The organism is Candidatus Eisenbacteria bacterium (assembly GCA_005893305.1).
Classification (GTDB): Bacteria; Eisenbacteria; RBG-16-71-46; order SZUA-252; family SZUA-252; genus WS-9.
The window spans coordinates 1-55212 of the sequence record VBOZ01000009.1 but is presented as its reverse complement, the minus strand read 5'-3'; the positions used below and the strand labels follow the sequence as shown (position 1 = coordinate 55212).

At 67.6% G+C, this 55212-nt stretch carries 53 protein-coding genes; 33 read left to right on the top strand and 20 right to left on the bottom strand.

What is annotated here, in order from left to right:
• From E6K79_02705 to E6K79_02685, 5 genes are all read left to right on the top strand, one after another.
• The coding region (locus E6K79_02705; GenBank protein TMQ66280.1) for a tetratricopeptide repeat protein at window positions 1–196 on the top strand (196 nt) is incomplete at its 5' end.
• 99 nt (window positions 197–295) lie between these two features.
• Entirely contained in the window at window positions 296–910 is a 615-nt protein-coding gene (locus E6K79_02700; protein TMQ66279.1) for a hypothetical protein, read from the top strand.
• 410 nt (window positions 911–1320) lie between these two features.
• Window positions 1321–1590 (top strand): hypothetical protein, encoded by a 270-nt coding sequence (locus E6K79_02695; GenBank protein ID TMQ66374.1) that lies wholly within the window; start codon window positions 1321–1323, stop codon window positions 1588–1590.
• A gap of 341 nt (window positions 1591–1931) precedes the next feature.
• Window positions 1932–2372 (top strand): hypothetical protein, encoded by a 441-nt coding sequence (locus tag E6K79_02690; protein ID TMQ66278.1) that lies wholly within the window; start codon window positions 1932–1934, stop codon window positions 2370–2372.
• Window positions 2373–2499: 127 nt separating this feature from the next.
• Window positions 2500–4863, top strand: a complete 2364-nt coding sequence (locus tag E6K79_02685) for a hypothetical protein (GenBank protein TMQ66277.1) — start codon at window positions 2500–2502, stop codon at window positions 4861–4863.
• Here E6K79_02685 and E6K79_02680 read toward each other — a convergent pair.
• Together E6K79_02680 and purT are read right to left on the bottom strand one after the other, a co-directional pair.
• A complete protein-coding gene (locus E6K79_02680; GenBank protein ID TMQ66276.1) occupies window positions 4860–6638 on the bottom strand; it encodes a hypothetical protein in 1779 nt (592 codons plus the stop codon). The genes E6K79_02685 and E6K79_02680 overlap by 4 nt on opposite strands.
• Window positions 6639–6814: 176 nt before the next feature.
• Window positions 6815–8011 (bottom strand): formate-dependent phosphoribosylglycinamide formyltransferase, encoded by a 1197-nt coding sequence (purT, locus tag E6K79_02675; GenBank protein TMQ66275.1) that lies wholly within the window; start codon window positions 8009–8011, stop codon window positions 6815–6817.
• Between the two features lie 130 nt (window positions 8012–8141).
• Here purT and E6K79_02670 point away from each other — a divergent pair, with 130 nt between their 5' ends.
• The 4 genes from E6K79_02670 (at window position 8142) to E6K79_02655 (ending at window position 14857) form a co-directional block, all read left to right on the top strand.
• A complete protein-coding gene (locus E6K79_02670; protein TMQ66274.1) occupies window positions 8142–9971 on the top strand; it encodes a hypothetical protein in 1830 nt (609 codons plus the stop codon).
• A gap of 265 nt (window positions 9972–10236) precedes the next feature.
• Window positions 10237–10869, top strand: coding sequence for a hypothetical protein (locus tag E6K79_02665; GenBank protein ID TMQ66273.1), 633 nt, complete (start codon window positions 10237–10239; stop codon window positions 10867–10869).
• Between the two features lie 52 nt (window positions 10870–10921).
• Window positions 10922–13075: a hypothetical protein gene (locus E6K79_02660; GenBank protein TMQ66272.1), complete on the top strand. Its 2154-nt coding sequence runs from the start codon at window positions 10922–10924 to the stop codon at window positions 13073–13075.
• A 660-nt stretch (window positions 13076–13735) separates the two neighbouring features.
• The gene (locus tag E6K79_02655; protein TMQ66271.1) at window positions 13736–14857 is read left to right on the top strand and encodes a tetratricopeptide repeat protein; all 1122 of its coding nucleotides are present in this window, start codon (window positions 13736–13738) and stop codon (window positions 14855–14857) included.
• A 49-nt stretch (window positions 14858–14906) separates the two neighbouring features.
• On the opposite strand, the gene E6K79_02650 is transcribed toward E6K79_02655, so the two are convergent.
• From E6K79_02650 to E6K79_02625, 6 genes are all read right to left on the bottom strand, one after another.
• Window positions 14907–15470 (bottom strand): SRPBCC domain-containing protein, encoded by a 564-nt coding sequence (locus tag E6K79_02650; GenBank protein ID TMQ66270.1) that lies wholly within the window; start codon window positions 15468–15470, stop codon window positions 14907–14909.
• Window positions 15471–15485: 15 nt separating this feature from the next.
• Window positions 15486–15959 (bottom strand): hypothetical protein, encoded by a 474-nt coding sequence (locus tag E6K79_02645; protein ID TMQ66269.1) that lies wholly within the window; start codon window positions 15957–15959, stop codon window positions 15486–15488.
• 115 nt (window positions 15960–16074) lie between these two features.
• Complete coding sequence (locus tag E6K79_02640) at window positions 16075–17646, bottom strand: radical SAM protein (GenBank protein ID TMQ66373.1); 1572 nt, start codon at window positions 17644–17646, stop codon at window positions 16075–16077.
• A gap of 110 nt (window positions 17647–17756) precedes the next feature.
• On the bottom strand, window positions 17757–18719 hold the full coding sequence (locus E6K79_02635; protein TMQ66268.1) for a pyridoxal-phosphate dependent enzyme: 963 nt from the start codon (window positions 18717–18719) through the stop codon (window positions 17757–17759).
• Window positions 18706–19713, bottom strand: a complete 1008-nt coding sequence (locus E6K79_02630) for an ornithine cyclodeaminase family protein (protein TMQ66267.1) — start codon at window positions 19711–19713, stop codon at window positions 18706–18708. The genes E6K79_02635 and E6K79_02630 overlap by 14 nt, the downstream gene beginning before the upstream one ends.
• Before the next feature lie 7 nt (window positions 19714–19720).
• Window positions 19721–20572 carry a hypothetical protein gene (locus E6K79_02625; GenBank protein ID TMQ66266.1) on the bottom strand — a complete coding sequence of 284 codons (852 nt, stop codon included), beginning with the start codon at window positions 20570–20572 and terminating at the stop codon, window positions 19721–19723.
• A gap of 57 nt (window positions 20573–20629) precedes the next feature.
• Between E6K79_02625 and E6K79_02620 the strand changes: the two genes are divergently transcribed.
• Window positions 20630–20971, top strand: coding sequence for a cytoplasmic protein (locus E6K79_02620; protein ID TMQ66265.1), 342 nt, complete (start codon window positions 20630–20632; stop codon window positions 20969–20971).
• 21 nt (window positions 20972–20992) lie between these two features.
• Here the strand turns inward: E6K79_02620 and msrA are convergent, their stop codons facing one another.
• Entirely contained in the window at window positions 20993–21691 is a 699-nt protein-coding gene (gene msrA / locus E6K79_02615) for a peptide-methionine (S)-S-oxide reductase MsrA (protein TMQ66264.1), read from the bottom strand.
• On the opposite strand from msrA, the gene E6K79_02610 reads away from it, so the two are divergent.
• Genes E6K79_02610 through E6K79_02600 form a run of 3 tightly spaced genes read left to right on the top strand, consistent with a single transcriptional unit; the run spans window position 21665 to window position 24221 of the window.
• Window positions 21665–22372: a type 1 glutamine amidotransferase gene (locus E6K79_02610; GenBank protein TMQ66263.1), complete on the top strand. Its 708-nt coding sequence runs from the start codon at window positions 21665–21667 to the stop codon at window positions 22370–22372. The genes msrA and E6K79_02610 overlap by 27 nt on opposite strands.
• 7 nt (window positions 22373–22379) lie before the next feature.
• Window positions 22380–23288 carry an FkbM family methyltransferase gene (locus tag E6K79_02605; protein ID TMQ66262.1) on the top strand — a complete coding sequence of 303 codons (909 nt, stop codon included), beginning with the start codon at window positions 22380–22382 and terminating at the stop codon, window positions 23286–23288.
• 12 nt (window positions 23289–23300) lie between these two features.
• Window positions 23301–24221: a proline dehydrogenase gene (locus tag E6K79_02600; GenBank protein TMQ66261.1), complete on the top strand. Its 921-nt coding sequence runs from the start codon at window positions 23301–23303 to the stop codon at window positions 24219–24221.
• Here E6K79_02600 and E6K79_02595 read toward each other — a convergent pair.
• Together E6K79_02595 and E6K79_02590 are read right to left on the bottom strand one after the other, a co-directional pair.
• Window positions 24196–24837, bottom strand: a complete 642-nt coding sequence (locus E6K79_02595) for a hypothetical protein (GenBank protein TMQ66260.1) — start codon at window positions 24835–24837, stop codon at window positions 24196–24198. The genes E6K79_02600 and E6K79_02595 overlap by 26 nt on opposite strands.
• Window positions 24838–24869: 32 nt before the next feature.
• Window positions 24870–26519, bottom strand: a complete 1650-nt coding sequence (locus E6K79_02590) for a hypothetical protein (GenBank protein ID TMQ66259.1) — start codon at window positions 26517–26519, stop codon at window positions 24870–24872.
• A gap of 69 nt (window positions 26520–26588) precedes the next feature.
• Here E6K79_02590 and E6K79_02585 point away from each other — a divergent pair, with 69 nt between their 5' ends.
• From E6K79_02585 to E6K79_02560, 6 genes are all read left to right on the top strand, one after another.
• A complete protein-coding gene (locus E6K79_02585; protein ID TMQ66258.1) occupies window positions 26589–27047 on the top strand; it encodes a DinB family protein in 459 nt (152 codons plus the stop codon).
• Window positions 27048–27081: 34 nt separating this feature from the next.
• Window positions 27082–27498 carry a hypothetical protein gene (locus E6K79_02580; GenBank protein ID TMQ66257.1) on the top strand — a complete coding sequence of 139 codons (417 nt, stop codon included), beginning with the start codon at window positions 27082–27084 and terminating at the stop codon, window positions 27496–27498.
• A 153-nt stretch (window positions 27499–27651) separates the two neighbouring features.
• Window positions 27652–28131: a GAF domain-containing protein gene (locus E6K79_02575; protein ID TMQ66256.1), complete on the top strand. Its 480-nt coding sequence runs from the start codon at window positions 27652–27654 to the stop codon at window positions 28129–28131.
• Window positions 28131–30614 (top strand): response regulator, encoded by a 2484-nt coding sequence (locus E6K79_02570; GenBank protein TMQ66255.1) that lies wholly within the window; start codon window positions 28131–28133, stop codon window positions 30612–30614. Before E6K79_02575 ends, E6K79_02570 begins: the two co-directional genes overlap by 1 nt.
• 129 nt (window positions 30615–30743) lie before the next feature.
• Window positions 30744–31529 carry a hypothetical protein gene (locus tag E6K79_02565; GenBank protein TMQ66254.1) on the top strand — a complete coding sequence of 262 codons (786 nt, stop codon included), beginning with the start codon at window positions 30744–30746 and terminating at the stop codon, window positions 31527–31529.
• Complete coding sequence (locus E6K79_02560; GenBank protein TMQ66253.1) at window positions 31526–32368, top strand: hypothetical protein; 843 nt, start codon at window positions 31526–31528, stop codon at window positions 32366–32368. Before E6K79_02565 ends, E6K79_02560 begins: the two co-directional genes overlap by 4 nt.
• Before the next feature lie 76 nt (window positions 32369–32444).
• On the opposite strand, the gene E6K79_02555 is transcribed toward E6K79_02560, so the two are convergent.
• Both E6K79_02555 and E6K79_02550 read right to left on the bottom strand, forming a co-directional pair.
• The gene (locus tag E6K79_02555; protein TMQ66372.1) at window positions 32445–32762 is read right to left on the bottom strand and encodes a transcriptional regulator; all 318 of its coding nucleotides are present in this window, start codon (window positions 32760–32762) and stop codon (window positions 32445–32447) included.
• 49 nt (window positions 32763–32811) lie between these two features.
• Entirely contained in the window at window positions 32812–33420 is a 609-nt protein-coding gene (locus E6K79_02550; protein TMQ66252.1) for a hypothetical protein, read from the bottom strand.
• A 121-nt stretch (window positions 33421–33541) separates the two neighbouring features.
• Between E6K79_02550 and E6K79_02545 the strand changes: the two genes are divergently transcribed.
• The 4 genes from E6K79_02545 to E6K79_02530 all read left to right on the top strand — a co-directional run bounded on the left by E6K79_02545 (window position 33542) and on the right by E6K79_02530 (window position 37269).
• On the top strand, window positions 33542–34141 hold the full coding sequence (locus E6K79_02545) for a hypothetical protein (GenBank protein ID TMQ66251.1): 600 nt from the start codon (window positions 33542–33544) through the stop codon (window positions 34139–34141).
• 56 nt (window positions 34142–34197) lie between these two features.
• The gene (locus E6K79_02540) at window positions 34198–35142 is read left to right on the top strand and encodes an FAD-binding protein (protein ID TMQ66250.1); all 945 of its coding nucleotides are present in this window, start codon (window positions 34198–34200) and stop codon (window positions 35140–35142) included.
• On the top strand, window positions 35031–36533 hold the full coding sequence (locus tag E6K79_02535; protein TMQ66249.1) for a 4Fe-4S binding protein: 1503 nt from the start codon (window positions 35031–35033) through the stop codon (window positions 36531–36533). Before E6K79_02540 ends, E6K79_02535 begins: the two co-directional genes overlap by 112 nt.
• 7 nt (window positions 36534–36540) lie before the next feature.
• Window positions 36541–37269, top strand: coding sequence for a class I SAM-dependent methyltransferase (locus E6K79_02530; GenBank protein TMQ66248.1), 729 nt, complete (start codon window positions 36541–36543; stop codon window positions 37267–37269).
• Here E6K79_02530 and E6K79_02525 read toward each other — a convergent pair.
• From E6K79_02525 to E6K79_02515, 3 genes are read right to left on the bottom strand one after another with little or no spacing between them, the layout of a single operon-like run.
• Window positions 37266–38156, bottom strand: coding sequence for a PhzF family phenazine biosynthesis protein (locus E6K79_02525; protein TMQ66247.1), 891 nt, complete (start codon window positions 38154–38156; stop codon window positions 37266–37268). The two genes, E6K79_02530 and E6K79_02525, sit on opposite strands and share 4 nt — an antisense overlap.
• The gene (locus E6K79_02520; GenBank protein ID TMQ66246.1) at window positions 38144–39589 is read right to left on the bottom strand and encodes an amino acid decarboxylase; all 1446 of its coding nucleotides are present in this window, start codon (window positions 39587–39589) and stop codon (window positions 38144–38146) included. The genes E6K79_02525 and E6K79_02520 overlap by 13 nt, the downstream gene beginning before the upstream one ends.
• A gap of 34 nt (window positions 39590–39623) precedes the next feature.
• A complete protein-coding gene (locus E6K79_02515; GenBank protein ID TMQ66245.1) occupies window positions 39624–40061 on the bottom strand; it encodes a hypothetical protein in 438 nt (145 codons plus the stop codon).
• A gap of 192 nt (window positions 40062–40253) precedes the next feature.
• Here E6K79_02515 and E6K79_02510 point away from each other — a divergent pair, with 192 nt between their 5' ends.
• From E6K79_02510 to E6K79_02500, 3 genes are read left to right on the top strand one after another with little or no spacing between them, the layout of a single operon-like run.
• Window positions 40254–41030, top strand: coding sequence for a transporter (locus E6K79_02510; GenBank protein TMQ66371.1), 777 nt, complete (start codon window positions 40254–40256; stop codon window positions 41028–41030).
• Between the two features lie 8 nt (window positions 41031–41038).
• Window positions 41039–41455 (top strand): glyoxalase, encoded by a 417-nt coding sequence (locus tag E6K79_02505; GenBank protein ID TMQ66244.1) that lies wholly within the window; start codon window positions 41039–41041, stop codon window positions 41453–41455.
• Window positions 41452–42615 carry an FAD-binding oxidoreductase gene (locus tag E6K79_02500; GenBank protein TMQ66243.1) on the top strand — a complete coding sequence of 388 codons (1164 nt, stop codon included), beginning with the start codon at window positions 41452–41454 and terminating at the stop codon, window positions 42613–42615. Before E6K79_02505 ends, E6K79_02500 begins: the two co-directional genes overlap by 4 nt.
• On the opposite strand, the gene E6K79_02495 is transcribed toward E6K79_02500, so the two are convergent.
• Window positions 42612–44474 carry a S9 family peptidase gene (locus E6K79_02495; GenBank protein TMQ66242.1) on the bottom strand — a complete coding sequence of 621 codons (1863 nt, stop codon included), beginning with the start codon at window positions 44472–44474 and terminating at the stop codon, window positions 42612–42614. The two genes, E6K79_02500 and E6K79_02495, sit on opposite strands and share 4 nt — an antisense overlap.
• Before the next feature lie 292 nt (window positions 44475–44766).
• On the opposite strand from E6K79_02495, the gene E6K79_02490 reads away from it, so the two are divergent.
• From E6K79_02490 to E6K79_02475, 4 genes are read left to right on the top strand one after another with little or no spacing between them, the layout of a single operon-like run.
• Window positions 44767–46656, top strand: coding sequence for an FAD-binding protein (locus tag E6K79_02490; GenBank protein TMQ66241.1), 1890 nt, complete (start codon window positions 44767–44769; stop codon window positions 46654–46656).
• Window positions 46657–46659: 3 nt separating this feature from the next.
• Window positions 46660–47085, top strand: coding sequence for a hypothetical protein (locus tag E6K79_02485; protein ID TMQ66240.1), 426 nt, complete (start codon window positions 46660–46662; stop codon window positions 47083–47085).
• A 4-nt stretch (window positions 47086–47089) separates the two neighbouring features.
• Window positions 47090–47554: a GNAT family N-acetyltransferase gene (locus E6K79_02480; GenBank protein ID TMQ66239.1), complete on the top strand. Its 465-nt coding sequence runs from the start codon at window positions 47090–47092 to the stop codon at window positions 47552–47554.
• A gap of 28 nt (window positions 47555–47582) precedes the next feature.
• Window positions 47583–48797 carry a serine/threonine-protein phosphatase gene (locus tag E6K79_02475; GenBank protein ID TMQ66238.1) on the top strand — a complete coding sequence of 405 codons (1215 nt, stop codon included), beginning with the start codon at window positions 47583–47585 and terminating at the stop codon, window positions 48795–48797.
• On the opposite strand, the gene E6K79_02470 is transcribed toward E6K79_02475, so the two are convergent.
• Window positions 48751–49629, bottom strand: coding sequence for an EamA/RhaT family transporter (locus E6K79_02470; protein ID TMQ66237.1), 879 nt, complete (start codon window positions 49627–49629; stop codon window positions 48751–48753). The two genes, E6K79_02475 and E6K79_02470, sit on opposite strands and share 47 nt — an antisense overlap.
• Window positions 49630–49648: 19 nt before the next feature.
• Complete coding sequence (locus E6K79_02465; protein ID TMQ66236.1) at window positions 49649–49990, bottom strand: hypothetical protein; 342 nt, start codon at window positions 49988–49990, stop codon at window positions 49649–49651.
• 131 nt (window positions 49991–50121) lie between these two features.
• Between E6K79_02465 and E6K79_02460 the strand changes: the two genes are divergently transcribed.
• Window positions 50122–50721: a DUF4126 domain-containing protein gene (locus E6K79_02460; protein ID TMQ66235.1), complete on the top strand. Its 600-nt coding sequence runs from the start codon at window positions 50122–50124 to the stop codon at window positions 50719–50721.
• 33 nt (window positions 50722–50754) lie between these two features.
• Here the strand turns inward: E6K79_02460 and typA are convergent, their stop codons facing one another.
• Window positions 50755–52572, bottom strand: coding sequence for a translational GTPase TypA (gene typA / locus E6K79_02455; GenBank protein TMQ66234.1), 1818 nt, complete (start codon window positions 52570–52572; stop codon window positions 50755–50757).
• A gap of 107 nt (window positions 52573–52679) precedes the next feature.
• On the opposite strand from typA, the gene E6K79_02450 reads away from it, so the two are divergent.
• Together E6K79_02450 and cydB are read left to right on the top strand one after the other, a co-directional pair.
• Entirely contained in the window at window positions 52680–54044 is a 1365-nt protein-coding gene (locus E6K79_02450) for a cytochrome ubiquinol oxidase subunit I (GenBank protein ID TMQ66233.1), read from the top strand.
• Window positions 54045–54049: 5 nt separating this feature from the next.
• A complete protein-coding gene (gene cydB, locus E6K79_02445; protein ID TMQ66232.1) occupies window positions 54050–55096 on the top strand; it encodes a cytochrome d ubiquinol oxidase subunit II in 1047 nt (348 codons plus the stop codon).
• Window positions 55097–55212: the final 116 nt, after the last annotated feature.

The following is a 55212-nucleotide window of genomic DNA, read 5'->3' as shown; positions in this document are numbered from 1 at the left end:
CCTGAGACAGAAGGGCTGGGATCCGGGGCACGCTTCGGTGCTCTACTACAACCTCGGCGCGATCTACTGGAAGCTCGGCCAGAAGGACAAGACCGTCGAGGCGCTGGAAGCCGCGCTCAGGGAGGACCCGCGGAACGACGAGGCCCGCGAGCAGCTGCGCCTCGCGCGGGAGAGCCTGAGCAAAGTGGGGGATTGAAGGAGGAGGCACGCCCGGCCTACCCTGGCAAACCATGACCGCCCAGACGTTCGCGATCTTCTGCTTCGTAGCGTTCCTGATCCCCGTGCCCCTCCTTGCATGGCTCGACCGGCCGCGCGCGAAGAGCCGCGAGGCCGCGAAGCCGCCTGGGCCGCGCTGATGTACGCCGGGCATCTCGCGTTCGGGCTGGCCATCAAGGCGAAGGAGCCTCGCGCCCCCACCTGGGCGGTGCTCCTCGGGGTGGGTCTCCTGGACCTGCTCTTCGGCCCGTTTGTTCTGCTCGGGATCGAGCGCGTGACCATGACGCCGGGCGTCCCGCCGGGATTTTCCTTGGATTACATCGACTGGTCCCACTCGCTCGCGATGTCGCTCGTGTGGGCGGGATTGTTCGGGGCCGCGTTTCTCGGTCAGGGGCGGGCTGTGGCAATGGTGCTCGCCTTCTCGGTCTTCTCCCACTTCCTCCTCGATGTCCCGATGCATCCGCCCGACCTCGCGCTCTGGCCGGGCTCGAGCATCCACCTCGGTTTTGGACTCTGGAAATCGATGCCGGTAGGCTACTGGTGGGTGGAGCTGTGGACGATCGCGCTCTGCTGCGCCTACTACTGGGTTCGCGCGAGAAGGCTCGGGACGTTCGGGGGTCGGGCAGGTTGGGCCACAACCACCGTGCTCGTTTTACACATTCTCAATTCGCCCTGGCTCGCGCCCTCACACTAGCGCGCTAGCCGCTTCGGCGACCAGCCGCGGCCCCGCTGCGCGATCCGCCCCACAAACCCCGCGAGAATCCCCAGGTAGGGGCTCCGGAACCAACACCCCCGTCGTGCTTTGCGCACAGGGGGTCTCCGTGGCTCTATCCGGCCACCGCCCAAGCCACGTCGCCCACTAAGACTCCGTCCTACACGGCCCTCGTGCGAGAAGCAACCCGGCGCTCCCCCTCATTGGGCACGGCCGATGCCTTTGTCTACGCCCACGAAGTGTAGCCCCGGGACTCTCGCCGGCTGAACGGCGGCGCGGCTCCCCGAGGCGGCGGCCCATAAAGGAGAAAATCATGAAGTCCCGTGGCTCCCGGTTCGCACTGACTCTCGCCCTCAGCTTGGCGGCCCTGCTCGCGGTCGCAGGATGCTCCGATCTGCCGACGAAGCCCCAGCTCGACGGATCCAGCGCGACGGCCACGGACACGGCGATCGCCACCGATACGGCGCCCGCCGGGGTGCTGGGCCTCAATCTCCTTGGCGGCGGCTCCAATTCCACGACGACCAAGACGAAGACCATTGGCCTCCTCGGTGGCACCGTGGCCGTCGGCAATTTCACGGTCATCGTCCCGCCCGCCGCCCTTCTCCAGACCGCGACGATTACCGTGTCGCAGCCGGACCTCACGAAGCCGGTCGTCAACCTGAGCATCTCGCCGGCCTCGGCGAACCGGTTCCTCCTGCCGGTCCTCCTCGTGGCCGACGCGCGGCCGATGGACCGCTCGCTCCTCTCCATCGCCACGATCGGCTACTACAACCCGGCTACGGGTCAGTGGGAGACCGTGGCGGGCTGTGTGGTCAGTCTCCTCGACCTCACCGTCACGGCCCCGCTCTGGCACTTCTCGACCTACCGCGTTCAAGGTGGAGGCAAAGCAGGCTGGTAGCATCAGGGCAGAACTGAGGTTAGGTCCCACCACGCAACCCCCCTCGTTAAGGAGACGAGGGGGGTTGCCGATATTTCGGAGGGGATAAGACTCGGGGGGATCACGATGTACAGGCGCTATCGATATTTCATCTACTTTCTGGGTGCCCTCGTGCTGGGCTCGTTCCTGCTGGATTGGCTCACAAACTCGGTCCGCGTCCCGTCGCCTTCGCGCCCCGGGGACGGATCTCCCATCGCCGAGTCTCAGCCGGCCGGCATCGCCGCCCCTCCCGCTCCTCCGGCCGACTCGTTCGGGTCCCGTCCGCCGTCCTACGCGCCCTCCTATGTAAACCCGTCGGTCCGGGACGAAGAGCGTCCCAAGCCGCGCGAGAGCCAGCCTTCGGACGGCTCGACTCCGCCCGGGATCTCAAACTCCTCCGACCTGCCCACGCCGCCGCCGATCGGCTCCTCTGAGGTCCCCGATACGCCGGATCGCGACAAGACCACGACCTCGCCCAAGAGCAGCAACGCCGCGCTCCGCGAGATCATCAAGCCGAAAGGGCGCTGATCCGGCCACACGGCCGCGCCACAGCAATCCTCGCAGATGAATTGACGATTGTTTCAGCGCGGACTTAGGTACATCGTCCCCGGACGGTCGCCTCGCCAGTCGCTCCGGAGCAGCCCGCGGAAGGCCAATGATCGGCAAGATCCTCTCCCATTACCGCATCACCGAACAGCTCGGCGCCGGCGGCATGGGTGTCGTCTATCTTGCCCGAGACGAGCGCCTTGACCGGGATGTCGCGCTCAAGGTCCTGTCGGCGAGCCTCGTCGCGGATGAGGCCGCGCGCAAGCGTCTCCGCAGGGAGGCACGCGCCCTTTCGAAGCTCAACCACGCCCACATCAACATTATTTATGACTTCGACTCCGAGGGCGGGGTCGACTTTCTCGTCATGGAGTTCGTCCGAGGGGAGAACCTTGCCCGCCGGCTCCAAGCCGGCTTCACCGAGGCGGAGGTCCTGTCGATCGGCGTCCAGATTGCCGAGGCTCTCGAGGAGGCACACGCCGCGGGAATCGTCCATCGGGACCTGAAACCGGGGAACGTGATGCTGACCGATCGGGGTGCGGTGAAGGTCCTCGACTTCGGCCTCGCGAAGACACTGGAGCCGGATCTGCGGAACACGGAGAGCCTCACCCAGCCGGGAATGATCGCCGGGACCCTGCCGTACATGGCTCCCGAGCTGTTCCGCGGGGTTGAAGCGGATGCGCGCGTCGATATCTATGCCTTGGGTGCCGTGCTCTACGAGATCGCGACCGGCGCCCGCGCATTCGCGCAGGACACGACCGCCTCGCTCATCGAGGCTGTGCTCAAGGATTCCCCAAGAAAGCCCACCGCGATCGCGCCCAATTTGTCGGAGGGCCTCGAGGGGATCATTCTCAAATGCTTGGAGAAGGACCCCAGCGTTCGGTATGCGATGGCGAGCGAGGTCGTGGCGGCCTTGCAAAGCATCGGCGCCACGCGAACGACCCTGGCCGCCCCGCGCGCTCGCCGCCGCCGGCCATGGGCGATGGCGGGGGCGATCGCCGCGGTCGTGCTCGCGACGGTCGCGATCGTCGTCGCTTCCCGCCTCGGTGTCTTGCGCGGCCCCGCTCTCGGGCGCATCGAGTCTCTTGCCGTGCTGCCCCTCAACGACTTGTCGGGCGGCTCGGAGCAGGGCTACTTCGCGGATGGCATGACCGACGCCTTGATCGCGCGACTGGCGCAGATCGGCAGCCTGCGGGTGATCTCGCGGACATCCGTCATGCGGTATCGAGGAACCAGCAAGGCACTGCCCGACATCGCGCGGGAGCTCCACGTGGACGCCGTGGTGGAAGGCGCGGTGCTCCGCTCGGGCAGCCATGTTCGGATCAGCGCGCAGCTGGTCGCGGCGGCGGAGGACCGGAATCTGTGGGCGAACACATATGAACGAGAGGTGGGCGATGTCTTCGCGCTGCAGCGGGATTTGTCGGAGGCGATCGCCGGTCAAGTTCACGTCCGACTGACGGCGAAGGAGAGAGAGCGTCTCGCACGCGCCGGCCGCGTCAATCCCGAAGCCTATGACGAATATCTGAAGGGTCGCCACGAGTGGAGCAAGCGAACCCAGGCAGGGCTCGAGGAGGCGCGCCGGCATTTCCTGAGGGCCGCCGAGATCGATCCGCAGCTCGGGCTCGCTTACGCCGGCCTGGCCGACGTCTATGTTCTCCTCGATCTCTACTCGGGGCTACGGGCGGACGAGGCCCTGCCGCGCGCCGAGGAGGCCGCGCGGAAGGCGCTCGAGATCGACGATCAGCTGGCGGAGGCCTACCCGGCGCTCGGCATGGTGAAACTCTACCGCCGGTGGGATTGGGCCGGGGCGGAGGCCGATTTCAAGCGAGCCATCGAGCTTCGGCCGAGCTACGCCACGGCGCATCACTGGTACTCGATCCTGCTTCGAGACAAAGGGCGGTTCCAAGAGGCGATCGCCGAGGCGCGGCTCGCTCTCGAGCTCGACCCTCTCTCGCCGATCATGAACGCCAATCTCGGCGACGTATTCTTTTTCGCCAGACGATACGACGACGCGATCCGGCAGCATCGGCTCGGACGCGACCTCGATCCGGCCTTCGCGCCGACGCATCTCTATCTCGCGATGGCGTTCGCGCAGAGCGGGGCGATCGATTCGGCGATCGCGTCCTGCAATACCGCGCGAACCCTCGCGGGAGGCGGATCGTATGTCCTTGGAGGGCTCGGATACGCCCTGGGCCGCGCGGGAAGGAGCCCGGAGGCCGGGCAGGTCCTCAAGGAGCTGGAGGGGCGTTCCGCTCAAGGGCAGTCGGTCCCGTTCGACATCGGGTTGGTCTGGGTGGGATTGGCGAGAGCCGGCCAATCCAACGCTCGCGCTCGTGACGAGTGCCTCGATTGGATCGAGAAGGCGTGCCGGGAGCAGCCCTCCGGCGTCAAGGATCTCGGGGTGGACTCGCGTTTCGACGCGCTCCGGGACGCTCCCCGGTTCCGGCAGATATTGCGGCGACTCGGATTGGGCTAGAAGCGCACGTAGTGCCCGGCCCAGAGACTGACGGCGCGGAGCCGATTACCGTCGAAGCCCGCTCCGGAGCCGGGCCCGGCCAGGTCCGTGTACCGCAGCCCGAGATCAAACGCCACTCTCGGCCGTAGGTAATATTCGATGCCCAAGGATGCGGTCGCTCCGCCCCCCCACCCGGAGGTCACAATCTTCGACTTCGTGCCGGGGATGCGCTGCCTCGATTCCCAACCGCTCGGTCCTACTCCGAGCGTGACGTAGGGACGCAGGAGACCCTCGGGCCCGCGAACGGCGACGTTGGCGGTAACGGGATAAACGAAGATCGAGCCCGCGCCCTTCTCCTGAGTCTGGAATTTCTGGTAGCCGCCGTTCAGCTCCAGCGCGCCGAAGCGGGCTTTCACCCAGAGATTCCGCCACAACAGGAAGCCGACCGAATTCCCATACCGGTCCGCGAAATCCCCGCGTGGGAATCCGACGTGAAGCCCGAGAATCGGGGAGCCGATTCCTCGCTCGTTCCAGCCGCTTCGAGGTGCGAGCCCGAGGCGTTCCAGCTCCTGGCGCTCGAGCGAGCCGCGGGTGTCGTTCACATATCGAGGATGGCGAAAGATGTAAGCGTAGTACCACGGTTGGAGCAGGTCCTCCAGGTAGGACCGCATCGCCGGAATCCGTCGCACGCGATAATTGGGATAGGCGAGGCCCGGCGCGGCGCGGTTCCAGCCGGCGTTGAAGGCCGGCCCGAAGGGCGCGCGATTGCCCACGTCCGTCAGTTTGATGACCGATGCGAGCGAGGGGCCGCTCGGAAATCCCCATCTCACCGGGAGGAGGAGCGGAGCCCAATCGCGAAGAACCTCGGGGTGCGCTCGATAGTCGATCCGGCTCGCTTCGGGAGTCACCACCGCGCGGAATTGGTCGTGGGACACGATTCGGTCCGCGTCGGCCCCCGGCCCCGCGACGCTTTCCGTATGGCCAAGCGCGGCGGCCGCCTCCCATTCGCCGGGATAGGGGTAATTCCCGTGCGAGCCGGAGTTGTGATCCCCGTTGATCAGGCGCATCGGGTAGTCCGAAACCATATAGGCGCGCCCGCCCACGTACACGACGGGATGCGTCCCGTCCTGGATCTGTGGGAGGTATTTGCCCTGAGGGAGGCGCACGCTCCGCCCATGGAAGTAGTAGTGGATCTCCCGGATCGAAGCGCGGTCTTCATTGAGGGCCACGTTGACGTGCTCCCAATCGCCCTCGTGGTCGCTCATGTAGTCGTTGAAGGGGTAGAAGAACCAATACTGGAGCACGACGCGCCCCGTGGCGTCGAGGTACGGGTGGACCCACGTAACCGGCGCCGCCCAGCGGGCGCTGTCGGGTCCTTCGCGGAGCCGCCCGTATTCCTTCCACCAGTGCCGGGGGGACTCTCCAGGGAAGTCGAAATACCAGATTTCGAGGTGATCCGGGTCGCTCTGATACTGGGACGCCGCGTCCACCAGGCGCGCCAGGGAATCCGGCGCGAGATCGCGGAGGGGGACGCTCTCGTACGACCGAAGCTGGTACGGCGCCGCGTCGATCCGGTCGATGTGGAGCGTGTCGGCGAGCACCCAGGGGTCGCAGGGGACCAGCTGGTATCGCCGGCCGCCGACACGGATGGCATCATCTTTTGGAAGCACGAGGGTCGGCGTAAAGCGCCGGACGAGCGCGTCGAGGGAGTCCCGCACTTCCTCGGATATTCCGTCCCCGCGCCGGCTCTGTCGGCCGTCCCCGAAAAGCGAGTCGGCCGCGGCCCGAGCGCCCACGAGCGGCGGCCTCTGGTCAGGGCGAATGACTTGCAGGTAGGCGGTCCGCTGACTCCGCGATGCGGCGCAACCGGTGCTGCACAGCGCCGCGGCGAGGAGGGCTCCGGCGATCGCACGCTGCCAGCAAGGAGCCCCTGCGGTACCGCTCGAGACGAACATCACCCGCACCCCTCCCTTCACACCTTGACCGGTCGAACCTTGCCGGCGCAGAGCTTGGCGCGGCGGCGCGCGTCGGCCACGTCGGCGCCGTAGGCCAGGGCGACCCCCATCCGGCGCCGGGTGAAGGCCTCCGGCTTTCCGAACAATCGCAGGTCGGATCGGGGCACGCGCAGGGCTTCGTCCACGCCCTCGAACGTGATGCCCTTCCCATCCATCCCGCCGTAGATCACCGCGCTCGCTCCGGGGGAGCGCATGTCGGTGCTCACGGGGAGGCCAAGGATCGCTCGCGCGTGGAGGTCGAACTCGCTCTGCATCTGCGTGACCATCGTCACCATTCCGGTGTCGTGCGGGCGGGGGCTCACCTCGCTGAAGAGAACGTCGTCGCCCCTCACGAACAGCTCGACCCCGAAGATTCCGCGCCCACCCAGCTCGTCGGTCACGGTCTTGGCGATGTTCCGCGCCCGCGAGATCGCCGTATCGGACATCGGCTGCGGCTGCCAGCTCTCGACGTAGTCGCCCTTCACCTGCACGTGGCCGACCGGCTCGCAATACGAGGTCGCTGGCGTGCCGCGCTCGTCCAGCGAGCGGACCGTGAGCAGCGTGATCTCGTAGTCGAAGCGGACCATCTCTTCGACGATGACCCGGCCGCGATTCACGCGCCCGGAGCTGATCGCGTAGGTCCACGCCTTCTCGACGTCGCCGATCCGATCGAGCACCGATTGCCCCTTGCCGGAGGAGGACATGACCGGCTTGATCAGACAGGGAAAGCCCAGGTGGGTCGCCGCGTTCCGGACCTGCTCGGCGGACTCGGCGAATTCGTACCGGGATGTCGGGAGGCGGAGCGTTTCCGCCGCGAGACGGCGTATGCCCTCGCGATTCATGGTGAGCTGGGCGGCGCGCGCGGTGGGAATCACCGTCGCGAGGCCCGCATCCTCGATCCGCTTCAGCTCGTCCGTCGCGATCGCCTCGATCTCCGGCACGATGATGTGAGGGCGCTCCGCCTCGACAAGCGCGCGCAGCGCGGCGGCGTCCGTCATGTCGATGACGTGGAAACGGTGCGCGAGGTGATGCCCCGGCGCGTGGGCGTAGCGGTCCACCGCGATCACCTCCACGCCCAAGCGTTGGAGGGCGATGATGACCTCTTTGCCCAGCTCCCCGGCGCCCAGGAGCATGACCTTCGTCGCCGTTTCGGAGAGCGGGGTTCCGATGCGCATGGGGACCTCTGGTGTCGGTGTGTAGGGAGCGCGGAGCGTAGACCGGTTGGGAGCGGGACGCAAGCGACGGAGGGGGGCTGCCGGCGCGACCCTGGCGCCCCTCAGCGCCTTGGCGCGGCTAAAGTTACGGATGTATCGGGCCGATCCATACCGCGATATGGACCAGAGCGCGCCGCCGAATCAAACAGGGCCCAAGGTCACTCCGGAACGGCTTCGCGACCAGCTCCTCGCGGCCGATCTCGATATGGTATCCGCCTGGGCCGAGGCCCTTGTGCGAACGGTGGAGACATACAGGCTTCCGACCCGTGAGGAAATGGTCCTTCAGCGCCTCGCGGACGACCTCGGCCTGCGCACCCAAGCCTGCCTGCGGCAGTTGGGGGACCTTACGATCGCGGTGGGGGAATCCCACTTCTCCTATACCGGCCACGTCGTCTACCACACCGCGACCGAGAAGGAATCGATTCCCGCCGCGCTCTACTACGCGGGCGTCCAGCAGCTGACCCTGCGCCAGGGTGTCGACTCCGGTGAATTGCGCGCGCTCGTGAATGTCTTGAGATCGGCGTCCGACGAGGGCGAGCAATGCTCGGACGACGCGGTGACGCTCCTCTGGGATCAATGCTTCGAACGCATCGAATACACCTGCGTCTCGGCGGCGGAGCTGGAGCTCCGCGAGCGCTCCGAGTCGCCGGCGAGCGGCGCCGCTTCGGGAGACCATGGGATTCCATGGCCGCTGGGAACGGACGACGATCCGGATCGCGGGACGGCTGAGAGAGCGCTGCCCACGGGGCGGTCGGACGACTGGGCATTCCGGACGGGGGATACGCCCGATCGCCGGGAGTATCCCGAGAATCGATTCGCGCTCACCGACGTCGAGGCGGAGAACATCCGCATGGTCGCGAGGATCGAGGAAGTCAACTCGCCCCAGGACCAGCTCTTGGAGATTTTCTCCATGATCCTCCACGCGGAGGAAAGCCCGGTGGAGTACCTCGAGATGGCCTCGACGATGATCCACCTTCTCGAGTACGAAATCGAGGCAGGCAACGTGGAGCGCGCGAGGGACCTTCTCGAGCAGTTTCGCGCGATTCCAAGCTCCAAGGCCGCCTCGCAGGGGGAATTCCAGGCGGCGACCGACCAGGTCATTCAAAAGATCGCCCGGCCCGACCTCATGGTCCGGTTCGCCGCGGCGCTCCGGTCACGGGCGGACATCAACTTGCCCGACCTCACGAAGTTCTTCGTTCTGCTTGGGACCGCGGCCGCCCCGACGCTCTGCGACCTCCTGGGCGAGGCCCAGGATCGAAGGACGCGGCGAGCCCTGTGCGAAGCGCTCGCGATCTTATGCAGGAGCAACGTCGACGTGTTGATCCAGCGTCTCTGGGATCCCCGATGGTTCGTCGTGCGAAACCTCCTCTTCGTCCTCGGCCGGATCGGGCACCAGGGCGTGGAGCGCGCGCTGGGCGAGGCGCTCTACCACCAGGACGTGCGGGTTCGGAGGGAAGCCGTGCGTGCCCTAAGCGGCATCGACAGCGCCGTGAGCCGCGCCTACTTGAACTCCGCCCTCCGCGACCCCGACCGAAGCGTGCGCATCCTCGTCGCCCAGACGGTCGTCAAGCGGGTGGACGAACGAGCGGCCCAAGTACTCTGGAGCGTCATCGAGTCTCCGGAGTTCGCCGGCCGCGACGCCGAGGAGCGAACCTCGTTCTTCATGGCCTTCGGCCGGGCGGGATCGGACGCCATGGTGCCGCGCCTGGAGAAGATTCTGACGCGCGGAGGATTGTTCCGCTCGGGTCCGGAGGGTGGGCGGGGGGAGGCGGCGATGGCGCTCGCATGGATCGGGACGCCGGCCGCATTCGCGATCCTGAATCGCGAGGTGACGAGCGTGCGGCAGGAAGTGCGCCGCGCGGTCGAGCAGGCGCTCGAGGCGTTGAGGAAGGCCAGCGAGATGCGCAAGCCCGCGGGCTGATCGAGCCAACCCAACGAAGAGGTGAGAAGGACCCCGGCGGCAGGCGTCGCCGGGGTCTTCGCGTTTCCGGCATTGCGTCCGATACGGTGCAGTGTACGGGGTGGGACGCGCCCGGGCCCGTCGGGCCGCGCTGGGGCCACTCCGCCCTCCCCGCGGGAAACCCCCGATACGGTTGAGCCGTGGGGAGTTCGGGGCCCTTTAAGGGGGACGGGGGACCCGTGTGGCATATGCCATGCAGAAAACGCCCCGCGGAAGGAGGTACACCATGAATGCCAGGGACATGAACGGCGGGACCCGGAGCTACAGGGAGCAGACGAATTTCGTGTCGGAGACGAGGGACTACATCGTCTCCGCGATTGGTGGAGTCGGCGATGTCGGGAAAGCCACCGTGGACGCAGTGAGCGGAATGCTCGCGCACTCCATCAAAGGCACTCGCTTGGTGGGATCAGAGCTTCTCGGCCTTGTCGTCGACACGATCACCGGGGCCGTGCGCGCCGTGAGTGATGTCGGCGGCGAAGTCGGCGGCGCCGCCAAGTCGATCATGGTGGGCGCCCTCAAGGGCACCCAGCAAGTCGGCAAGGTCGGCGCGGAGACCGTGAGCACGAGCGCCGCCGCCGTGGTCAAGGGGGCATTTGACGTGGGCGGGAGCGTTGCCGAAGCCGCGAAGGGAGCGGTGGAAGGCGCGATCGAAGCCGCCCGCGATTTGGGCATGAGCGCGGAAGAGGCCGCGTCGGCCGCCGGTTCGGGCGCCATTCAGGCGGCAGGCGAGATCAGCTCCAGCGCATTGGAGCAGGTCCAGACCGTCATGACGAAGACGATCTCGGGCGTCAAGGTCGTGCTCAAAGAACCGTTCCGGCCGGGGAGCCGGAACGTCGACCGCGCGCGACCGCGCGGCTGATCCACGCGCCGGGCTCCGGCGGCGGAAGCCGCCGGGGCCGGCGCATCTCATCATGCGTCGATTCTTGATCCTGATCTGCCTCGTCGCCTCCACTACCGGAGTCCGCGAGGCCCGCTCGGCCACGCCGCTGACGACGGTCCGCATCGCCAGCGGCCTCAGCATGCCGCTCTACGTCGCGGCGCCGCCCGGCGACACGACCCGCCTCTTCATCGTCGAGCAGCGCGGCACGGACAATCGCGGCCGCATCAAGATCTTCAAGAACGGCGCGGTGCTGGGCACGCCGTTCCTCACGACCGGTCTCCTCGCGACGGGGGGCGAGCAGGGGCTCCTGGGGCTCGCGTTCGCGCCCGACTACGCCACGAGCGGGCGTTTCTACATTGACTACAGCGACTCGACGGGGGCGGACGTCGTGGCGCGGTACACCGTCTCCGGAAACCCCGACATCGCCAATCCGGGCGGGACGCGAATCCTCACGATCCCGGACCCGTACGACAATCACAACGGCGGATGGCTTGCGTTCGGTCCGGATGGGTACCTCTATGTCGCCACGGGGGACGGAGGGAGCGGTGGCGATCCGGAAGACCGGGCGCAGAACTTGAATACGCTTCTCGGGAAGCTGCTCCGCCTGGACGTGAGCGGGGCGGGCTACACGAGCCCGCCCACCAATCCGTACTTCGGAGCGACACCGGGCCTGGACGAGATCTGGGCGTTCGGGCTCCGGAATCCTTGGCGCAACAGCTTCGACCGGAAGACCCACGACCTCGTGATCGCGGACGTGGGCCAGAGCCAGCGCGAGGAGATCGACTTCGTCCCCGCGGGGACCGGAGCGGGCGCGAACTACGGCTGGCGCTGCTTCGAGGGAACGCTCGCCTTCGCTCCGAGCACCACGACCCCGTGCGGGTCGTGCTCGGCGCCGGGTTGTCCCAAGGTGTTCCCTGACTATGAATACGGGCACACCTTGGGCCGCTGCGCGATCACGGGTGGGTACATCTACCGGGGCTGCGCCATTCCCGACTGGAGTGGCGTGTACTTCTTCGCGGACTACTGCACCGCGGAGATCTGGTCGGGTCAGTTCCAGGGCGGAACGCTTACGAACGTGACGGACCGCACGGCCGAGCTCGCGCCGGGCGGCGGGCTCGCGATCAACAGCATCACGAGCTTCGGCGAGGACGCGCGGGGCGAGCTCTACATCTGCGACCAGGGCGGCGAGGTCTTCAAGATCGTCCCCAAGGCCCCGGTGCTCGAGGCGGACATGCCGGCGCTCCGGGTTCGCATCGCGCTGGGAGATACGCTCGGGTCGAGCGCGGTCGGGAACGCGATCCTTACCGGCATCGTTCCCTTCGCGGACGCAGGGAGCCGGATCCGGGGAGTCGGGTACCTCAGGGACGCGCGGATCCGCGATTGCACGGACATCTCGGGGAGCTGCCTCACGTCGCACGTCTTTTTGGATCCGTTCGACATCGATCTCGAGACCTGCGTCGATGCCGCCGCGGGCACGGTGACCCGCAAATTCGTGTTCACCAATCGGGCGTCGGGACCTCGCGACCTGACGTACGTCGACGTGATCACCCCGCGCCTTCGGGGCGATCCGGACGGCGCCACGACCGCCGCGCCTGCCGGCGTGGGGACGACGGCGAAGCTGGTGCAGTATGACGCGATCTCGCCGAATCGCTGGATCGTCCACTCCGGCTCGGGGTCCTTGGGCGCCGTCTACAGCGCCGACGTGGACACCGCTTCCCAGCTCGCCGCGCGCGTCGCCCAGGACCAGCCGCTCGCGGGCGGCACGTCCGCGGGGCCGGCCTTCGTGGGATTGGCGCTCGGGTTCGCATTCGGTCCGGTGGCGCCGGCCGCCCGCGAGAGCGTCACCGTGATCACGCGCGTCCAGTCGTCGGCCCCGACCGGAGTCTCCGCGCCGCCGGCGCCGCCGGCGCGGGCCGGCATTCGATTCCTGAGCCCCGTCCCGTTCCGCTCGACCTTGGATGCCGAGATCGAGCTCCCGCAAAACGAGACGGTCTCGCTCGACGTCTTCGACCTTACCGGGCGCCATGTCCGTACCCTGAGGCGGGGACTCACGTACGCGGGGAAGACCCCATTCCGATGGGACGGCAGGCTGGAGAGCGGCGCCAGCGCACCGTCCGGCGTCTACTTCCTTCGCTTGCGCGGCGTCGGGTGGACGCTCGCGCGGCGGGTGGCGCTCGTGCGGTAGACGGCGCTTCCGCGCGTCCGGCGGGTGGCCTAAACTCTCCACCCGCCCATGAAGAAGGCCGCGAAATCCCGGGGGAGAGCCACACCATCGACCGCTCGCCGGCCTGCCGGCCGCGGCGGAGCCACGGGGGCGCGGACCTTCCTCCCTCCGGCAGCCCTCGTCTGGATATTCCTCGCCGCGCTCGCGCTGCGCGTCGCGAACATCCTCGCGATGCGCCGGAGCCCCTACTTCACCCATCCCATCATCGACGCGTGGACCTATCACGACGCTGCGCGGTCCATCCTCGCGGGGCACGGCCACCCCGACGCCGTGTTCTGGCAGCCTCCCGGGTACTCGTACATCCTCGCGCTCGTCTACGCGATCACCGGCCCGACCGATTTCTTCGCTCCCCGCCTGCTCCAGGCGATCCTCGGCTCGGCCGCGGCGGCCCTCACCGCGTGGATCGGCGCGCGCCAGTTCGGCCCGCGCGTGGGGTTGGCCGCGGGAATCGTTACGGCGTGCTACGGGACGCTGATCTACTTCGACGGGGAGCTGCTCGGGGTCTCGTTCACGATCGCGCTCCAGCTCCTCGCGGTGGCGCTCGCGATCGCGGCCGCTGGGGCCGCGCGACCGGGCCGATTTTGGGCCGGCGCGGGCCTCGCGGCGGGGGCCGCGTCCTTGGTGACGGCCACAACCCTGCTGTTCGTCCCGATCTTCGCCGCGTTCGCGAGACGCCACGCGCATGTCGTGATTCTGGCCGCGGCACTCGTCATCGCGCCCGTGACGATTCGGAACGCGGTGAAGGGCGGGGAAGCGGTCCTTATCTCGACCAACGCGGGAATCAACCTCTATATCGGGAATAACCCCCGCTACGAGGAGACGGTCCAGATCCGGCCCGATCATCATTGGACCGAGCTGACCAAAGAGCCCTACGAGCACGGAATCCGGACGCATAGCGGCTGGTCCGACTATTTCGCCCGGCGGGTATTCCAATGGGCGCTGGAGGACCCAATCGACTTTCTCCGGCTCCAACTGAAGAAGGTGCGACTCCTCCTCGGGGGGGATGAGATCTTCAGGAATCAGGCCATCTATCCTTCCCGGCAATACTCGCCTGTTCTCTCGGTTCTGCTCTGGAAGGCGCCGGGCCTCGCCTTCCCGTTCGGCCTGCTCGCCCCCCTCGCCGTGCTGGGACTGGTGGTGGCGTGGAGGCGCGCCCCGCTTCTCGCGTGCCTGGTCGTCGCCTACGCGCTCTCGATCGTCGCGTTCTTCGTCGCCGCCCGGTACCGCGCCCCGCTCGTCCCGTATCTCGCGATTTTCGCGGCGGAGGCCGTCCGCTGGTTTGTCACGGCCGCGCCGGCGCGGAAGGCCGCCTCCCTGGCGGGGGTCGCCGCGACCTATGCGGTGTGCAATCTGGGCCAGGGCGGAATGTCGTCGCGAATGAACGCCGATGCGGAGTATTCGCTGGCGGCGATGCTCCAGACCGAGGGGCACGCCGGCGAGGCGATGAGCCACTACAAGATCGCCTTGGAGGACCGGCCGAGCTACTCCGAGGCCTGGGTGAATCTGGGCGTCCTGGAAGCATCGCAAGGGGACGTGGCCGCGGCGTCGCACGCGTTCGAAGAGGGCTTGAGGCTCGACCCCAACGACGCCACGGCCCTCATGGATCTGGCCGCGCTGCGGGAGCGGGAGCATCGGTGGGAGGAGGCGATCGGCCTCTACCTGCGCGCGGCGGCCCTGAGTCCCGGCGACGACGCTCCCGGGAAGCGCATCGCGTACCTGCGCGGGATCCTGTCGGGTCGGTAATCCCGGCGTGGCGGCGCCGGCCGGGGAACGGGGGATAGCGGCTGCTTCGTTACTTCGAGCGGGCCCGCGCCTTCCGATCGACGAACACCTTCTCCAGCTGCTGGAGCGCCCACTCGCTTCCCCGATCGGCGAATGCCCGCACGGTGTAGCCGAGCGGCCCTCCCGGAAATCCACGGCCCATGCACCGGACGCGCGTCTGCTTGCGGCTGAGCGGCCTCAGCTGAACCTCGTATTGAGTCCCGACAAGCATTGCGATCATCGGGATTCCATCGGGGACTTCCGCGATCTGGAACGAAAACTTCTGCTTCGGCTGCAGGGCGAGAATCCGGTTCGTGACGGTCCTCGGATCGCCGATCTTGCCGTCCGGGGCGTGGTTCGTCCTCACGAACCCGCCGACGCGCAGATCCACCTCGGCGTGCGGCACCATCCACGACTCCATTCCGCTCTTGGTCGTGATCAGGCGCCAGATCTCGTCGGCCGGCCCGTCGATCACGGCTTCGTTGACGACCGCGTCGTCCGCGGCTGCCTCGGTCGGCGCCGCGAGGGAGGTAGCAGGAGAGCCGCCAAGGGCCAGGGCGATCGATGCGGCGACCCAGAAGTCAGCGCGAGGCAAGGCGGCGACCTCCGTCTAGCCCGCGGACCAGAGCGGTTTCAGGACCAGTACGCCGAAGAGGAGGACGATGACGGCAAGCCCGACCAGTGTCGCCCAGTGGCGCGGACGAAAGCGGCGGAGCGACGGCGCCACGATCAGGAGGCCGAGCAGCCCCGCGATCACGACGACGGCGTCGAAGCTGGCACGCTGCCAGTAGAAGTCCTCGAGGTGGAACCACATCCCGAATTCGTCGAAGGTGAGCCCCAGGGCGATGCCGTACAGAAGTGCCGCGGCATTCAGGGCCCGCCCCGCCGGACGGACGAAGAGGAGATACGCGCCCGTCATCGTCAGGAGGGCGATGCCGAAGTTCAGATGATGGACATGCGTGGTCCCGAGCTGCAGGTGGAGGTTCGGGAACCAATCCAGCGACGTCACCAGCACCGTCGCCCGCGAAACGATGAAGGTGAGGATGAATGCGGTCCAGACCCGGCGCGCGAGGTGCTGGGTCACGGATCGGCTGCGCAGTTCCGTCGTGCTCTTGTCGGGCGTCACTCAAGTAAAATCGGCGCGATTCCCCTCGAACTTTAAGGAGCGCCGCCTCCCTGTAGTTGTGTCGCGCGGGATGCTAGGAGACGATGGGAAGCGCGAGAGCGGGATCCCCGTTCCCCCGGGTGTGGGACTTCAAGTACGCGTTGGGGTCGTGGTACAGGGCCCCCTCGGGAAGATGATCCCACAGGCCGCCCAGGTCGCGCTTCACCCGATCGACGTAGAATTGCGGCAGCGATTCGCTCTCGCCGTCGAAGTAAGGGAGGAACGTCGGGTCTTGGTCGAGCATCTGCCGCACGGCGTTGTGGTAGCGGATCCGGCCGAAGCCCTCCGTCGAGATCGCGCGGACCACGTTCATCCAGCGCGGGATGGCTTCCTTGCTCGCGCGATACCGGTTCACGATGGCGCGCCATGAGAACGTGTATTCGGTGAGGTCGATCACACGGTCGTAGAATTCCGGCCACCCGTAATTCTTCGGCTTCACGTTCATCGCGTGATTGTTGTTCAGGAAGTGGAAGGGGAACGCGGACACCCGCTGGTCCTTCTGCAATTGCAGGTTGAGCGGCGCCGCCTGCCCGAACGCCGTGAGGAGCGAGTAGCCGGGAAACGCGCCCGGCGTCATGTCGACGAATCGCTTCGTCAGCTCGAACGGCTCATCGCCCTGGTCCATGTCCAACCCCAAGACGAAATTGGTCTGCACGTACGGGATGTAGCGGAGCACCTGGTTCACGTGCTCGGAGACCTGGCGGACCTTCTCCGCGCCCTGGATCGCGCTTCCCGTTCCAGCCTTGTTCCCGAGGGAATACCACGATTCGATCCCGGGGAGGATCCCCTTGAAGCCGTTCTTCTTCATGCGGACGAGGTGCGGCTCCGCGAGGAGCGACAGGCTGCTCTCGGCGACGAAATCGATGCTGCCGGGGGGCACGGCGTCCTCGATCGTGTTCATGTAGTCGTTGAACCGGACGCCGAAGTTGGGGTCATGCCATCCGACCCGCGGCCGCTTCATCTTCGTGCGCAGGAAGCGGAGGTCCTCCCGGATCTGCTCGAAGCCGAGCGGCTGATAATCGACGGTCGAATCGATGCAGAAGGGGCAGGTGTACGGACAACCGAGGCTCCCGATCATCGGGACGAGCTTGAACGTCGGCGCCTTCGCGATGATCGGCTCGATGAATTTCCATCGCTCGCGAACGCCGGGTAGCGTCGGCGGGTGTTTCTTCGCGGTCAGGTAGAGCCCGACCGGCCGGTGCTGAGTGCAATCGTCCAGAACCGTCTTCAGCGTTTCCTTGTCGGTGAATCCAAGCACGTAGTCGAAGTACTTCTGCGAATCTTGGGGATAGCATCGCGCGTGCGGTCCGCCGAGCGCTGTGATGACGCCCTTCTTCCGGTACATGTTGCTGATCGCGTAGGAAAGCTGGGCCGCCTGGCTGAAGGCGCTGATGAAGAGGATGTCGATGTCGTGGGGGATCAGCCGGGTGAGGTCTTCGAATCCGGTGTAGCAGACGAGCTCGACTTCGTGGCCTTGTTCTTCACACCATACGCCGATCACCTGGGGCATGATGCTCGCGAGGTTTGCGTGCATCACCCATGCGTATAACGAGCGCGTCGGCGTTCGGGCTACGAGGTCAACGATCCCTACGCGAAGTCGTCGCAGTTGCACCTCCCTGGTTAACTTCTGGTTAAGTTACCCTAATCTACCCCGGCCGACCACATAATGCGTACTAAATGACGGAAATCGAGGGAAATCGATGGCAGCACGGTGTTTCACGGGATTCCTCCCGCCAGGATCTTCGCTAACTTCTCCGCGTCGATGTTGCCGCCGGAAACGACGCACGCCACCGTTCCGGGGCCGGCGCGCCCGGTGAGCGCGGCGGCGACCGGCACCGCTCCCGCCCCTTCCGCGACGACCCGATTCCGCTCCACGAGGAGGCGGACCGCCGCCGCCGCCTCCGCGACTTCCACGGTGATCGACCCCGCGAGGAGCTCCCTCACCATCGGCCACATCTCCGCGAGCAGGCTCTTCCCGCCGATTCCGTCCACGAAGCTAGGCCTGTGCTCGATCGAGCGCGGCGAGCCCGCGGCGAGCGATGCGGCGAAGGGCGCCGCGGTGGCCACCTCGCAGGCGAAGATCTTCACGCCGGGCTTGAGCGCCCGGGCCGCGGCTGCGATGCCCGAGCTCAGCCCGCCGCCGCCATAGGGGACGAGGATCGCGTCGACATCAGGGAGATCTTCCAGGATCTCGAGGCCGATCGTGCCGTGCCCGGCGATCACGGCGAGGTCGCTCACCGGGTGGATAAAGAGACCCTCCATGCCGGGATAGCTGCGCTCGACCAACACGCTCCACCAGACGTCGAAAGGTACTTTCACGATGCGGGCGCCCAGCCTCTCGATCGCGTCGAGCTTCGTGCGCGGCGCGTGCTCGGGGACGACCACCGCGCAGGGGACGCCCAGGAGACGAGCGTTCCATGCGACCCCCTGCGCCATGTTTCCCGCGCTCGCGGTATAGACGCCTCGTGCGAGCGCGTCGCGAGGGTGAAGCCGCATCGCGTTCGCAGCGCCGCGCAGCTTGAACGAGCCGATCGGCTGCAGATTCTCGAGCTTCAGGTGGATCTCGGCCGGAGCGTCGTCCGCTTGGAGACGCACCAGCGGCGTCCGCAAGACGGTGGACGCGATCCGCTCGCGGGCGGCGCGAATCTCCTCGAGGCGCGGCGCCTCAAGCGGGCGCATCGCGGTGCCCTCCAAGATCGACGATCGACCCGACGCCGCCCGCCGTCGCGTTGGCGTGGATCCTGTGTGCCGCCGCCAGATCCTCGATCGCGAGGCCCAAGGATTTGAACAGGGTGATCTCCTCGTCGCCGCGGCGCCCTTGAACTCGGCCGAGGAGGACGTCGCCGATCTCCCCGATGATGTGATCCTCCCGGATGGCGCCTTCTCGGATTGGGATCAGGATGTCGCCGGCCTCGTGAAGCGCGGACTCGCGCCGGTCGACGAAGAGGCGCGCTTTCCGCACCGCCTCCGTGTCGAGCTCGCGACACGTCGGGACACAGGCACCGACCGCGTTCACGTGCGTGCCGGGCGCGATCCACTCTCCGAGGAGCACCGGCTCCCGCGCCGCCGTCGCAACGCAGACGACCTCCGCTCCGTCGACGGCTTCGCGCGCGGAGCGCGCCGCGTCGATCCGGATCCCGTGACGTGCCGATTCGCGCGCGGCGAACGCCTTCGCGTGATCGAAGCTCCGGCTCCAGACGCGCACCCGCTCGATCGGCCGGACCACCCGCAGGGCTTCGAGGTGCGCCGCCGCCTGAACGCCGGATCCCAGAATCGCCGCGCTGGTGACGCCGTTTCGCGCCAGGGCGTCGGTCGCGACTGCGCTTACGGCGGCGGTCCGGATCGAGGTGATCGACGTCGCGTCGATGACCGCGACGAGGCTTCCGTGCACCGGCTCGAAAAGCAGCACCGCGCCCTGGTGCGAGTCGAACGGCGTGCCCTGGTTCGCCGGGGTCACGGTGATGACCTTCACGCCGAGGGCGCGAGGGCTGCCCAGATAGGCGGGCATGGACGCGAGGAGGCCCCCTCCTTCCGGAACGCGCGTGACGGTGCGGAGCGGCTGGACCGATTCCCCCCGGGCCAGGCCCCGGAGCGCGTCCGCCATCAGGCTCACGCACTCCGCCATGGGGAGGAGCCGGGGGACGTCAGCCTGGGCGATGATTCGAACCTTCATCGTTCGGTCACTCGTCGAACAGAACCGTGCTCTCCTCGTAGAACCGCACGGCGCTCTGCTCGACCCGCTCCGCGAGCCACTCCGAGAGCCAGCGCTGCTTCTCCGGGAGCTTCCTACTTGGGTCGGCCATGACGTCGAGCGGCATGTTGATCCGGAGCGCGCGCCACGCGATCACGTGCCGCGTGATTCCGGCCGGGAGGCGGGCGCCGCCGAGGGCGACCTCGAGGATCTCCTCGGGGTGAAACTGCGGAAAAACGACGAGCGCGGCCGCGTCCGGATGGCGGCCCCGGGCCTCCTCGATCGAGTCGCGGGTGACGCGATGGTAGGGGTGCTTCCCGCGGTAGAGATCGACGACGGCGTTGAGAAGCGCGTTTCGAGCGTGGAGGTCGGGGCCTCCGTGCAGGCAGATCACGGCGCCGTCCGCGCGCTCCACGAACGCGATCGCCTCCCGGCGCGCCAGGAGCGCGCGGGCGTGGCTCAGATCTTCCCGATGCGATTCCAGCCCGGGGATCGACGGGAGGGCGCGCTCCAGCTCCTCCGCCGCGACTTTTCCCAGGGCGTGGTGCCAGGTGGAGAGTCGGACCCCGGGGCCTTCATACGGGACGACCTGGACGACGACGTGCGGAAACCCGGCCGCGCGGATCGTCGAGACGCGATTGGCTCCGTCCAGAACGACGAAGCGCTGATCGGAGCGGGCGGGGGTCACGATCGGGGGGTTGCGTAAGATTCCCGACTCGCGTAGGCGAGCGGCGAGCGATTCGGTTCTCCGCTGGTCCTCCTTCTCGTGGGGGACGAGGAGATCCACCGCGGCGAAGCGAAGATCGGGAAGGCGAAAACCGGACGGATCCGCGTGGGGCATGGTGAAGGGTAACACAAGGACTGATATAGTCCTATCGTGCCCGCGAGAGATTCGATCGTGAAAGAGAGCCTCATCAGCGAACCGCTCAAGCCGCTCTTCGCGGGCGCGGGGGAGAGCCCCGCGCCAGGCGAGAATGAATTCCAGGCGGTGGGCGAGCCGATGCTTCCGGAGCGCTTCGTTTGGCGCGGGGAAGAGCTCGTCATCGCCGAGGTGCTCGAGCGGTGGAAGGAATACTCGCGCCCGGGCGCCGCGATGCAGGAGCGATATCTAAGGAAGCACTGGTATCGCATCAGGAGCGCGGCGGGGCGGGAGATGAAGATCTACTTCGAGAGGCAGGCCCGGTCGAAGGCCGGCGCGAAACAGCGGTGGTGGGTTTACAGCGTGTTCGACTCCGAGTGAACCCGGCCGCCGCCTCGCGATCTACAAATGGACCGGGGCCTCCGCGCCCCAGACCTCGAGCAAGCGCCGATCGCGGCCGCAGCCGGTCCGGTAGGCGTGATAGTGCTCCGGGTTCTTCTTGTAGTAATCCTGGTGGTACTCCTCCGCGGGCCAGAATGCCGTGAAAGGGAGAATGGGCGTGACGATCGGCCCCTTCAGGCGTTTCCCGCTCTCGATCGCCCGCTTCGATGCCTCGGCGCTCCGGCGCTGGGTCGCGCCGCGGAAGAAGATCGCGGACCGATATTGTTTCCCGCGGTCGCAGAACTGTCCGTCGTCCTGCGTCGGATCGATGTTGTGCCAGTAGACGTCGAGGAGCTTCGCGTACGTGATTTTCTTCGGGTCGTAGAGGACCTGGATCGATTCGCGGTGGCCGGTCAGCCCGGCCGAGACCTGGTTGTAGGTTGGGTTCTTCTCGGGTCCGCCGGAAAATCCGGAAGTGACCGAGAAGACGCCCGGAAGCGCCTCGAACGCTGCCTCCATGCACCAGAAACAGCCGCCCGCGAAGGTGGCGGTGTCGGCGGGCGCGCCCGTGCGAGCCGGCTGGGCGACCGTCGCGGCGTCGCCGCGCGTCCCCACCGTGCCCCAGGCGATCGTCGCGGCGAGTACTAGGATTCGAAGGTTCACGACCTGAGTATACGGGGAGGAGAAGCATCCGTGTCGAGAGTGTCCGTCCTGCTCCATGCGGATCCTGAGACGCCGGGCCTGATCGCGGAGATTCTCGATCGGCGGTGCATCGAGATGGAAACCATTCGCGGATACGCCGGGGAGCGGATCCCGGCCTCCATGGAGGGACGGGATGCGCTGGTGGTCATGGGGGGTCCGATGGGCGTCTATGACCAGGGTCGCCTTCCGTTCCTGCGCGATGAGATCGGGCTGATCGGCGACGCCGTGCGATCCGGAAAGCCCGTCCTAGGCGTATGCCTGGGGAGCGAGCTACTCGCCGCGGCGCTCGGCGCGAAGGTCGAGCCCGCGCGGAAGGAGATCGGTTGGTATTCGGTGACGCTGACGGACGCGGCGGCCCACGACCCGATCTGGCGCGACGTGGACCAAGAGATCGCGGTGTTCCACTGGCACGGAGATGCGTTCGAGCTTCCTCGCGGCGCCGTTCCCCTCGCATCCTCGGCGCTCACGCCTCACCAGGCGTTTCGGCACGGGCGCGCCTCCTACGGGCTGCTCTTCCACATGGAGATGGACGAGGCCATGGTGCGAGCCATGGTCGAGAGCTTCGGGGAGGAGCTTCGGGAGGCGGGGGCGGACGGTGACCGGATCCTCGCTCAGGCGCCGAGCGCCGTCCGCGAGATGAGGCGGGTTGGGAGCATCGTCTTCGATCGCTGGGTCGATCGGATCGGCGGCGACGATTAGCGCGGGCATGCCGACGATCGGGCAGCGGCTGAGCCGCGCGTACCGCAAGCTTCGCTGGGGCATGGTGCGCGGCGGCCCCGGCCGTACGCCCCGGATCCTCACCGTCCAGACCGCGAACGGGATCCTCTCGTTCAGCAACATGGACCTCCACAACGCGAAGGCGCTCTACATCCACCGGGCCTGGGAGATCGATCTCATCACGAGCTCGATGGACTACCTGAAGCGCGAAGGGCTCGTGGGGAAGCCGGGCCGGGACATCTTGGTCGACGTGGGGGCGAACCTCGGGATGATCTGCATCGCGATGCTGCAGCGCGGGTACTTCCGGGAGGCGATCGCGATCGAGCCGGATCCGCGCAACTTCGCTTTACTGACGAGGAATATCGAGCAGAACGGCTTGGGCGACCGGATCCGCCCCTTCCCCGTCGCGATCACGGAGGAGGCGGGGGAGGTGGAGCTGGAGCTCTCGGACGTGAACTTCGGGGACCACCGCGTCCGCGCCACGACCACGGGCGCCTCCGCGCGGATGGGCGAGGAACGCCGCGTCGCTGTACGGGTCCCTGGGCGCCGCCTCGACGATCTGCTCCGGACGGAAGCGCGCGTCGATCCCGGAACGATCGGTCTCGTCTGGGTCGACATCCAGGGCCACGAGGGGCGACTGTTCCGGGGCGCCCAAGAAACCCTGCGCCAAGGAATGCCGGTGATCAGCGAGTTCTGGCCCTACGGGATCCGGCGCTCCGGGTTGGAGCGGGACGCCTACGCCGAGATCGTTCGATCCCGGTTCGCGCGGTTCGCGATCGTGGACGCCGCGACCGGGCGAATCGAGACGCGCGACGTCGCCGCGATCCCCGAGATCTTCGACGCGCACCCGCTCCCGGAGCAGAATCTGGAGCTCATCCTCTTCCCGCGCGTCGGGTAGAGTACCCCGCTCATGCCCTTCCTTCGCGATTTCATCTCCTGGCTCTCCACGAAGCCGCTCGTCACGCGACCGATCGCCCGTACCGGGATGCGCCTGGGCTTCGCGCGCCGCTTCATCGCCGGAGAGACGCTGGAGGAGGCGCTCCAGACCGCCGCGGGTCTGAACGCGAAGGGGATGCTCGTCATCATGAACCAGCTCGGCGAGAACGTGACCGAGCGGCGGGAGGCCGAGGCCGCCTACGAGAGCTACCACCGGATTCTCCGGGACCTGGCGGATCGAAAGATCGACGGGAACATCACGATCAAGCCGACCCAGCTCGGCATCGATTTCTCGCCCGACCTCTGCCTGGAGCTGACGCTCCGGCTGGCCGCCGACGCGGCCTCGTTCCAGAATTTCGTCGAGATCGACATGGAGCATTCGGCAGTCTGCGGCGCCACCGTCGATCTCTTCGAGCAGGTCCGATCGCGCCACGACAACGTCGGCCTCGCCGTGCAGGCGTATCTCCGTCGAACCGAGGACGACATTCGCCGGCTCCGCCCCCTCCGCCCGAAGATCCGGCTGGTCAAGGGGGCGTATCTGGAACCGGCGGAGGTCGCGTTCCCCGAGAAGCGGCAAGTCGACGAGAACTATGCCAAGCTCATGCGGATCCTCTTCACCGAGGGATTCGTCCCCGCGATCGCCACGCACGACGTCGCGATGCTCGGCCTCGCCAAGCACCTCGCGCGCGAGAACGGGCGGAAGCCCGGCGACTGGGAGGCACAGATGCTCCTCGGCGTGCGGCGAGACCTGCAAGAGTCGCTCGCGCGGGAGGGGTACCGGGTCCGCGTCTACGTCACCTTCGGCACGCAGTGGGTGCCCTACTTCATGCGCCGCCTCGCCGAGCGGCCGGCCAACGTCGCCTTCGTGCTCAGGAGCCTCGTCCAAGGGAAGTAGCGAGGGCGCGAAGATCCGCGGTCTCGAGCGAGGAAGGGCCCCAGATCGAGTGCGGCCGCTTGACGAAGACGGTCGTGAGACCCAGGCGGCCGGCCGTCGCGAGGTCATAGTCCGCGTAGGCCGAGACGTGCCACCAGGCCGGGCCGAACGGAACGCTCCGCCGCGCGCCCACGGCGATCCAGAACTCGGCCGCCGGCTTGTAGCAGCCCACATCCTCCGCGCAGATCCAGCCGCTCATCCGAAAGCCGAGCTGGTCCTCCACCTGGCGGCGGTGCATCTGGTCGCTGTTCGTCATCGCGACGCAGGGAGCGGAGCGCATGAGCGTGCGAAGGCCGTCCGCGGAGTCGGGGAAGAGCGGCCACCGTCCGGCCCCCGCGGCGATCGCGCGCGAGGCCTCGCGATCCAAGCGCAAGACCCTCACGAGGCTCTCCCCGAGGATATCGGCGTAGGATTGGTACGCCTGCGACTCGGCGCGCGCCTGCCAATCGATGACTGCTTGAAACTCCCGGTCGCCCATTTCGACGCCGTGGGAGCGTACGGACTCGGTGAGACCGCGCCGCCAATCGACGACGGTCCCGAAGATGTCGAAGGTCAAGAGCGACGGAGCGGAGAGCATCGACTTCCCCTGAGCCTTCGAGCGCCTCGAGCCTAGTAGCGCGAGGCTTGGAGCGTGACGTCGGCCTGGGCGAAGGCGAGACGGAACCTCTTCTCGGCGGCGGCCGCTTCCTTGGCCTTGTTCTGCGCCCGGAGCGCCTGCGTCAGCCCATAGAGCGACCAGCCTTCTTCCGGAAAGCGCGCCAGGTCCTCGCGGTAGACCGCCTCCGCGTCGGCGGCGCGCCCCGCGGCGAGCAGCACCGCGCCCAGGGACTGCCGCGCCGTCATGCTCCAGGCCGGCGGCTCGTCATAGTGGAGCGAATCCTGCATCCCCACCGCCTTCTGGAGGAGTGCTACCGCCTCGTCCGTCTTACCGCTTCGAGCCGCGATCTCCCCGGTGAGATGCGCCTCGGCGAATCGGAAAACCGCGGCGGCCGGGTTCAAGCTGAAATAGGCGTCGGCAGGGAACGAGCCGGCGATCGCTCCGACGCTGTCGCGCTCGGCTGCCGCTTCCGCACTCTTCCCTCTGGCCGCAAGCGCCATTCCCCGCGCGTAATGCCAGGCGGCTCGGCGCATCGGCATGCTCGCCGGAGGCGCCGCCTCCTTGAGGATCTCGTCCCACAGCCCGAAGCGCACCTGCGTCAGGTAGTGCGAAGGCAGGAAGAACTCGGCCATCGGCATCTCGCGGACCAGCGAGTCGGGGACGGCGTCCGCGAGGTCCTTGGCCGCCGCGATCGCGTCGGCCCGGCGGCTCTGCGAGCAGAGCGCGGACCACCGCATCTGGAGGTTGTGCGGGTAATACATGACCGTGTAGATGCCCTTCACGTTCTGCTTCTTGATGTAGTCCCGATCCGCGGCTATGGCGCGTGCGTTGATCGCCTGTGCGTCCTCGTAACGGCCGACGCGGAGATAAATGTGCGAGGCCATGTGGACCAGGTGCCCGGCGTAGGGAGTGAGCTTGGCGAGCCGGTCCGCGTACGGCTCCGCCCGCGCCGGCTCGGGCGAGGCCTCGACGGCGTGGATGTAGTAATGGAGCGCGCCGACGTGGTCCGGGTTTCGCTTCAGAACTCCCTCCAGCATCGAGACGATCTGGGTCGCGCCGGGCTGTGGCTTCCCGTCGAGCGTCCAGAGATCCCACGGCCTCAAATCCATGAGCGCCTCGGCGCAGAGCGCCGCGGCGTCGAGGTCGTTCGGATAACGCTTCACCAAGTCGCGCATGGCGTCGGCGTACGCGGAATCGTGCGCGGCGCGATTGGTGCCCGCCACCGCGTCATAGCGCTTCGAGAGCGCCGCGATGTACGCGCGCTCCGGCTCGCTCGCCGCCGTTGCGAGCGATTGCGCGCGCTGCGCGAGCGGATACGCGCTCGCCTCCGCCTCGGGGCTCATCGGCATGTTGATGTTCGGCCCGAGCACCAGCGCCTGGCCCCAGTACGCCATGGCGCACGTCGAGTCGAGCCGCCCCGCCTCGCGGAACGCTCGGCCGGCCTCGTCGTGATTGAACGCGTAGGTGAGGCGGAACCCCTGGTCGAAATATTTCTGAGCCACGGGGCTCTTGGTCGTCACCTTGTGGTGGAGCGTGCCGAGCCCGCTATAGAGAGGCGGCGGTCCGGACCCGGCCGGCGCGCTTCCGTGATCGTGCTGGGCCGAGGCGGTGGAGAACGCGAAGAGAAGGAGCAGCGAGGCGGCGAAGCAGGCGCGAATCATCGTCTTCCTCCAGAGATATTGGCTGTCCGAATCTGGACGCGGACTTCGGTGGAGGGTTAGGATACACGAATGAATGAGGTCAAGCATTTGGCCGAACAGCACCGGCGCGCGCTCGAGGGGGGAGCGTGGCACGGGCCCGCACTGTTCGAGGTTCTCAGGGGCGTCACGGCGAAGCGCGCGGCGGCGCGGCCGATTCGGACGGCGCATTCCATCTGGGAGATCGTGCTCCACATCGAGGCGTGGGACCGCGTGGTCCTGGGCCGCTTGACCGGCCATCCGATCGACCTGTCGGACGAGGAGAACTGGCCCGATGTGCGAGACGTGAGCCCCGCCGCCTGGAAGCGGGCCGTCGCGTTGATGAAATCAACCCACCAGAAGCTCAATCGGCAGATCGCGAAGCTCAAGCCCGCTCGGCTCGATGCGGGCTACGGCCCCAAGAAGAAGTACAAGATGTTCCGATTGGTCCACGGAGCCGTGCACCATGAGCTCTACCACGCGGGGCAGATCGCGATCTTGAAGAAAGGCTGATCCGTCCCGGCCACGATCCGTAAGGAGGTCTCCGATGTCCGACAGTGTGAAGAAGGTCAACTACTGCTACCTGATGGTACCGAACCGCCCGGGGCAGGGCGCGAAGGTCTTCACCGCGATTCGCGAGGGCGGGGTGAATCTCCTCGCCCACGTCGGGTTCCCGGGCAGGAAGGGGAAAGCCCAGCTGGACTTCGTTGCCCAGAACCTCTCCAAGATCCGGAGCGTGGCGCGCCGGAACGGGTGGCGAGTCAGCCGGCCCAAGAAGGCGTTCCTCGTCCAGGGCTCGGACAAATCCGGCGCGGTGAATCGGCACTTCGCCCGCCTGGCCGACGCGCGCATCGGCGTGACCGCCGCCGCCGCTCTCGCAGCGGGCGGGAATCGCTACGGGATGATCGTCTGGGTGAAGCCGAAGGACTACGCGCGAGCGGCGAGGGCACTCAAAGCCAGATGATTTTGGGCGCCACGAGGCGCCCCTAACCCCCGGAACGATAGTCGCTTCAATCAGATAGAGGCCGCCTCCGTGCGCCCGGACGGCTGGATTCATGCCCCTGGCGAAATCTCCCTAAGCTAAAGAGAGAGACCGAATTGGCCGATCTCTCTCCCGATGACGGTCGATCAGCTTCTGGCCCACCTACGTGAACTCTCCGCGAGCGGCGCGGACTTCGATCGTCTTCTCGAGACCGCGGTCCAGGAGCTGAGCCGCATGGATCCCCGGTTCCACTGGACCGGCATCTACGAGCTCTTCTCGGACAATGTCCTTCGCCTCGGCCCCTACGTCGGCTCTCCCACGGACCACGTCTTCATCGGCGTCGGAAACGGCGTCTGCGGCACCGCGGTCGCCGAGAAACGAAATCTGAACATCCCCGACGTTCGGGAGATCTCGAACTACCTGGCCTGCAGTGCCGAGACGCGGTCCGAGCTCGTCGTGCTGATCCGCACCGGCGATCGGATACACGCCCAGATCGACATCGACAGCCACCAGGTCGGCGCCTTCAACGACGACGCCGTTGCGATGGTCCAGCGCGTGGCGGACTGGCTGGCGAAGGCGTACGAGGCGCGCGGCCGCGCGCCCCTGGACGAATAATGCAGTCACCCGAGCCACCGCGACCGCCCGACGGCGCCCAAGACACGCGGGTCCTCCTCGAGGCGCTCGCCGGCGTCTTCGGATCCGGCACGCTAAAGGAGTCCATGACCGTGGGCGCCGGACTCCTCGCGCACGTCCTCTCGAGCGAGCAGGCTGCGGTCTTCCTCGCGGACGGTGAGGAGCCGCTCCGCGAGTACTGGCATTCCAAGGTCCCCGAAGTTCGCGAGCGCATCCGCGCCACGTTCAAGGCCACGGCCCTAGAGGCGGTGCGCGCCGGATTGGTGGTCACGCCCGCGCCCGTGGTGGTCGGCGAGCGGCTGATCCAGCCGTGCGCGCACCCACTTCGGACGGGAGGGCGTGTTCTCGGCGCGGTCTGCTTCTCGGATCCAGGCGAGCAGGGCCAGAAGGGCGTGGACCGCGATCGCTTGATCGAGGCGGTCACCTCGGTGCTGGCGCACAAGGCCGCTTCCCACGAGGAGGCTGTCCGCTACCGCGCCCAGCGCGAACGCGACCAGAGCTGGTTCAAGACGCTCGACAATCATCTCCGGGTCCTCGACCGGGAGCGCCAGAAGTTCGCCGCCTTCGTGAATCAAACCGACACGTTCGTCTACGTCACCGACGGCGCGAAGATCATTCGCTGGAACAACCGCGCCATGACCGTTCTCTACCCGCCCGACGGCGCGGGGTCGAGCTGGGTGGGAAAGAGCTGCAGCGACGTCTGCTCGCGCCTTCGCGAGAAATGCGAAGACTGTCCCGTGTCGGCGGCCCTCGAGCACGCGCAGGTCATCCACCACGAGCTCCGCGCGAACGTGCGCGGGACCGAGGGGCTCCTCTACCTCACCGCGCTTCCGATCCTGGGCCCGAGCGGCGGCGCCGACGAGATCATGGTGATGATCCAGGATCTGACCGGGCTGGCGGGACTCCGCAAGTCGGAGGAGCGGCTCCGGACGGTGATTTCGGGCGCGCCGATCGTCCTCTTCGCGATCGACCCGCAAGGCATCATCACCTTCTCCGAAGGGCGGGGGCTCTCGGCGCTCGGCAGGAAATCAGGGGAGTCGGTCGGCAAGTCGATCTACGCGGTCTATGCCGACTACCCCGATCTGGCCCAGAACGTCCGACGGGCGCTTGGGGGCGAGGAATTCTCCGCGGAGATCGAGATCGGGGAGGTGGCGTTCGAAGCGCGCTACGCGCCGATCCGCGACGGACGCGGTGACGTCCAGGGCGTGATCGGCGTGGCGACGGACATCTCGGATCGCCGCCGCGCGCAGCGGGCGCTTTTGGAGAGCGAGGCCGCGCTCCGCCGGAGCGAAGAGCAGCTCCGCCATGCACAGAAGATGGAAGCGATCGGCGTGCTCGCCGGCGGCGTCGCGCACGATTTCAACAATCTCCTGAGCGTGATCATGGCGCAGGCGGGACTCCTTGTGAAGGATGCGGACCCCCGGTCGCCGGCCGCGCGGATCGGTGCGGAAATCCACGCCGCGAGCAAGCGAGGTGTTTTCCTCACGCGGCAGCTGCTCACGTTCAGCCGGAATGAAGTCGTGTCGCCCGAGGTTATCGACCTGAACACAGTGGTGGCGGAGCTGGAGGGGATGTTCCGTGGGTTCCTCCGTGACGACATCGACCTGGTCTGCGCGCGCGCACCGGAGAGCGCTCTGGTTCGCGCCGATCGGGGCCAGATCGAGCAGGTGATGCTGAACCTGGTCGCGAACTCGCGCGACGCCATGCCGAACGGAGGGAGCCTCCGCATCTCCGTCGCGCACGTCGCCGTCGGCGGATCGATGGCGCGGGAGCTGGGCACCGCGGCGCCGGGCCCGTTCTGCGCCCTGACCGTCCAGGACACCGGCCTCGGGATGGATTCGGACACCAAGGGCCGGATCTTCGAGCCGTTCTTCACGACCAAGGAGCGCGGGAAGGGAACCGGCCTCGGACTCTCGACCGCCTACGGGATCGTCAAGCAGGGCGGGGGCTCGATCACGGTCTCGAGCGAGGCCCGCAAGGGAGCGACGTTCACCGTCTACATTCCGAGCCTCGACGGATCGACGGCCTCGAGCGGAGCCGTCGCGCCCGGGCTCGGCGGGGGCGCCGAGACTATCCTCCTGGTCGAAGACGAGGCGGGAGTGCGCTCGGTCGCCCGCGAGGTGCTCGAGATGGAGGGCTACAACGTGCTCGAGGCGGAAGACGGCGTGAAGGGGCTGCAGTTGGCCATGACTCACCAGGGACCCATCCACCTGCTCCTCTCGGACGTCGTCATGCCGGGGATGAGCGGGCGGGACCTGGCCGAGCGCCTCGGCGTCGAGAGGCCGGGAATCCGGGTTCTCTTCATCTCCGGCTACACCGACGACACCATGGTGCGTCGGGGCGTTCGCGACGCCAAGGTCGCCTTCTTGCAGAAGCCCTTCACGCTCGAGAACCTCGCCAAAAAGGTCCGCGAGGTGCTGGATGGGCCAGGGGTTGGCGCCGCCCCCGTCCCAGACGGCTCCTAGGGGGGGGCTCCGGTCCCGCAAGTCATTGAAAACGTTGAAGATTTCTGCTACGATCAGGTGGTGCTAGATGTAAATCGTCCCGCCTCCTACACTCCCGCCGCCCATTGGATCCTGCGCATCGCGGCCGCCATGTGTTTCATCGGGCACGGCGCGTTCGGGATTATCACCAAGCCTGGCTGGGTCCCGTTCTTCCAAGCGCTCGGCATTAACGAGGCGACGGCCTTCCGGCTGATGCCGATCATCGGGACCAGCGACATCACGATGGCGATTTTCGTCCTCCTGAGTCCCTGCCGCATCGTTCTGGCCTGGATGAGCGTGTGGGCCCTTTTCACGTCCCTTCTCCGGCCCATGGCGGGGCAGGGGTACTGGGAGGTGATCGAGCGCGCGGGGAACTATGGGATTCCGCTGGCGTTTCTGGTCATGAGCGGCTGGGCCCGGTCTTGGCGAGAGTGGTTCGAGCCGATCCTGCCGCGTCCCTCGATCGAGCCGAATCAGGCGCGGATGGCCCACGTCGCGATCGTCCTGCGGATCACGACGGGACTCCTCCTGATCGGTCACGGCGGATACGGCGCATTCATGCACAAGCAAATGCTCGCGGATCAGTACGCGTCGGTCGGCCTGTCCGGAGTGCCGGGCGGATTGGGGACGCTCGTTTCGGGGATCGGCTGGTTCGACATGTTTCTCGGCGCGGCGGTTCTCGTGGCGCCGCTCCCCGCGCTGCTTCTCTTCATCTTCGCCTGGAAGGTCGCTACCGAGATGCTTTATCCGGTTTCCGGCGCTCCATTCTGGGAGTTCATCGAGAGGGGCGGCAGCTACGGGGCGCCGCTCGCGCTCTTCTTCCTCATATCCCGGCGCGCGGCGCGCGATCCGATCGGGGGCAGCGTGAAGGTCCCGGCAAGGGAAGGCGTCGCTTGATTCGAGCACTGAGGCCAGCGTGGCTCCCGTTCTTGGTCCTGGCGATCGCGCTGGTTGCCGCGGCGTTCCTCCCCGGGCTGGCGTCCGCGACGGCTCCGGATTCCCTCGGTGCCGCCTCCGATTCATCCGCCGCAGTCGCCGATTCGTCCGCGGCAGCCGCCGATTCATCCGCGGCGGCCTCGGCGGGCGCCGCAGGCGACACGGCCGCCGACTCTGTGCGAGCCAAGGAATTCCCGCATCTCGACTCAACGCTGGTGACGCGCCTCCGCTCGGGCGGTTACGTGATCGTGTTTCGCCACTCGATCACCAACCACGCGGTCACCGACCGTGACCTACGCGGAGGGAATTTCGACGACCGCTCCACCCAGCGCAATCTCGACAAGGAGGGAGAGGCTCAGGCAGCCCGCATCGGGAAGGCGATCGCTGACCTTGGCATTCCGATAGGCACGGTGCTCTCAAGCCCGATGTGGCGCTGCCGCGACACGGCCCAGATCGCCTTCGGGCACCACCAGGCGGTGCCCGAGCTCGTCCGCCGCGGGTCAGAGTACCGCGCGATGCGCATCGCCCTTCTCGGCTCGAAGCCGGAGGAGGGGAAAGACATAGTCCTGGTCACTCACCAGGATCTCCTCATCCCGATCGTCAAGGGACTTCGGCGCGACCAGCTGCACGAGGGCGACGCCCTTGTCGTGAAGCCGCTCGGCGAGGGGGCCTTCGAGGTCGTAGCCCAAGTGACGCCGGACGATTGGGAGCGCCTGGCGGCGGAGAGCAAGGCGGCCACGGTGGCGAAGAACGGGAAGTCGCTGAAGCCCACGAAAACCAAGAAGACCGCGAAGAAGTAACTCACGCCGCCGGCGGGCGCCGGCGCGCTACTCCCCCTGTTTCAGCACGAACCTGATCCTTCCGTGCCACGGGCCATCACGGCCCCTTCCTCGCCCAGCGAACCAGCGCGTCCAGGTGCGACAGGTAGCGCGTGAGGGCATCGCGGCCCGTACGCGTGAGACGGAACTCCGTTCGCGGCACTCTCCCCTCGAATCGCTTCGCGCAGGCGATATAGCCCGCTTCCTCGAGCTTTCGGGCATGGACGGATAGGTTGCCGTCGGTCGCCTCGAGAAGGCGCTTCAGGTCCGCGAAGCTGAGCGGCTCGTTCGCGGCGAGCGCGCTCACGATGCCGAGCCGGACCCGCTCGTGGATCAACCGGTCGAGATCGGGAAGCTTGGTGGGCGCTCGCTTCACTGTAGGGAGTGGGGACTTGGATTGGCCCGAGCGCGCGGCGCGAGAGCGGTCAGCCACCGTGCCTCCGCGCGATCGTCAATCCGAACCCGATCTGGAGCACCCCGAAGCCGACCATCAGGACAGGATTCCCCCACGACGCCGGGGCAGCGAGCGCGACGACTCCAAGGAGCATGAGGCAGACGCCGAGAATCGGGACGATCCGCACCGACGAGGCGCCCCCGGTCGCGACGGCCGTGCCGTAGAGGAGGAGCCACACTCCGGGGAGGAGGTCGTACCGGCCCGTCCGCGCGAGCGTGACAGTCAGGACCGCGCCGGCGGCGAGCGGGGCGGCGAGTGTGAGAAGAAACCGGAGGGCGGGCCCGCGGACCAGGGGCGTCTCGACGCGGAGCGACTTCCACGCGATGCCCAGGCAGCCGAAGATGAACGCGACCGCCGCGCTCGCGAGCCAATCTCGCATCCAGGCGTGGGGGTTCGTGGCACGGCCCGCGACCCAGCCGCCCACGAGCGCGACGACGCCCATCGCGACGCCGCCCCATCCGGGCACCGCGGTGAACGATCCAGCCCGCTCCATCGCTCCGCGGATGAAGCGGATGCTCTCGAGCGCCTTCTCTTCCAGGTCGTCCGGCCCGGGCCGGGTCGATCGCGGGGGGTGGGACATGGAGTGAGCATCCGCCGGAGGGGGGTTGGGGTCAAGTACTTTGCATTAGAAAGCCTACGCGATCGGCTCGCCACGTGTAGACTTGGGGCCGGAACGGGGGCATTTCCTCGGGAGGCGTTTGATGCGGGCTCTCCGATTCGCGCGATTCAGCCTGGCACCGGCAATTCTGGCCGCGATGGTCTTGTCGGGGTGCGGGAAGGACTCGGTCAAGCCCACCGAAAACGGCGTAGTCTTTAGCGACCCGTATCCTGTCCTCAGCACCCCCCAAAACGTGCTCTCCGCGCTTGAGGAAGCCTACTCGCACAGGGACAGCGTGGAGTACAAGGCGCTGTATGACCCGAGCTACGTGGGGATATCCCGGGACCAGAACGATCCGCCGGGGACCGCGCCCATCACGCTGACCTACGCCGATGAGGTGGCTCACGTCGCCAAGCTGGCGAGCTGGTCGACGATCACGTCCGCTTACATGAGTCTGGGTCCCTCGGCGAGCTGGACCCGCCTCGCGTCGAACGATACGTCGCACCCCGAGTGGGCCGATATCCAGATCGCGGGCAGCAGCTTGAACGTTCGAGTCACGGAAGGGACCGACACCTACGAGGCCGGCGGCTCGAGCTTGTTCTTCGAGTTCATGTTCAAGCCCACGACGCCAGCGCCGTCCTCCCCGACCGACACCCTCTGGACGATCGTACGTTGGAACGAGACCAAGGCTTCAGGCCCCTAGCGCGCGTCTGATCCCGGCGCGCGCGGCCGCGCCGAGGCGTGTATAGTCGAAGCTCCATGCTCGGTCTGATCGCCCGCTACACCCGGTGGCTCCACACGCGGTGGCCCGCGGGAACCGTGGAGCGCCTGCCGGAAGTCCGCGCGGACGGGAGCACCAGCGTCCCCGGAGTATTCGTGGCGGGCGACCTCACCGGGATCCCGCTCCTCAAGTTCTCGCTCGATACCGGCGCGCGCGTCGCGCAGACGATCGCCCGCGAGCTCTCCGAGAACCCAGACCGCGCGGCTCCGACCAACCGCCCGGCCGATCCGGCCCTCCTCGATCTCATCATCATCGGCGCCGGCGTCTCCGGCATGGCCGCCGCGGTCGAAGCCAAGCGACTTGGTCTCACGTACACGATCCTCGAGTCCACGGAGCCATTCACCACGATTCTCAATTTCCCGAAGGGCAAACCGATCTACACCTATCCCAAGTCGATGACTCCGGCCGGGAAGCTACAAGTGTCGGCCGACGTGAAGGAGGCGCTCGTCGACGAGCTCCGCCGCCAGGCGGAGGCCGCACAGATTCGCCCGCTGGCCGCGAACGCCACGCGCATCGAGCCGTCGGCTCGCGCTCTCACCGTCCACCTCGCCGAGGGCGCCCCGCTCCGCGCCCGACGCGTTCTGGTCGCGATCGGCCAGAGCGGCGATTTCCGGAAGCTCGGAGTTCCCGGGGAAGATCGGGACAAGGTCTACAACCGGCTCCACGACCCGAGCGATTTCTCGGGGAAGCAGGCGCTGGTGGTGGGAGGCGGAGACACCGCGCTCGAGACCGCGATCGGGCTCGCGCAGGCGGGGGCGCACGTCAGGCTGTCGTACCGGAAGGCCCAATTCTCGCNNNNGAGAAGCTCGAGATGCTCCGGCGCGATCCGATGGCGAACGTTTCGGTGGAGCGTCCGACATCCGAGCGCGTCACCACCGCCTCCGGCCCGTTCGCGACCGGCCCGCACCCACCGGGCAGCGTGACACTGCACCTCGAGACCCAAATCCAGGAGATCGGCGAGCGGGACGTGACAATAGCGGGGCCCGGGGGAGCCGTCGAGACGATCCCCAACGACGTGGTCTTCGTCATGATCGGGCGGGAGGCGCCTCTAGATTTCTTCCGCCGCTCCCGGATGCGGATCGCCGGCGAGATGCGCCCCGCGCGCTGGGCCGCGATGGCTCTCTTCCTCGCCTTCTGCGGCTGGCTCTACAACTGGAAGTCGGGCGGCTCGATGTCGAATCTCTTTGCCGCCCACCACTGGTTTCCGTTCAACCTTCCCGACCTTCTCCGCGCCGCTGGGGGCGAGATCGCGGCCGCCGCCGCGGATCCCAACACCCTGCTTGGAACCCTCGCGATCAGTGCCTCCGGGCCGGCCTTCTGGTATACGGTCGCCTACTCCCTCGTCGTCGTGATCTTCGGCATCCGGAGGATCCGCCGCCGGAAGACACCCTATATCACGGCGCAGACCTTGACCTTGATGGCGGTGCAGGTGTTTCCCCTCTTCCTTCTTCCCGAGGTGATTCTTCCCCTGCTCGGCCACAACGGCCTTCTCCCGCGCGGCCTACTCGACGCGCTCTTTCCGGTCGTGACCTATGGACACGGCCGGGAATATTGGCGCGCCTACGGGCTGATCCTCGCGTGGCCGCTCAACGTCTACAACATCTTCACCCACGAGCCGCTCTGGTGGTGGATCGGGATCGGCTTCATCCAGACCTGCGTCCTGATCCCGCTCGGGATCTATTTCTTTGGGAAGGGCTTCTACTGCGGGTGGATCTGTTCCTGCGGCGCCCTGGCGGAGACGCTCGGGGACACCCACCGGCAGAAGATGCCGCACGGGCCGCGCTGGAACCGGTTCAACATGGCGGGGCAGGTCGTGCTCGCCGCGGCGGTGGCGCTTCTCATCATCCGGATCATCGGGTGGGTTCTTCCCGACGGTAACTGGGCCGACCGGATCTTCGATCCGGTCCTCAAGACGCACTACAAATGGATCGTCGACGTCTTCCTCGCGGGCGTCGTCGGCTACGGCGTCTACTTCTGGTACTCGGGGCGTTTCTGGTGCCGCTTCCTCTGCCCGCTCGCGGCCCTCATGCACATCTACGCGCGGTTCAGCCGCTTCGCGATCCTGGCGGAGAAGAAGAAGTGCATCTCCTGCAATGTCTGCACGTCGGTCTGCCACCAGGGGATCGACGTCATGAGCTTCGCGAACAAAGGCGTGCCGATGACCGATCCCGAGTGCGTCCGCTGCTCCGCCTGCGTCCAGAGCTGCCCGACCGGGGTCCTCGCGTTCGGCCAGATCGATCGGACGGGACGAACGATCAAGCTCGATCTCCTGCCCGCGTCGCCGGTGCGGATGCGCGAGGAAAGCGCGTCGTGACGGTCCGATGAGCCCGGCCGAGATCCCGCTCGAGGAGACGCTGGCCTTTCTCACTCGCGCGCTCCCGCCGCCCCCGCTTCGGATCCTGGAAGCCGGCGCGGGCGAGGGAGCGGTCGCGTTGGCCATCGCCGCGCGCGGCTATGAGGTCACCGCGCTGGACGAAGCCGGCGGCCGCCCAACAGCTCCGGGCGCCGAGCGGATCCGCTGGGTCGAGGCCGACTTCCTCTACTACGACGAGGCGGCGACCTTCGACGCGGTGCTCTTCACGCACTCGCTCCACCACATGGCGCCGGTCGAGGGCGCGCTGGATCGGGCTCGGGCGCTCCTCAAGCCGTCGGGCCTCATGATCGCGGACGAGCACGCATACGACCGCGTGAATCTCCCGACCGCGCGCTGGTATTACGACCTGGAATCGGTGCTCACGGCCGCGGGAATGCTTCCGCCGGCGGAAAACGCAACGGAGGAGGGAAACCCTCTCGGGCGTTGGAGGAAGGAGCACGCGCACGATCCGCCGCTCCAGACGGGGCACGCGATGCTTGCGGCGGCACGAGAGCGCTTCGAGCTGACGTCCGTGGAAGAGGCGCCGTACCTCTATCGCAGCTTGGCCGGGCGTCTCACGGAAGGGGACCGGGGCGTCCGGGTGGCGCGGCGCATCCTCGAGCTGGAGAGTCGCCTGGTTCGCGAGCGAGACCTGACCGCGGCGGGGCTCCGGATGATCGGGAAGAAAGAGGGCTAATCCAGGCGGAGCTGACCCTCGAGCACGGTCACCGCCACGCCGCCGACCCGCACGCCGGTGATCCGCTCCGGCGTCCCCGTCACCTCGAGCTCAGGCCGCCCGGGCTTGCCCATCGCGTCTCCCTGCTCGACACGGCCGCGGACCGTGCCGCCGCCCGGCGGAAGCACCAGGATTCCGTGGCGCGCGAGGTACTCGGCGAGCGGCCCGCTGGCCGAGCCCGTGACCGGATCCTCACGAACTCCGAACGACGGCGCGAAGTAGCGCCCGTGGGCGAGGCTTCCCGGCTCGATGACGTCGCGCGTGAACGCGTAGAAGCCCCGCACCTCGTGCCGGTCTCCCTCGGTCGCGAGCGCGTCCCACTGCGGCGTGAGGCTCCAGAGATCGGAGCGCCGCTTGATCGGGACGTAGAGGTGCCGCCCTGCGCGCTCGATAGGAAGCCCCTGATCGCGCATGCCGAGGGTGCCGCCCAGAAGCCCCATGAGCGTGGCGCCCGCGATCGGACCCGGCTCGAAGGGATGCCGCGGGGTGGCCATCCAGACGCGGCATCCTCCTCCGGAGTCGCGCTCGATCTCGATCTCGAGCTTCCCGGCCGGGCAGTCGAGCGTGTGCCGTCCCGGCACCGTGAGCGCGCCGGTCTCGGCGAGCCAGTGGAACGTCGCGACCGTGGCGTGGCCGCAGAAGGCGATCTCGGCCGCCGGCGTGAAGTAGCGGAGCCGAACGGCGGCGCCCTCCGGTGGCGGCAGCACGAAGGCGGTCTCCGCGGCGGCAATCGCCGTGGCGGCCCGCTGCATCGCCTTCTCCAGCAGCGGTGCCGCGTCCGGGATGATCCCGGCGCGATTTCCCGCGCCGGGCGCGCTCGTGAACGCGTCCACGATTATCGCGCGCACGCTTCACCCGTCCGCCGCGCAATCTCGACCAGCGCGTCGACGTCCGCCTCGGTGGTGTCGTCGTGGAGCACGCAGGCCCGGAGCGCGAACCGGCCGCCGATCGTCGTGCCCGAGACGAACGCCTCGCCTCCCGCCTGTATGCGCTCCATCACGGACTTGTTGAGCTCGTTCAAGCGTTCATCCTTTCCACGCAGCGACGGCGGCGCGTACCGAAAGCAGACGATCGAGAGCGGCCCGTCGGCGAGGCGCTCGAAATCGGAGGCTTCGTCGATCCGCGAGGCAAGCCTCCGGGCGAGCGCAACGTGCCGCTCGACCCGCGCCACGACCCCATCGCGGCCCAGCGAGTGGATCGTCATCCAGAGCTTGAGCGCGCGGAATCCGCGGGTTTGCTGCGGACCGTATTCCGAGAACCAGGGGAGACCGCCGAATCCCTTGCCCTCTTCGGTGCGCAGGTAGGGCGGGACCAGGCTGAACGTATCGCGGAGCAGCGAGCCGTCGCGCACGATCGCGCAGCCGCATTCGATCGGGACCGAGAGCCACTTGTGGGGATCGAGGGCGAGGGAGTCGGCGCGCTCCATTCCGTCGTAGAGGCGGGCGAGCGCCGGCGAGGCCGCCCCGAAAGCGCCGTAGGCGCCGTCGACGTGAAGCCAGAGGCTCTCCTTGGCGCAGACGTCGGCGATCTCGGCCAAGGGATCGATCGCGCCCAAGTTCACCGTGCCCGCGCTCGCCGCGACGCAGAAAGGGCGAAGGCCGTTCCCGCGATCCGCCGCGATCGCGGCGCGAAGCGAGGTCACGTTCATGCGGAGCCCCGCGTCCGTCGGGACCGTGCGAACGGAAGCCGAGCCGAGGCCGAGGATCTCCGCCGCCTTTCGCAGGGCGGAATGGCCCTCGTCGGTGAGATAGAGGATGAGGCGCGGCCGGCCGCCCTGGAGCCCTTCTTCCCGCACGTTCCATCCGTCCGCGAGCGCCGCCTTGTGCCGCGCGCCGGCCAGCCCGACGAGGCTCGCGACCGAGCCGCCGCTCGTCAGGAGCCCCATGCTTCCGGCGACGGGGAACCCGACCAGCTCCATCAGCCAGCGCACGACCCCGCGCTCCAGGTAGACCGCCGCGTGGTCGCCCCCCGCGACGCTCGGGTTCAACGCCGCGGCCAGGAGCTCCGCCGCGACGCCCGCGGGCGCGGGCGGCGAGTTCACCCAGCCGAAGAAGCGCGGATGACCGTTTCCCATCGGGTGGGAGAGGATTTTTTCGCGAGCGAATTCCAGCGCCGCCTCGAGAGGCTGGCCCCGCTCCGGCAGCCGGATGTCGAGGAGCGCGCCGCGCTCCTCAGGCGACATCGGGCGGTATACAGGGCCGCGGGCCACGCCCTCCATGATGTCCGCCGCGAGATCGGCCGCGCGATGCGCGAGGGCGCGGAAGCCTTCGAGGTCGAGCATGAGCGCGCGGCGGGCCTACGCCTCCTTGGCGGGCCTACGCCTCCTTATAGAGCGAGGCACCAACCGTGGTCGCGATGATCGACTCGAAGAAGGACGTCGCGAGCGGGACGGACGTGAGCTTGGTAGGCCAGAGGGCCATGGCGTAATAGATGAGTGAAGGCAGGAGGCATGCCGCCATCCAGAGCGCGATGCCGGCGATCACCGCCGTCTTCGGCCCGGGACCGAATCGGGGCCGGATCGCCGCGTAGAGCCAGACGCCCAGGATCCCGCCGAGGAGCGACCAGAGGGTGACGAGCGCCATGAAGTGCATGCGCCCCGCCTCCAACTGCTCCTTCGTCTTGCCGAGAGCCGTCATGGCGTTCATGAAGTCCTGTCCGCACAACATCCCGTGCACGAGAGCTTCAAAGACCCACCAGAGAATGCCCGCGACCAGACCACCGAGAAATACCCGCCCCCAAGCGATCTTGCCCATCGAGACCTCCTAGGTCGTCGGCCCGCGGTACCGCCGCGGGCGCCACAGTCCCCCGGGACGGCGTCGCGCCGTCCGGTCCGCGGCGCAGGATACCACCGGCCACCCCGGGTCACCACCGGCGAGAGGTCTTGTCCCCGGGCGCGCCCCGTGCATAATTCGCGCGATGCGCTCGCGACCCTGCTCGACCCTCGGATAGCCGTGGATCTCTCGGCGGCGCAGGCGGCGGTTCTTTGCGCGGCCGCCCTGTGCGGCGGCACGGTCGACGCGATCGCGGGAGGAGGGGGCCTGATCACCGTGCCCGTGCTCCTCGCCGTCGGTCTCCCGCCCCACCTCGCGCTCGGCACGAACAAGGGACAGTCGACGTTCGGCTCCTTCGCGGCGATCGTCCGGTACCGCCACGCCGGCCTGATCGAGAGGAAGACCGCCCGGATCTCCTTCCCGCTCGGGATCGTCGGCTCGGCGTCCGGCGCCGCGCTCGCGCTCATGCTGCGGCCAGGCGTTCTGAGACCGATCGTCATCGTGCTCCTACTGGTCGTCGCCTTCCTAATCGCGTCCGGCCGGTTTCGCCCTCGCGAGGGCGAGGCGCCGCCCGTCGGACATCGCGCGGGCCTCATCGTGGCCGCCATCGCGCTCACGCTGGGCGCGTACGACGGGTTCTTCGGGCCGGGGACCGGGACCTTCATCATCGCGGCGTACGCGACGCTGATCCACATGCCTCTCCCACGCGCCACCGCCGAGGCGAAGGTGCTAAACTTCGGCTCCAATTTCGCTGCGATGGTGATGTTCGCGCGGAACGGAGAGATTCTCTGGGGGGTGGCGCTCCCGATGGCGGCGGCGCAGCTCCTGGGCGGATTTCTCGGGGCGCATCTGGTCGTTCGCCGCGGCGACGGGTTGATCCGGGCGATGGTCCTGGTCGTCGCGATCGCGGTGGTCGCGTGGATCATCAAGGATTTTTACTGGAAGCATTGAGCGACCATATGACGCGTCCGTTCCATTTCGCCTTCATCGTGAAGGACCTCCCATCGACGCGCCGCTTCTACGGTGAGGTGCTGGGCTGCCGCGAGGGGCGCAGCACCGCGACGTGGGTCGACTTCGATTTCTTCGGACACCAGATCTCGGCGCACACGACCGGGACGATCATGCGAACGGAGAAGACGGGACAGGTGGACGGCGTCGCGGTCCCGATGCCGCACTTCGGCGCGATCTTGGCGTGGGACGAGTTTGCCGCGCTGGCCGAGCGAATCCGCGCCGCCGGGCACGCATTCGTGATCGAGCCCCGGACCCGCTACGAGGGGCAGCCCGGGGAGCAGGCCACGATGTTCCTGCTCGACCCGAGCGGAAACGCCCTCGAGTTCAAGAGCTTCAAGAATCCCGAGCACGTCTTCACGGCATGACCGCGGCGTCGGTCGCCGTCGTGGGCGCCGGCGTCATGGGCGCGAGCGCGGCCTATCACCTGGCGATGCGCGGCGCGCGGGACGTCGTCGTTCTGGATCGCGCGGCCGGCCCCGGGCTCGGAAGCACGGGCGCCGCGACCGGCGGGTTTCGCGCCCAGTTCGATACGCCGATCAACGTGCGCCTCTCGCTTCTGGCCCGGGAGAAGCTCCGCCGATTCGAGGAGGAAGTCGGCTCGGACCCAGGCTACTCGCCCGCGGGATACCTCTGGCTCGCGCAGACCGAAGCGGAGCGGGACGCGCTCGCCCGGGCTAACCGGATCCAGCAGGCGGAGGGGCTGGTCGAAGCGGTCCTCGTCGGCCCCGATGAGATCGGCCGCCTTAGCCAGGCGGTCCGCCTCGAAGGCGTGTTGGGCGGCGCCTTCTGCCCGACCGACGGGTTCATTCGACCGCTAAAAATTCTCGAAGGCTATCTCGCCGCCGCGGAGCGCCTCGGCGTCCGCGTGGATTGGGGAGTCGAGGTCGTAGGATTCGGCCGCGGCACCGACGGGAGGATCACCCACGTCGAGACCTCGCGGGGCCGGATCCCCGCCGGCGCGGTCGTGAACGCCGCCGGGGCTTGGGCCGCGCCGGTCGCCGCCTACGCCGGCGTCGCGCTCCCGGTCGCTCCATTGCGGCGGCAGGTAGCCGCGACGGCGGTCACCGATCTATTGCCCGAAGGGACGCCGATGACCATCTTCATGAGCGACGGGTTCCACTTCCGCGTTCGCGACGGCCGCGTGCTCCTGCTCCTGCCGACGCCGGGCATCCCCGGCCGCCCGTTCGAAGCGACCTTCGATCCCGCATGGGGCGACGCGGTGGCGCGCGTGGCCCGGGAGCGCGTGCCGGTGCTGCGGCGGGCCTCGATCGACCTCCCTGCCTGCTGGGCTGGACTCTACGAGATGACGCCCGACAAGCACGCCATCCTTGGCCCTGCCCCGGGTTGCGTGAATCTCTACCTGATCAACGGATCGTCGGGTCACGGCGTGATGCACGCGCCGGCGCTGGGCCAGCTCCTCGCTGAGATCGTCATCGACGGGGTCGCGTCCACGCTCGATGTATCGGCGCTCAGGCCGTCGCGATTTGATGAGGGAGAGCCGAATCCGGTGTCGGGCGTGCTCTAGCGCTGGAGGGTGAGGACGTACTTGTCGAGGAAGCGCTCCATCCGCTCCATCATGTCGCGGCGGTTGGATTCCTGCGCGAAGCCGTGGCCTTCACCCTCGTACGAGACCAGCTCGGCGGTTCCGCCGCGGCGCCGCACCGCCTCCTCGAAATCGACGGACTGCTGGTAGGGCACCGCCTTGTCGGCGGTCCCGTGGAAGAGCAGGACCGGCGCCCGCACCTTGTCGACGTGCGTGATGGGGGAGCGATCTCGCCAGAGAGCGCCGGCCTCCGGGAGCCGGCCGATCAGACCTTCTTCGTAGTGGCGCTCGAATCGATGGGCGCCCATGACCGCGTCGTAGATCTGAGCGAGCGGGAAGAGCGCGACCCCGGCGGTCCAGAACTCGGGCTGCTGCGTGAGGGCCCAGAGCGTGGCGTAACCTCCCGCGCTACCGCCCGTGATCGCGACCCGCTTGGGGTCGGCGCCGCGGTTCTGAATCACATGCTCGGCGCCGGTCCGCGCGTCTTCCAGATCCACGACGCCCCAACCTCCCCGGAGGAGATCCTGATACGCGCGGCCGTATCCGGTCCCGCCGCGATGGTTCACGACCAGATAGTGCCACCCCCGCGTCGCGAAGTAGTGCGCCTGGGGGAGCCACGTCAGCGGCACCTGCGAGGTCGGTCCGCCGTGCATGTAGACGAGGAGAGGGCGCGGAGACTGCTCGGCGCCGGGCCCCACGGCGGGGTAGAAGATGCCCCACGCGACGGCGCCTCCCTTCGTTCTCCACGAGATCACTTCGGGCGTCGAAAGCGAGGCCTTGTCGATCAACCCGACCGACGTCGTGGCCCGGGGCGTCTCCACGCCTCCCTCGCGCGTGATCAGCGCGGGGGGCGTCGCGAAGTCGGCTCCGACGAACGCGACCGAGTCGCCTCGGACACTCAAACCCTGCATGTCGGTGTAGACAGAGGGAAGTTCCTCGACCGCTCCGCCCGGCCACCCGATCCGGAGCAGCGTATCCCGGCTTTTCCGCGCCCGGACCGCGTAGATCGCCGAGCCGCCGCCGTTCCACCGATATCCGTGCCGCGCGGGGAGCCAGTCGGCGAGGCCGACCTCGCCTTCGCCGGTTTCCACCCGCGTCGCGCCCTCGCCTTCGGGTCCGCCCACCCAGAGCGATCTCCACCCCGACTCGTCGCTCGTGAAGGCTAGGTGCTTCCCGTCGGGGCTCCACTGCGGCGAGGAGTAGCTCACCCTCGGCTTTCCGATCGCGACCGACACCGAGATCGGAAGCGCGTCGGTCACCGCGCTCCACGATCCCGCCGGCTTCGGGAAGCGCGCGACCTTGATCCGGGCTTCGTCCCACGGCATGTCGAGCTGATCCCATTCCTGCCACGCGATCCGCGAGCCGTCCGGAGAAACGGTGGGGTCGAACGCGTACCAAGGATCGGCCGATAGCTTGACCGGAAGGCCGCCGCCGCGAAGGTCGGCGAGCAGGACGTTGCAATGCCCATCCTGCTCGCAGAGGAACGTCACGAATCGGCCGCACGGGGAGATCGAGGGCGCCGCGACGCCTTCGTAGGCGGGCGTTACGGCGCGCTGATCGCCGGCCACCAGGTCGATCGCGTGAAGCCGGCCGTCATCCGCGGCGTAGACCAGCGTCTCTCGGCGCACGGTGAATACGCCGCCGCCATAGCCGACACCCCCCGCCGGCCTCGGCTCTGACGTGACGCTCTCGGCCAGGCCGGTCCGGAGCGATTGGCGGACGATGCTCCGCTTCCCGTCGGCGCGGCGGACGTAGAAGATCTCGTTCTCGCCGCCGAACGTCGGTTCGGAGATATCGTGCGCGAGGTAGATTCGCTCGATCGGTAGAGGGCGGTGCGGCATCGGCGCATGATACCGCGCGCGAGGCGGCCGGTCTACGCAACCGGGGCCGTGAGCGGTCTCCCTAAGGCTCCCGTGCCGGCGGCGCCGGGGCCTGCTATGCTTGCGGTCTGGTCAACCCTCGAATCGAACCGTTTTGACCCGGAGAGTGCACGATGTCGACCCCGCAGCGCTCGGTCATCGAGATCCCGCCCGGCTATAAATCGAAGGAAGTCGCCTCCTGCCTCGCGCAAATGGACGATCAGCTGCGCCTCCTGACGCAGGCCACCCGCGACATCACCCCCGAGGAGCTTGAGTGGCAGCCCAAGCCCGGGATGAACACGATCGGAATGCTGCTCGCCCACAATGCGATCGTCGAGGCGTTCTGGACGCTCGTGGCCCTGAAGCGCGAGGCGAAGCCTTTGGCCGAGCCGGTTCTGGGAATCAACATGGACGACGACGGCATGCCGGTCCCCGAGGACGGGAAGCCGCCCGCGAGCCTGAAGGCGAAGAACATCGCCTTTTACGACGAGCTGTTCCGCAAGGCGAGGGCATTTCTGAAGGAGTCGGCGAAGGGCGTGTCCGACTCCGATCTCGACAGCGAGGTCGTCCGCACGCGCGACGACGGAACCCAGCGCGTCATCAATATCCGCTGGTACTTCTATCACATCATGGAGCACTTCTCGGGCCACTACGGCCAGGTGCTCCTCCTGCGTCATCTCTACAAGGCGGCGCACGTCCCGGCGAAGACCCGGGCGACTTGAAGGCACCTCAGAAGCCGCTTCAAGACCGGATCGGCGGCGCAGTTTCTTCCGGAGATCAAGTCTCCGGCGATCGCGCGACCAATTTCGGGCACGTCTTCTCCGCGACGCCGCGATACCTGGTCGAGCCGAAGAGCGCCGACGACGTAGTGGCGGCGATCCGGTTCGCGCGGGAGAAGGGCCTCACGCTCTCCGCGCGTGGATCCGGGCACAGCCAAAGCTTCCTCGCGATCAACGACGGCGGAATCCTTCTCGACATGCCGTCGCTCGGGCGGATCGGGCGCGTCGACCGGGACGCGCTCACGGTGGACGTCGAGGGCGGAACGGTCTGGGGCGACCTGGTCCGACACTTGGCCCCGCTCGGGCTGGCGCCGCCCGTCCTCACAAACAACCTGGACGTCACCGTGGGCGGCACGCTCTCGATAGCGGGGATCGGGGTCGCGTCGTTCCGGCACGGCACGCAGGGGGATCAGGTCGCCGAGCTCGACGTGGTCACGGGGGCGGGAGACCTCGTGACCTGCGGGACGGGACGGGACGAGGATCTCTTCCAGTCGGTCATCGCGGGGCTCGGGCAGGTCGGGATCATCACGCGCGCCCGGCTCAAGCTCCGCCGCATGAAATCGATGACGCGCACCTACTACCTCCTGTACGACGACGCCCGCCGTTTCATGCAGGACGCGCGCGCGGCGATGGACTCCGGACGTTGGGATCATCTCGAGAGCTGGGCGTCTCCGTGTCCGCAGGGGACCAAGCCGGTCGGCGGCCGCAGGCAGGTCTTCGCGAAATGGTTTTTCCCGTTCCACCTCACTGTGGAGTTCGAGCCAGGCGCGCCGCCCGATGACGCGGCGCTCCTCCGCGGCCTCAATCCCTATGAGCGGCTCTATACCGACGATCTCCCGACGCTGGACTTCTTCGAGCGGCTGACCCCGGTGTTCGATCTCTGGAAGCGCGGCGGGACCTGGGAGCACGTCCACCCCTGGATGGAGACCGTGCTTCCGTGGGAGACCGCCCCCGATCTTCTGGACGCGATCCTTCCCGATCTGCCTCCCTCGATCCTGGTCGGCGGGCACGTGCTCCTCTGGCCCGCGAAAGGCAACACATCGCGGTCGCGTCTCTTCATGCGGCCCCCCGGGGAGAATCTGATGGGATTCGGCATCCTGCCCGCGATCCCGCCCAAATTCTGGGCCGAGGCGAAGCCGATGCTCGAGAACGCGAGCCGGCTGAGCGTCGCCATGGGCGGGAAGCGCTACCTCTCCGGCTACGTGGAGTTCGACGAGGCGGAGTGGCGCGCGCACTTCGGCGCGGAGTGGGAGTTTCTCCGTGGCGCCAAGCAGAAATACGATCCTGACTCGGTGCTGAACCCCGGCTTTGTCCCGCTTCGATCCGCGCCGGGAAAACCCGCCCGAAACGGCGTCGCGCGAGACGCCGCCGCAAAGAAAGCCTGAGACGTGGCCTTCGTATTCGGAACCTCCGCGTGGTCCGCCGCCCTGCGCGAGGAGATCAACCGGTCGAGCGAGTACCGGAACGCGGCCGCCAAGTGGGGCGCGGGGTTCAACGGGAACCTTCTCTTCGCGTTCGAAGCGGATGCGGCCCTCGCGAACCCGCTCTACCTGTTTCTGAAGCTCCAGGCGGGGCGGTGCGACGGAGCTGAATTCGTGCCGGGTCCCTCGCACCCCGACGCGGGCTTCGCGCTTCGGGCCCCGTTTTCGCTCTGGAGGGACCTCTTGGAGCGAAAGACTCTCGCCGCGACCGCGATCCTCACGGGGAAGCTCCGCGTCGAAGGGGAAATGCTCACTCTTCTCAAGCACGCCGGCGCCAACCGCGCCCTGATCCACTGCACGGCGACGGTTCCGACCGAGTTCCCCTCGGAGTAGGGCCGTGGTCGAGATCAGCGCCGCCGAATCCAAATCCGATTGGGCCACGGCGCGTGGGCTCTTCGAAGAGTACGCCGCCTCGCTCGGGTTCGACCTCTCGTTCCAGGACTTCGACCGCGAGGTCGCCTCGCTGCCCGGGGACTACTCGTCGCCGCGGGGCGTCATTCTTCTCGCGCTGGACGGCTCCGCGGCCGCCGGCTGCGTGGCCCTTCGCCCCCTCGCGGGCGAGACATGCGAGATGAAGCGGCTCTACGTGCGTCCCTCGCACCGGGGGACCGGGCTCGGGAAACGGCTCGCCGACGCCATCCTTGCGGAGGCGCGTGCGCGCGGCTATCGGTACATGCGCCTCGACACCGTCCCGGGCATGGAGGCGGCTATCGCGCTCTACCGCGCGCTCGGATTCCGTGACATCGACCCCTACAGGGCGAATCCGATCCCTGGCGCGATTTTCATGGAGCGGGAGCTCTAGACATGTCTCGAGTATCATCGTGCCCGCCATGCGCCTAGTCCCCCGCAGAAGCCGATATTTGTGGCGGCTTCTTATTCGACCGACCCTCTTCGCCATCCCGTTCGCGCTCTTCTTCTGCTTTCTGCAGGGTTCCGCCGTCGATAAGCTCGGCGACTACTACGTCGCGTCGCTCTTCTTCTCGTTCGCGATCACGCTCGCCATCGAGGCGAACAGCCGCTGGGTCGTGCCCAGGCTGGTCCCGCGGGGCCACCCCCAGTCCGGCCAGGCCCACCCGCTCCAGATCGCGAGCTACGCCGTGGCCGCCATGCTCGGGAGCGTTGCCGCCGCGATCATCCTCAACTTCACGATCGCGCCGGATACGTTTGGCACAGGGCGCGACATCGTGATGCTGCTCGTCTTCTCCGCGATCTTCACCGGGCTCTTCCTCGGGATGATTTACGCTACGCGGATGCGGCGTCTCTTCATCCATCGGATCCGCGAGGAAGCCGAGAACCGCACGCGCGAGGAACAGGAGCTGCGGATCGCCGCCGAGATCCAGCAGGCCCTCCTCCCGCCACGGATCCGAGCCGGGAAGGGGTACGCCGCCGCGGGGGCTTCGATTCCGTGCCGCACGATCGGCGGCGACTTCTTCGAGTACTTCGATCTTCCCGGCGACCGCGTGGGGTTCGCGCTCGGAGACGTGGCGGGGAAGGGGCCGCCCGCGGCGATCCTCGCGGCGATGGTGCAGGGGATCTTCACGACCCACGTGGACCGCGACGATGGACCCGCCGCCACGCTCTCGCGCGTAAACCAGGCACTCTACAAGCGCGGGATCGAGACCCGATTCGCGACAATCGCCTACATGGTCCTCACGCCGGATGGAAGGCTCGTCTCCTCGAGCGCCGGGCACAACCCGGCCTATCTCCTGGCTCGCGACGGAGCGGTGCAGCGCCTCGAGAAGGGCGGGCTCATCGTCGGAGCGTTCGAGGACGCGACCTACGAGGAGGAAGCCGTGACGCTCGACGCGGGCGACACGCTCGTCCTCTTCAGCGACGGGGTCACGGACGCCGAGAGTCCGAGCGGGGAACAGTTCGGAGAGGAGCGGCTCTACTCCGTCCTGGCCGCCCGCGGGGCTGGGCGCACGCCCGAGGAGATCCTGGAACAGGTCCTGCACGCCACGCGCCTCTTCGCGGCGGGACATCCGCCCGCCGACGACATCACGGTTCTCGTGGTGCGCTACCTCGGGAATCCATCCACGTCTTGAGGCCGGTCGCGGCCAGGATCACTCCGCCGCCCAGAAGCCGCAGCGATCCGGGCCGCTCGCCGTGGATGAGCCACGCCCAGATCGGATTCAGCGCCGGCTCCAAGAGGAGAATGACCATCGCCTCGAATGCCGGGACGAACCGAATCGCCTTCGTCAGGAGCACGTAGGCGAGACCGATCTGCACCGTGCCGAGCCCGAACACGATTCCCCAATCGAGCGGTCGCGCGCCCACCACCGGAAGAGCGAACGGCATGCAGACCAAGAGCGCGATGATATTTCCGGCCGCCACGGCGGGCGCCGCGCTTCCGCCGCCCACCCGCTCCTCGCGTCCCAGCCAGCGCATTCCCATCATGGTGAGCGCCCACATGAGCCCGGACGCGATCGCGAGGAGGTTTCCGCGAAGCGGCGCCGGCGCGGTCCGGAGCGGAGCCTCGCTTCCCACGAAGAAGAGCGCGAGTCCCAGCGCGACCATCACCATCACCAGCAGATCGGACGGCCGGTTCTTCTCCTTGAGAATCCACGGGCCGAGCAGGAGAACGTAGAGTGGGGCGGTCGACTGAAGGAAGATCGTGTTGGCCGAGGTCGTGAGCTTGTTGGCCAGCACGAAGAGGATCATCGTGGCGGCGTACAACGCCCCGACCAGGGTCGTGCGCCACGTCCAGCCGCGGCGTGAATCGGGGATGACCAGGAGAATCAGGAGCGCCGCGAATCCCGAGCGGAACCCGGCGACCTGCCAGCTGGTCAGGGCACAGGCCTTGATGCCGGCTCCACCGATCGAGAAGAGTATTGCCGTGGCGCAGAGCTGGAGTCGCGCCACGCCTTTGGGGCTCAAAGCGAGTCCCTGAGCACGACTAACGCGTTCGCCGCTCCTTCTCCACGATCACGGCGAGGACGTCGGTGCCGATCGTGTACGCGGAATGAAACACCCCCTGAACGCCGATCTTCGCGCCCTGGGCAGGCGCTCCGCCGCTCTCGGTCACAACCATGATCGCTCCCGTCCCGTCGTCGACCTGGTAAACGCCGTACCCCAACGCGCCGGCGGCGCTCTTCACGGTGCCCGCCACCTGGACGGTCTTGCCGTCATACCCGCCAGAGTTCGCCTTTAGGTCGCGGATCGGGATCGTCTGCTCGGTGCACCCGGCGGCGATGAGCCCGAACATGAAGATTGAGACCACAAGCACGGTAATTTTCATGAAGTCTCCGGTCGCAATTTGGAAGTCGTGGGAGGAGAAGGCATAGCGTGTAGTATATCAACATCGGGCCACACAATCCCACGCTGCGGGCGCCCGCTCTCGGTCCCGGCGCTCCGCGGAAAGGAGCCTCCATGTCGGCCCATCTGGTCGGTCTCACGCTCGGAGCCTCCTTCGCGGCGGGCCTCAACCTCTACGCCACGGTCGCCACGCTGGGGCTTCTGGAGCGGTTCGGCGTCGTCACGCTCCCCCCGTCGCTCCATCCGCTAGCGCACCCCGTGGTGATCGGCGTGGCGCTCTTCCTCTACGCGGTCGAATTCTTCGCGGACAAGATCCCGTACGTCGACACGGCCTGGGACACGCTTCACACCTTCATCCGTCCTCCGGCCGCGGCGATCCTCGCGTATGCCGCCGTCGCCGGCGTGCCCGAGCCGTGGCGGATCGTCGCGGCGCTCGTTGCGGGCGGCGTCGCGTTGACCTCGCACGGAACGAAGGCGACAACGAGGGCCGCGGTCAACACGAGCCCCGAGCCGATCAGCAATTGGGTTCTGAGCGTGGGGGAGGACGGTTTGGCGATCGCCTTGGCCTGGCTAGCGGCGGCGCACCCGCTCTTGACTCTCGGGATCGTCGTCGCGCTGATGGCGCTCTCGATCTGGATCTTCGTGAAGGTCGCGCGATACTTCCGGCGCCTGTTCCGGGATACGGCCGCGAGGAAGCGGCAGACGGTGCCGTAGCCGGGCGCCGGGCGAGTTGCCGGCGGGGAAACCCTAGGTCCTGTCTTCCGTCGACTTCCGCCGGGTGTGATCCAGGGTCCGCTTCCTGATGCGGATCGCGCCGGGCGTGACTTCCACCAGCTCGTCGTCGTTGATCCACTCGATCGCCGATTCGATCGTCATGTCGCGGGGCGGCTGCAGCTTCACCGCGATGTCGGCCGTCGAGGCGCGCATGTTCGTGAGGTGCTTCTTGCGGCATGCCTGCACCACCAGATCCCCGTCCTTGACCTGCTCGCCGACGACCTGCCCCGCGTAGACGCGCTCCATCGGCTTCACGAAGAAAAGGCCGCGATCCCCGAGCTGATCCAGCGCGTACGCCGTGACGTCGCCCGCCTCCTTCGCGACCATCGCGCCGCGCTTCCGGTTCGGGAGCGATCCCTTGTGGGGACCGTAGTTGTCGAAGAGGTGGTTCAGGAGGCCGGTCCCCTTGGTCAGCGTGAGGAACTCCGTCCGGAATCCGAGAAGGCCGCGGGACGGAATGGTGAACTCCATGCCCAGATGCTGGAGCTCGCCGCGCCGCTCGCCGATCGCCGCGATCACTGCCCCGGTGAACTCCTCGCCGCAGTCGATCACCAGCTCTTCAAACGGCTCGAGCACCGATCCGTCCTCGCCCTTCCGGAGGATCACCTGTGGCCGGCCCAAGGAGAACTCGAAGCCCTCGCGGCGCATCGTCTCGGCGAGGATCGCGAGGGAGAGCTCGCCGCGGCCCAGGATCAGGAACGAGTCGGCGTCGGGTGTCCGCTCCATGCGCAGTCCTACGTTCCGCTCCAGCTCTTTCTCGAGCCGCTCGAGAAGATGCCGGCTGGTCACGTACTTTCCCGAGGTCCCCGACATCGGCGAATCGTTGACGCGGAGCTCCATGGAGAGCGTCGGCTCGTCGACCCGGATCCCCTCGAGTGGCGTCGGATCGGCGAGATCGAGGATCGTCTGACCGATCTCGATCTTGGGAAACCCGGAGAGGACGACGATGTCGCCGGCCGAGGCGTCGGCGACCTCGACGCGCTGGATGCCTTCGAACAGGTAGATCTTCCCGACGCGGCCCTTCTGGACGGTCGTCCCGTCGGGGCGCATCGCCGCGAGCTCGGTTGCCCGCGTGATCTGGCCCGAGAAGATCCGGCCGACCGCGAGCCGGCCAAGATAGTCGGAGTAGTCGATATTGGCGACGATCAGCTTGAAGGGCGCGTCGCCGACGACCGGGGCGGGAACACGCTCGAGGATGGTGTCGAGCAAGGGCCGGAGATCGCCCGCGACGGCCTCCGGATCGCGCGACGCGTACCCGATCCGCCCCGAGCCGTAGAGGACGGGGAAGTCGAGGTGGTCGTCGCGGGTCGCGAGCGAGAGGAAGAGGTCGTGGATCTCCTCCTCGACCTCCAGGGGGCGCGCGTCCGAGCGGTCGATCTTGTTGATCAGGACGATCGGCCGCTTCCCTTGCTCGAGAGCCTTCTTCAGGACGAAGCGGGTCTGGGGGAGTGGGCCCTCGGCCGCGTCCACCAGGAGGAGCACCCCCTCGACCATGGTCAGGATGCGCTCCACCTCGGAGCCGAAATCGCGGTGACCGGGCGTGTCGACGATATTGATCACCGTGTCGCGGTAGCGGATCGCGGTGTTTTTGGCGAGAATCGTGATGCCACGCTCGCGCTCGAGCTCGCCCGAGTCCATGACGCAGTCCTCGACGTGCTGGCCGACGCGGAACGTGCCGCACTGGCGCAGCAGGGCGTCTACGAGCGTCGTCTTGCCGTGGTCGACGTGGGCGACGATGGCGAGGGCGCGGCGGTCGGCACGCGGATGGGGTGCTATGTGTGGTGCTATCATGAGCCGCCAATTGTAGCAAAGATCGTCCGGGGGCGCCGCAAGGCCGGCAAGGAGGGCGCGATTCCCTAATCGGGCGGGCGAACCTACTACTGCCCCGGGAGGGGTCCATGGACGAAGCGCTCGCCGTACACCGGCTTCATTTCGCGTTCACCATCACATTTCACTACCTCTTTCCCCAGCTCACGATGGGGCTCGCTCTCCTCACCCTGATCTTGAAGACCGTCGCGCTTCGCCGCCGTGACGAGCGTTACAACGTCGCGGCCCGGTTCTGGGCGAAGATCTTCGGGATCAACTTCGCCCTCGGCGTCGTGACCGGGATCCCGATGGAGTTTCAGTTCGGGACGAACTGGGCCGACTTCTCCAAGGCCGCGGGCAGCGTCATCGGGCAGACCCTCGCCATGGAGGGGGTCTTTTCGTTCTTCCTCGAATCCTCCTTCCTGGGCCTCTTCCTCTTCGGCGAGCGCCGCCTCGGTCAGCTCGGCCATTGGTTCGCATCGCTCATGGTATTCGTGGGCTCCTGGCTCTCGGGGTACTTCATCATCGCCACCGACGCGTGGATGCAGCACCCGGTCGGGCACCAGGTTCTCCCCGGGGGAACGATCGCCCTCCGAAGCTTCTGGGCGCTCCTCTTGAATCCGTGGGCGGGATGGCAGTACGCGCACAACATGAACGGCGCGGTCCTTACCGCCTGCTTCGTGATGGCTGGTGTGGGCGCCTACTACCTGTTGACGAAGCAGTTCGTGGAGCAGGCGAAGCTCTTTGTTCGTCTGGCCGTCACCGTGGGCGCGATCTCATCGATCGTGCAGCTCTTCCCGACCGGGGACGGTCAAGGCCGGATGATCGCCGAGCACCAACCGGCGGCGCTCGCGGCGATGGAAGGACTCTTCCGCTCGGAGGAGGGAGCCCCGCTCGTCATCGTCGGACAGCCGGACATGGTGCGGCAGCGGCTCGACAATCCGATCGTCGTGCCCCGCCTTCTGAGTTTTCTGACCTATCAGCGCTGGCACGCGCACGTGAAGGGCCTCGACGCGTTCCCGAAGCGAGACTGGCCCGACAACATCCCGCTTCTCTACTACGCGTATCACATCATGGTCGGGCTCGGGACCTTCTTCATCGCGATCTTCTGCGTCGCGGCATTCCTCCTCTGGCGGGGCGCGCTCCACGGGGCACGGTGGATGCTCTGGATCCTGATGCTGTGTGTTCCGTTCCCCTACATCGCGAACACCGCGGGGTGGATCACCGCGGAGGTCGGCCGCCAGCCGTGGCTCATCTACGGGGTCATGCGGACGGCGGAGGGCTATTCCAAGAACGTCTCCGCGGGCAACGGTCTCTTCACGCTCATCGGATTCATGGGGCTATACACGGTCCTGGGCATCCTCTTTCTCTTCCTCGTGCGCCGTGAGCTCGACCACGGGCCGGTCGCCGAGCGCGCGTCTGGATCGGGGCCGGCGGGCGCGCCGGCCCAAGGGTGAGCGGCATGGAGACGCTCTGGTTCTGTCTGGTCGCACTGATGCTCGCGGCCTACGTCGTGTTCGACGGGTTCGATCTGGGCGCGGGCATCGTCCACCTCTTCGTCGCCAGAACGGAAGAGGAGCGCCGCGCCGTCCTCGCCTCGATCGGACCGGTCTGGGACGGGAACGAGGTGTGGCTCCTCGCCGCGGGGGGAACGCTCTACTTCGCATTTCCCGCGCTCTACGCTGCCAGTTTCAGCGGCTTCTATCTCCCGCTCATGATCGTGCTCTGGCTCCTCATCCTCCGCGGCTGCTCCATCGAGTTCCGAAACCACATCGACAGCGACGCCTGGAAGCCGCTTTGGGACGTGACGTTCGCGTTCTCGAGCACGCTCCTGGCGATCTTCTTCGGCGCGGCTCTCGGCAACGTGATCCGCGGCGTCCCGTTCGACGAGACCGGGCGGTTCTTCGAGCCGCTCTGGGTCGATCTTCGTCCTGGGCCCGACGCGGGCATCCTCGACTGGTACACGGTGCTCGTGGGGCTGGCGGCCCTCGCCGCGCTCGTGATGCACGGCGCGCTCTGGGTCGCGCTCAAAACCCATGACCCGGTCGCCGCGCGGGCGAGGGCGATCGGGCGCCGCGCCTGGATCGGCGCCGCATTGCTCACCGCCCTCGTCACATGGTGCACGATGCGGCTTCAACCCCAGGTGCTCGCCAACCTGTCGCGATATCCATGGGGACTCGCGTTTCCCGCGCTGGCCCTCTCCGGGCTCGCGGGCGTCCGGTGGTACTCCCATCGGAGCCTGGAGCGCAGGGCGTTCCTGGCCTCGTGCGCCTATCTGGTCGGCATGATCTCGAGCGCCGCCTTTGGGCTCTACCCGTACGTGCTTCCATCGATCACGGACCCGGCGCGCGCGCTCACGATCCGGAATGCCGCGGCCCACGAATACGGGCTCCGAATCGGCCTTGTCTGGTGGGTCATCGGCATGGCGCTCGTGGCCGTCTATTTCACGTATGTTTATCGGCGGTTCGCGGGGAAGGTGCGCCTGGGACGCGAGGGCGAGGGTTACTGAAGCTCGTCACTACCAATCCACGGAAGGAGAGATTTCATGACGCGTAGTCGACTCATCGCCCTGCTCTTGACCGTCGCGCTCTCGGCAGGATGCGCCGCGGTCCCGCCGCAGCACGT

Bases quoted from the DNA above. Each gene is read 5' to 3' on its own strand.
- E6K79_02690 (TMQ66278.1), top strand. From the start codon at position 1,932: ATGTACAGGCGCTATCGATATTTCATCTACTTTCTGGGTGCCCTCGTG.
- E6K79_02700 (TMQ66279.1), top strand. From the start codon at position 296: ATGGCTCGACCGGCCGCGCGCGAAGAGCCGCGAGGCCGCGAAGCCGCC.
- E6K79_02520 (TMQ66246.1), bottom strand. From the start codon at position 39,589: ATGCTCGACCTCGAAGGCTTCCGCGCCCTCGCGCATCGCGCGGCCGAT.
- E6K79_02665 (TMQ66273.1), top strand. From the start codon at position 10,237: ATGAATGCCAGGGACATGAACGGCGGGACCCGGAGCTACAGGGAGCAG.
- msrA (TMQ66264.1), bottom strand. From the start codon at position 21,691: ATGGAGCAGGACGGACACTCTCGACACGGATGCTTCTCCTCCCCGTAT.
- E6K79_02570 (TMQ66255.1), top strand. From the start codon at position 28,131: ATGCAGTCACCCGAGCCACCGCGACCGCCCGACGGCGCCCAAGACACG.
- E6K79_02545 (TMQ66251.1), top strand. From the start codon at position 33,542: ATGCGGGCTCTCCGATTCGCGCGATTCAGCCTGGCACCGGCAATTCTG.
- E6K79_02660 (TMQ66272.1), top strand. From the start codon at position 10,922: ATGCGTCGATTCTTGATCCTGATCTGCCTCGTCGCCTCCACTACCGGA.
- E6K79_02505 (TMQ66244.1), top strand. From the start codon at position 41,039: ATGACGCGTCCGTTCCATTTCGCCTTCATCGTGAAGGACCTCCCATCG.
- E6K79_02450 (TMQ66233.1), top strand. From the start codon at position 52,680: ATGGACGAAGCGCTCGCCGTACACCGGCTTCATTTCGCGTTCACCATC.
- E6K79_02585 (TMQ66258.1), top strand. From the start codon at position 26,589: ATGAATGAGGTCAAGCATTTGGCCGAACAGCACCGGCGCGCGCTCGAG.
- E6K79_02535 (TMQ66249.1), top strand. From the start codon at position 35,031: ATGCTCCGGCGCGATCCGATGGCGAACGTTTCGGTGGAGCGTCCGACA.
- E6K79_02605 (TMQ66262.1), top strand. From the start codon at position 22,380: ATGCCGACGATCGGGCAGCGGCTGAGCCGCGCGTACCGCAAGCTTCGC.
- E6K79_02630 (TMQ66267.1), bottom strand. From the start codon at position 19,713: ATGAAGGTTCGAATCATCGCCCAGGCTGACGTCCCCCGGCTCCTCCCC.
- cydB (TMQ66232.1), top strand. From the start codon at position 54,050: ATGGAGACGCTCTGGTTCTGTCTGGTCGCACTGATGCTCGCGGCCTAC.
- E6K79_02685 (TMQ66277.1), top strand. From the start codon at position 2,500: ATGATCGGCAAGATCCTCTCCCATTACCGCATCACCGAACAGCTCGGC.
- E6K79_02495 (TMQ66242.1), bottom strand. From the start codon at position 44,474: ATGCCGCACCGCCCTCTACCGATCGAGCGAATCTACCTCGCGCACGAT.
- E6K79_02580 (TMQ66257.1), top strand. From the start codon at position 27,082: ATGTCCGACAGTGTGAAGAAGGTCAACTACTGCTACCTGATGGTACCG.
- E6K79_02550 (TMQ66252.1), bottom strand. From the start codon at position 33,420: ATGTCCCACCCCCCGCGATCGACCCGGCCCGGGCCGGACGACCTGGAA.
- E6K79_02515 (TMQ66245.1), bottom strand. From the start codon at position 40,061: ATGGGCAAGATCGCTTGGGGGCGGGTATTTCTCGGTGGTCTGGTCGCG.
- E6K79_02625 (TMQ66266.1), bottom strand. From the start codon at position 20,572: ATGCCCCACGCGGATCCGTCCGGTTTTCGCCTTCCCGATCTTCGCTTC.
- E6K79_02635 (TMQ66268.1), bottom strand. From the start codon at position 18,719: ATGCGCCCGCTTGAGGCGCCGCGCCTCGAGGAGATTCGCGCCGCCCGC.
- purT (TMQ66275.1), bottom strand. From the start codon at position 8,011: ATGCGCATCGGAACCCCGCTCTCCGAAACGGCGACGAAGGTCATGCTC.
- E6K79_02530 (TMQ66248.1), top strand. From the start codon at position 36,541: ATGAGCCCGGCCGAGATCCCGCTCGAGGAGACGCTGGCCTTTCTCACT.
- E6K79_02465 (TMQ66236.1), bottom strand. From the start codon at position 49,990: ATGAAAATTACCGTGCTTGTGGTCTCAATCTTCATGTTCGGGCTCATC.
- E6K79_02475 (TMQ66238.1), top strand. From the start codon at position 47,583: ATGCGCCTAGTCCCCCGCAGAAGCCGATATTTGTGGCGGCTTCTTATT.
- E6K79_02600 (TMQ66261.1), top strand. From the start codon at position 23,301: ATGCCCTTCCTTCGCGATTTCATCTCCTGGCTCTCCACGAAGCCGCTC.
- E6K79_02500 (TMQ66243.1), top strand. From the start codon at position 41,452: ATGACCGCGGCGTCGGTCGCCGTCGTGGGCGCCGGCGTCATGGGCGCG.
- E6K79_02590 (TMQ66259.1), bottom strand. From the start codon at position 26,519: ATGATTCGCGCCTGCTTCGCCGCCTCGCTGCTCCTTCTCTTCGCGTTC.
- E6K79_02460 (TMQ66235.1), top strand. From the start codon at position 50,122: ATGTCGGCCCATCTGGTCGGTCTCACGCTCGGAGCCTCCTTCGCGGCG.
- E6K79_02575 (TMQ66256.1), top strand. From the start codon at position 27,652: ATGACGGTCGATCAGCTTCTGGCCCACCTACGTGAACTCTCCGCGAGC.
- E6K79_02670 (TMQ66274.1), top strand. From the start codon at position 8,142: ATGTATCGGGCCGATCCATACCGCGATATGGACCAGAGCGCGCCGCCG.
- E6K79_02565 (TMQ66254.1), top strand. From the start codon at position 30,744: ATGTGTTTCATCGGGCACGGCGCGTTCGGGATTATCACCAAGCCTGGC.
- typA (TMQ66234.1), bottom strand. From the start codon at position 52,572: ATGATAGCACCACACATAGCACCCCATCCGCGTGCCGACCGCCGCGCC.
- E6K79_02595 (TMQ66260.1), bottom strand. From the start codon at position 24,837: ATGCTCTCCGCTCCGTCGCTCTTGACCTTCGACATCTTCGGGACCGTC.